Source organism: Bradyrhizobium sp. P3_C3, from assembly GCF_056402655.1.
In genome coordinates this window covers 56,872-102,964 of record NZ_JBFUGY010000033.1, presented here as the reverse complement: position 1 = coordinate 102,964, position 46,093 = coordinate 56,872, and the positions used below count along the sequence as shown (strand labels likewise).

At 64.2% G+C, this 46,093-nt stretch carries 40 protein-coding genes (1 of these 40 cut by a window edge); 18 read left to right on the top strand and 22 right to left on the bottom strand.

Annotated elements, in window-relative coordinates; genetic code table 11:
- The coding region (locus AC1DW2_RS31180; RefSeq protein WP_477007870.1) for a transposase at window positions 1-142 on the top strand (142 nt) is incomplete at its 5' end.
- Window positions 143-274: 132 nt separating this feature from the next.
- On the opposite strand, the gene AC1DW2_RS31175 is transcribed toward AC1DW2_RS31180, so the two are convergent.
- Window positions 275-2,584: an NADP-dependent malic enzyme gene (locus AC1DW2_RS31175; protein ID WP_063983646.1), complete on the bottom strand. Its 2,310-nt coding sequence runs from the start codon at window positions 2,582-2,584 to the stop codon at window positions 275-277.
- Between the two features lie 246 nt (window positions 2,585-2,830).
- Here AC1DW2_RS31175 and AC1DW2_RS31170 point away from each other — a divergent pair, with 246 nt between their 5' ends.
- Entirely contained in the window at window positions 2,831-4,801 is a 1,971-nt protein-coding gene (locus AC1DW2_RS31170) for a hypothetical protein (RefSeq protein WP_477007868.1), read from the top strand.
- Between the two features lie 171 nt (window positions 4,802-4,972).
- Here AC1DW2_RS31170 and aspS read toward each other — a convergent pair whose 3' ends face one another.
- Window positions 4,973-6,745 carry an aspartate--tRNA ligase gene (gene aspS, locus AC1DW2_RS31165; protein WP_439036376.1) on the bottom strand — a complete coding sequence of 591 codons (1,773 nt, stop codon included), beginning with the start codon at window positions 6,743-6,745 and terminating at the stop codon, window positions 4,973-4,975.
- Between the two features lie 197 nt (window positions 6,746-6,942).
- Between aspS and AC1DW2_RS31160 the strand changes: the two genes are divergently transcribed.
- Window positions 6,943-8,421 carry a protein adenylyltransferase SelO gene (locus AC1DW2_RS31160; protein ID WP_477007867.1) on the top strand — a complete coding sequence of 493 codons (1,479 nt, stop codon included), beginning with the start codon at window positions 6,943-6,945 and terminating at the stop codon, window positions 8,419-8,421.
- Window positions 8,422-8,745: 324 nt separating this feature from the next.
- On the opposite strand, the gene AC1DW2_RS31155 is transcribed toward AC1DW2_RS31160, so the two are convergent.
- Both AC1DW2_RS31155 and AC1DW2_RS31150 read right to left on the bottom strand, forming a co-directional pair.
- Window positions 8,746-9,513: a class I SAM-dependent methyltransferase gene (locus tag AC1DW2_RS31155; RefSeq protein ID WP_063983649.1), complete on the bottom strand. Its 768-nt coding sequence runs from the start codon at window positions 9,511-9,513 to the stop codon at window positions 8,746-8,748.
- Window positions 9,514-9,729: 216 nt separating this feature from the next.
- Window positions 9,730-10,740 carry a M23 family metallopeptidase gene (locus AC1DW2_RS31150; protein WP_477007866.1) on the bottom strand — a complete coding sequence of 337 codons (1,011 nt, stop codon included), beginning with the start codon at window positions 10,738-10,740 and terminating at the stop codon, window positions 9,730-9,732.
- Between the two features lie 260 nt (window positions 10,741-11,000).
- Between AC1DW2_RS31150 and AC1DW2_RS31145 the strand changes: the two genes are divergently transcribed.
- The 4 genes from AC1DW2_RS31145 to AC1DW2_RS31130 are packed head-to-tail and all read left to right on the top strand — an operon-like array spanning window position 11,001 to window position 15,013.
- Window positions 11,001-11,852, top strand: a complete 852-nt coding sequence (locus AC1DW2_RS31145; RefSeq protein WP_063983652.1) for a phosphodiesterase — start codon at window positions 11,001-11,003, stop codon at window positions 11,850-11,852.
- 1 nt (window position 11,853) lies between these two features.
- Entirely contained in the window at window positions 11,854-12,804 is a 951-nt protein-coding gene (locus AC1DW2_RS31140; protein ID WP_063983653.1) for a carbohydrate ABC transporter permease, read from the top strand.
- A complete protein-coding gene (locus AC1DW2_RS31135; RefSeq protein WP_063983654.1) occupies window positions 12,801-13,670 on the top strand; it encodes a carbohydrate ABC transporter permease in 870 nt (289 codons plus the stop codon). Before AC1DW2_RS31140 ends, AC1DW2_RS31135 begins: the two co-directional genes overlap by 4 nt.
- A gap of 11 nt (window positions 13,671-13,681) precedes the next feature.
- The gene (locus AC1DW2_RS31130; protein WP_231144906.1) at window positions 13,682-15,013 is read left to right on the top strand and encodes an ABC transporter substrate-binding protein; all 1,332 of its coding nucleotides are present in this window, start codon (window positions 13,682-13,684) and stop codon (window positions 15,011-15,013) included.
- A gap of 75 nt (window positions 15,014-15,088) precedes the next feature.
- Here the strand turns inward: AC1DW2_RS31130 and AC1DW2_RS31125 are convergent, their stop codons facing one another.
- The 4 genes from AC1DW2_RS31125 to AC1DW2_RS31110 all read right to left on the bottom strand — a co-directional run bounded on the left by AC1DW2_RS31125 (window position 15,089) and on the right by AC1DW2_RS31110 (window position 19,087).
- Window positions 15,089-15,910, bottom strand: coding sequence for an ABC transporter permease (locus tag AC1DW2_RS31125; protein ID WP_014495741.1), 822 nt, complete (start codon window positions 15,908-15,910; stop codon window positions 15,089-15,091).
- A 10-nt stretch (window positions 15,911-15,920) separates the two neighbouring features.
- A complete protein-coding gene (locus AC1DW2_RS31120; protein WP_063983656.1) occupies window positions 15,921-16,805 on the bottom strand; it encodes an ABC transporter permease in 885 nt (294 codons plus the stop codon).
- 11 nt (window positions 16,806-16,816) lie between these two features.
- Window positions 16,817-17,881: an ABC transporter ATP-binding protein gene (locus AC1DW2_RS31115; RefSeq protein WP_063983657.1), complete on the bottom strand. Its 1,065-nt coding sequence runs from the start codon at window positions 17,879-17,881 to the stop codon at window positions 16,817-16,819.
- Window positions 17,882-17,947: 66 nt separating this feature from the next.
- Window positions 17,948-19,087, bottom strand: coding sequence for an ABC transporter substrate-binding protein (locus AC1DW2_RS31110; RefSeq protein WP_231144904.1), 1,140 nt, complete (start codon window positions 19,085-19,087; stop codon window positions 17,948-17,950).
- A 193-nt stretch (window positions 19,088-19,280) separates the two neighbouring features.
- On the opposite strand from AC1DW2_RS31110, the gene AC1DW2_RS31105 reads away from it, so the two are divergent.
- The gene (locus AC1DW2_RS31105; protein WP_199877100.1) at window positions 19,281-20,015 is read left to right on the top strand and encodes a FadR/GntR family transcriptional regulator; all 735 of its coding nucleotides are present in this window, start codon (window positions 19,281-19,283) and stop codon (window positions 20,013-20,015) included.
- Window positions 20,016-20,047: 32 nt separating this feature from the next.
- Here the strand turns inward: AC1DW2_RS31105 and AC1DW2_RS31100 are convergent, their stop codons facing one another.
- Entirely contained in the window at window positions 20,048-21,037 is a 990-nt protein-coding gene (locus tag AC1DW2_RS31100; protein WP_063983658.1) for a zinc-dependent alcohol dehydrogenase family protein, read from the bottom strand.
- A 103-nt stretch (window positions 21,038-21,140) separates the two neighbouring features.
- Between AC1DW2_RS31100 and AC1DW2_RS31095 the strand changes: the two genes are divergently transcribed.
- Window positions 21,141-22,037, top strand: a complete 897-nt coding sequence (locus AC1DW2_RS31095) for a LysR family transcriptional regulator (protein ID WP_063983659.1) — start codon at window positions 21,141-21,143, stop codon at window positions 22,035-22,037.
- A 353-nt stretch (window positions 22,038-22,390) separates the two neighbouring features.
- Window positions 22,391-23,560: a ribonuclease D gene (gene rnd / locus AC1DW2_RS31090; protein ID WP_063983660.1), complete on the top strand. Its 1,170-nt coding sequence runs from the start codon at window positions 22,391-22,393 to the stop codon at window positions 23,558-23,560.
- Window positions 23,561-23,815: 255 nt separating this feature from the next.
- Here rnd and AC1DW2_RS31085 read toward each other — a convergent pair whose 3' ends face one another.
- The 3 genes from AC1DW2_RS31085 to AC1DW2_RS31075 all read right to left on the bottom strand — a co-directional run bounded on the left by AC1DW2_RS31085 (window position 23,816) and on the right by AC1DW2_RS31075 (window position 26,724).
- A complete protein-coding gene (locus AC1DW2_RS31085) occupies window positions 23,816-25,198 on the bottom strand; it encodes an aspartate aminotransferase family protein (protein WP_477007865.1) in 1,383 nt (460 codons plus the stop codon).
- A 195-nt stretch (window positions 25,199-25,393) separates the two neighbouring features.
- On the bottom strand, window positions 25,394-26,254 hold the full coding sequence (locus AC1DW2_RS31080; protein WP_477007864.1) for an MFS transporter: 861 nt from the start codon (window positions 26,252-26,254) through the stop codon (window positions 25,394-25,396).
- The gene (locus AC1DW2_RS31075; protein WP_477007863.1) at window positions 26,251-26,724 is read right to left on the bottom strand and encodes an MFS transporter; all 474 of its coding nucleotides are present in this window, start codon (window positions 26,722-26,724) and stop codon (window positions 26,251-26,253) included. Before AC1DW2_RS31075 ends, AC1DW2_RS31080 begins: the two co-directional genes overlap by 4 nt.
- Window positions 26,725-26,879: 155 nt before the next feature.
- Here AC1DW2_RS31075 and AC1DW2_RS31070 point away from each other — a divergent pair, with 155 nt between their 5' ends.
- Together AC1DW2_RS31070 and AC1DW2_RS31065 are read left to right on the top strand one after the other, a co-directional pair.
- Window positions 26,880-27,626 (top strand): IclR family transcriptional regulator, encoded by a 747-nt coding sequence (locus AC1DW2_RS31070; RefSeq protein ID WP_477007862.1) that lies wholly within the window; start codon window positions 26,880-26,882, stop codon window positions 27,624-27,626.
- Window positions 27,627-27,721: 95 nt separating this feature from the next.
- On the top strand, window positions 27,722-29,314 hold the full coding sequence (locus tag AC1DW2_RS31065; RefSeq protein ID WP_477007861.1) for an FAD-dependent monooxygenase: 1,593 nt from the start codon (window positions 27,722-27,724) through the stop codon (window positions 29,312-29,314).
- A 30-nt stretch (window positions 29,315-29,344) separates the two neighbouring features.
- Here the strand turns inward: AC1DW2_RS31065 and AC1DW2_RS31060 are convergent, their stop codons facing one another.
- The 4 genes from AC1DW2_RS31060 to AC1DW2_RS31045 are packed head-to-tail and all read right to left on the bottom strand — an operon-like array spanning window position 29,345 to window position 31,363.
- Entirely contained in the window at window positions 29,345-29,515 is a 171-nt protein-coding gene (locus AC1DW2_RS31060; RefSeq protein ID WP_354179772.1) for a hypothetical protein, read from the bottom strand.
- A gap of 34 nt (window positions 29,516-29,549) precedes the next feature.
- A complete protein-coding gene (locus AC1DW2_RS31055) occupies window positions 29,550-30,113 on the bottom strand; it encodes an isochorismatase family protein (protein WP_354122129.1) in 564 nt (187 codons plus the stop codon).
- Between the two features lie 25 nt (window positions 30,114-30,138).
- On the bottom strand, window positions 30,139-30,759 hold the full coding sequence (locus tag AC1DW2_RS31050; RefSeq protein ID WP_063983664.1) for a GNAT family N-acetyltransferase: 621 nt from the start codon (window positions 30,757-30,759) through the stop codon (window positions 30,139-30,141).
- Window positions 30,746-31,363: a hypothetical protein gene (locus AC1DW2_RS31045; RefSeq protein WP_208086453.1), complete on the bottom strand. Its 618-nt coding sequence runs from the start codon at window positions 31,361-31,363 to the stop codon at window positions 30,746-30,748. Before AC1DW2_RS31045 ends, AC1DW2_RS31050 begins: the two co-directional genes overlap by 14 nt.
- 71 nt (window positions 31,364-31,434) lie before the next feature.
- On the opposite strand from AC1DW2_RS31045, the gene AC1DW2_RS31040 reads away from it, so the two are divergent.
- The gene (locus AC1DW2_RS31040) at window positions 31,435-32,475 is read left to right on the top strand and encodes a LysR family transcriptional regulator (protein ID WP_208086452.1); all 1,041 of its coding nucleotides are present in this window, start codon (window positions 31,435-31,437) and stop codon (window positions 32,473-32,475) included.
- A 20-nt stretch (window positions 32,476-32,495) separates the two neighbouring features.
- Here AC1DW2_RS31040 and AC1DW2_RS31035 read toward each other — a convergent pair whose 3' ends face one another.
- Window positions 32,496-33,650 (bottom strand): autotransporter outer membrane beta-barrel domain-containing protein, encoded by a 1,155-nt coding sequence (locus AC1DW2_RS31035; RefSeq protein WP_439034790.1) that lies wholly within the window; start codon window positions 33,648-33,650, stop codon window positions 32,496-32,498.
- A 373-nt stretch (window positions 33,651-34,023) separates the two neighbouring features.
- Between AC1DW2_RS31035 and AC1DW2_RS31030 the strand changes: the two genes are divergently transcribed.
- The gene (locus tag AC1DW2_RS31030; RefSeq protein WP_007591938.1) at window positions 34,024-34,230 is read left to right on the top strand and encodes a cold-shock protein; all 207 of its coding nucleotides are present in this window, start codon (window positions 34,024-34,026) and stop codon (window positions 34,228-34,230) included.
- A gap of 95 nt (window positions 34,231-34,325) precedes the next feature.
- Here the strand turns inward: AC1DW2_RS31030 and purN are convergent, their stop codons facing one another.
- Entirely contained in the window at window positions 34,326-34,979 is a 654-nt protein-coding gene (gene purN / locus AC1DW2_RS31025; protein ID WP_477007869.1) for a phosphoribosylglycinamide formyltransferase, read from the bottom strand.
- A gap of 14 nt (window positions 34,980-34,993) precedes the next feature.
- The gene (gene purM, locus AC1DW2_RS31020; RefSeq protein WP_477007860.1) at window positions 34,994-36,067 is read right to left on the bottom strand and encodes a phosphoribosylformylglycinamidine cyclo-ligase; all 1,074 of its coding nucleotides are present in this window, start codon (window positions 36,065-36,067) and stop codon (window positions 34,994-34,996) included.
- 154 nt (window positions 36,068-36,221) lie between these two features.
- Between purM and AC1DW2_RS31015 the strand changes: the two genes are divergently transcribed.
- The 4 genes from AC1DW2_RS31015 (at window position 36,222) to ppx (ending at window position 41,409) form a co-directional block, all read left to right on the top strand.
- Window positions 36,222-36,764 carry a CDP-alcohol phosphatidyltransferase family protein gene (locus AC1DW2_RS31015; RefSeq protein ID WP_208086450.1) on the top strand — a complete coding sequence of 181 codons (543 nt, stop codon included), beginning with the start codon at window positions 36,222-36,224 and terminating at the stop codon, window positions 36,762-36,764.
- A gap of 112 nt (window positions 36,765-36,876) precedes the next feature.
- Window positions 36,877-37,554: a P-loop NTPase family protein gene (locus AC1DW2_RS31010; protein WP_439034789.1), complete on the top strand. Its 678-nt coding sequence runs from the start codon at window positions 36,877-36,879 to the stop codon at window positions 37,552-37,554.
- 144 nt (window positions 37,555-37,698) lie between these two features.
- A complete protein-coding gene (locus AC1DW2_RS31005; RefSeq protein ID WP_063983670.1) occupies window positions 37,699-39,891 on the top strand; it encodes an RNA degradosome polyphosphate kinase in 2,193 nt (730 codons plus the stop codon).
- A 15-nt stretch (window positions 39,892-39,906) separates the two neighbouring features.
- Window positions 39,907-41,409, top strand: a complete 1,503-nt coding sequence (ppx, locus tag AC1DW2_RS31000) for an exopolyphosphatase (protein ID WP_041957841.1) — start codon at window positions 39,907-39,909, stop codon at window positions 41,407-41,409.
- Window positions 41,410-41,506: 97 nt separating this feature from the next.
- On the opposite strand, the gene AC1DW2_RS30995 is transcribed toward ppx, so the two are convergent.
- The 3 genes from AC1DW2_RS30995 to AC1DW2_RS30985 all read right to left on the bottom strand — a co-directional run.
- Window positions 41,507-42,673, bottom strand: coding sequence for a PepSY-associated TM helix domain-containing protein (locus AC1DW2_RS30995; RefSeq protein WP_477007859.1), 1,167 nt, complete (start codon window positions 42,671-42,673; stop codon window positions 41,507-41,509).
- Between the two features lie 12 nt (window positions 42,674-42,685).
- Window positions 42,686-44,731 (bottom strand): TonB-dependent receptor, encoded by a 2,046-nt coding sequence (locus AC1DW2_RS30990; RefSeq protein ID WP_477007858.1) that lies wholly within the window; start codon window positions 44,729-44,731, stop codon window positions 42,686-42,688.
- Window positions 44,732-45,354: 623 nt separating this feature from the next.
- A protein-coding gene (locus AC1DW2_RS30985; protein WP_477007857.1) for a TerC family protein crosses the window boundary here: on the bottom strand, window positions 45,355-46,093 show its 3' portion. It continues 122 nt past the right edge of the window; 739 of the gene's 861 nt are visible here — the last part of the coding sequence; its start codon lies beyond the right edge, outside the window; the stop codon is at window positions 45,355-45,357.

The window sequence follows — 46,093 nt, the reverse complement described above, 5'->3', positions numbered from 1 at the left end:
GGTCGAGACCACCTTCGCTACTCTCAAACGCCGCATGCGGCTGACCTGCATTCGCTACGTCGGTCTGATCAAGGCGACCGGGCAAGTCGTGCTCGCCTCGATCGCCTTCAACATGAGGCGGTGGGCCACGATCGCCGCGTGAGTCGCCCTCCGAGGGCGACAACTACAGATCTTGGCAGGCAATTGCCGGGACCAGGGCATTCGCTCCTGACGTCTTCAGCCTCAAGAGCCCATAACGCAACAGGCCCACAGGGGGAGAGGGCAAGACGGCATCTTACGTAAACAACGTCGGCTGCTGCCGTGCAGCGCGCTCCTGCGCTTCCACGACCGCAACGGCCGTCATGTTGAGGATGCCTCGCGCCGTCACCGACGGCGTGAGGATATGGGCGGGGCGTGCCGGGCCGATCAGGATCGGGCCGACGGGGAGCGCATCCGCCAACGACTTGATCATCTGATAGGCGACGTTGGCGGTGTCGAGGCTCGGCATGATCATGATGTTGGCCTCGCCCTCCAGCTTCGAGTGCGGCAGCACCATTTTCCGCGCAGCAGCTGAAAGTGCCGTGTCGCCCTGCATCTCGCCGTCGGCCTCGATCTCCGGATGCTTCTCCTTCAACAGCTGGGTCGCCCGGCGCATCTTGCGCGAGGACTCGGTGTCGTAGCTGCCGAAATCCGAGTGCGAGACGAAGGCGATCTTAGGCTTGATGTTGAAGCGCTGGACGTGGACCGCCGCCAGCGAGGCGATCTCGGCGAGCTCCTCGGCGCTCGGATTGGGCCGAACTTGGGTGTCGGCGATGAAGAAGGCGCCCTTGCTGGTGATCAGCAGCGCCAGCGCCGCATAGTCGATGATCCCCGCGGAGAAGCCGATGATCTCGCGGACATGGCGGAGGTGGTGCATGTAGCGGCCTTCGACGCCGCAGAGCATGGCATCCGCCTCCCCGCGCATGACCGCGAGCGCGGCGATCACCGTGTTGTTGGTGCGCACCACCGTACGCGCCGCATCCGGCGTCACGCCGCGGCGGCCGGCAACCTCGACATAGGACTGCACATAGGAGCGATAGCGCGGATCGTCCTCGGGATTGACGAGGTCGAAATCCTTGCCTGCCTTGATCGACAGGCCGAAGCGCTTGATGCGCGCCTCGACGACCGACGGACGCCCGACCAGGATCGGCGTCGCCAGCTTCTCCTCCAGCACCACTTGCGTGGCACGCAGCACGCGCTCGTCCTCGCCTTCGGCGTAGATCACGCGCACCGGCTGGGTCTTGGCCTTGGCGAACATCGGCTTCATGACGAGGCCGGAGCGGAAGGCGAAGCGCTCGAGCAGCGCGGTGTATTCGTCAAAGTTGGTGATGGGGCGCGTCGCGACGCCCGACTCCATCGCCGCCTTGGCGACGGCGGGCGCGATGCGCAGAATCAACCTGGGATCAAAGGGGCTCGGGATCAGCGAGCCCGGGCCGAAGCCCTGCGTTTCGCCGGTGTCAAAGCCTTGCGCGACCGCATCCGACGGCGCCTCGCGCGCGAGCTGCGCGATGGCCTCGACGGCAGCGTGCTTCATCTCCTCGTTGATGGCGCTGGCGCCAACGTCGAGCGCGCCGCGGAAGATGAACGGAAAGCACAGGACGTTGTTGACCTGGTTCGGATAGTCGGAGCGGCCGGTGCAGATCATGGCGTCGGGGCGCACCTTCCGCGCCTCCTCCGGCATGATCTCCGGGGTCGGGTTGGCGAGCGCCATGATCAGGGGCTTGTCGCCCATCGCCTTGGCCATCTCCGGCTTGAGCACCCCTGGTGCCGACAGCCCGATGAAGATGTCGGCGCCGCCGATGACGTCGCCCAGCGTGCGCTTGTCGGTCTTCTGCGCGTAGACCGCCTTCCAGCGATCCATCGTGGTGTTGCGGCCTTCATGCACGAGACCGTCGATGTCGCAGACCCAGATGTTCTTGCGCTGCGCGCCCATCGACACCAGAAGGTTGAGCGTCGCGATCGCGGCGGCGCCTGCCCCCGACGCGACGATCTTGACGTCGGACAGCTTCTTGCCGTTCAGCCTGAGACCATTGGTGATGGCGGCGGCGACGATGATGGCGGTGCCGTGCTGGTCGTCATGAAAGACCGGGATCTTCATGCGCTCCTTCAGCTGCGCCTCGATCTCAAAACATTCCGGTCCGCGGATGTCCTCGAGATTGATGCCGCCGAAGGTCGGCTCGAGGGCCGCCACGGTCTCGACCACGCGCTCGATGGTGTCGGCGGCGATCTCGATGTCGAACACGTCGATGCCGGCGAATTTCTTGAACAGGACGGCCTTGCCCTCCATCACCGGCTTGGAGGCCAGCGGGCCGATATTGCCGAGGCCGAGCACCGCGGTGCCGTTGGAGACCACCGCGACCAGATTGGCGCGGGTGGTAAGCGTGGCGGCCTCCGCCGGGTTCTTGGCGATCTCGGTACAGGCGGCGGCAACGCCCGGAGAATAGGCAAGCGCGAGGTCGCGCTGGTTGGCGAGCGGCTTGCTCGCCTGGATCTCGAGCTTTCCGGGGCGCGGCAGACGGTGATAGGCCAGCGCCGCCTGGTGGAGATCATCAGAATAAGACGACATGCGGTGTCTCGCCTCGCGTTACCGGCTTCAAAATGCCTCATCCGGAGCCGCCGCCCTAGCGGACGGTATTTCCGGGTCATGGAAACGGGATGAAGCACGGCGGGCGCCCCGGTGGCAACATCCGATTACGGCCCCATCAACAGGGCGCATGGTCAAATACCTGATAGCGCTAGCTTTCCCTAGACCGCGCGGCATTTCCCGAATATGGCAGGTTGCGCAGTGCAAAACGGGCAACTGGAGCTGGGAATGAAGCGGATCCTGATCGGCCTGATCGTGGCAGCCGTGCTTGCCGCGGGCGGATGGTTCGGCTTCAACCTCTACGTCCAGCATCGGGCCACCGCCGAGGTCGAGGCGGCGTTCGAGCAGATGCGCCAACAGGGCGGCAAGGCGAGCCACGGCAAGATCACGTTCGAGCTCGCGACCCGGACGCTGACGATCGAGGATATCGCGGTCACTCCCGGCACCCTGCCGCAGGCGCAGATCAAGATCGCCGGCATCAAAGGGACGGGTGTTCGCCTGGTCGACGATATCAGGTTTTCGGCCGACAGCATCGACATCACCGGTGTTGAGGTCGCACTGGACCAGGCTCCCCCTGCAAAACTGAAAGTCTCCTACAAGATCCCGCAATTGACGATGCGCGACTACGCCGGTCCCGTTCACGCCGCAGCTGCGCCAGCGGACAACTCCCTGATCGAGATGTACCGCTATGCGCTCAGCCTGTACACGGGCGTCACGGCCTCGTCGCTTACGGCCCCGACACTGACGATGAGCTTCGATTCCGGCAACGCTGCCGCCGGCAGCGGCGAGTTCACCTATACCGGGCTGGCGATCCAGAACCTCAAGCACGGCAAGATCGATGCGATGAAGGCCGACCGCGCCGTCATCTCGGTCGAGGTGAAGCAGCCAGGCAAGCCGGACAAGCTGACAGGCGAGCTGTCGAACATCATCGTCAACGATTTCGATGCCACCGCGATCCTCGCGGCGCTCGATCCGCAGACGAGCGGCGACGACAACTATCGCCGGGTCTACCGGCAAGTCTCGGCAGGCCCGTACACGCTCAAATCGGCACAGGCGATGCGCGTCGATATCGACGGCTTCGCCATCGAGGACATCGCCGTGCAGCCGTCGAAATTCCGGCTGGCCGACGTGCTCGCCGCGCTGCCGCAGGATCAATCGGCGCCCCAGACGCCGGCGCAGGCGCGCGACCTGCTGGAGAAGCTCGCCGGGGTCTACGAGGGTGTTCGCATCGGCAAGGCCGAGATGGGCAAGATTTCGATCGGGACGCCGCAGGGAACAGCCAAGATCAATGCGGTCAGGTACCGCGAGGGCGAGTTCGCCGTCGAGGGCGTCGATACGCCGTCGCCGCAAGGGCAGTTCAAGATGGAGCGCTTCGCGCTCAACTCGTTCAGCATTACGAACCTGATGCGTTGGGCCGCTGGCCTTAGCAATCCCGGGCAGGCGCCCTCGCCCGACCAGATGCTGGGCCTGTTCCGGGTGCTCGAAGGTGCCGAGATCAAGGGCGTGGTCTCGCCCTACAAGAACACGCGGCAGCTCGTCACCATCGACACGATCAGCCTCAACTGGGGCCAGCTGGTCGGATCGATCCCGAGCAAGGCCAATCTGGTCGTGAAGATGGTCACGCCGACTGATCCCTCCAATCCGGCGCAGCGGCCGCTGATCATGGCGGGCGTGGACAAGCTGGCGATCGACCTCGATCTCGGCGCCGCCTGGACGGAGTCCTCGGGCGCGTTTGCGCTTGCGCCCGCCACCATTGATCTCGGCAACCTCGCCAAGGCGCAGGCCCGCTTCGCGCTCACCAACGTGCCGCGCGGTCTGTTCACGACCGACCCGGCGCAGGCCATGGGCCAGGCCGCGCAGGTCGAGACCGGTACGATCGAGCTCTCCTTGCGCGACAGCGGCGTCGTCGATCTTGTCGTGGCGCAGTTCTCGCGCATGCAGAATGTCAGCCGCGACGCCGCCCGCAGTACCATCGCCGAGATGATCCGCGCGCAGGGCGAGAAGGTCACGGCCGCCAATCTCGATGCCAAAGCGGCAGTCGATGCACTCGCCGGCTTCGTCGAGACCTCAGGTCAGACGCTCACCATCAAGCTCACGCCGCTCGGCAAGGTGCCGGTGCTTCAGCTCGTGGACGCGCTGAACAGCGAGCCGATCGTCGCGCTGGCACAGTTCAGGATCGAGGCGTCGACGGGGCTGTAGGGGCGAGCGGTGGTGCGCTCCCTCGCCCCGTTCTTACGGGGAGAGGGTTGGGGTAAGGGGCTGCTTCCGCGAAGAAGGTAACAAAGTGACTCGTGGAGAGTCCCCCTCACCCGCCTCGCATCTTCGATGCGATGCGGCCTCTCCCCGCACGCGGGGAGAGGCGAAGAGGGATCACTTCTGCGGCAGGTTCACCCGCACATGCAGCTCGCGGAGCTGCTTGGTGCTGGGTTCGGACGGTGCACCCATCAGCAGATCCATGGCCTGCTGGTTCATCGGGAACAGCGAGATCTCGCGCAGATTGTTGGTGCCGCACAGAAGCATCACGATGCGGTCGACGCCCGCGGCCATGCCGCCATGCGGCGGCGCGCCGTATTGGAAGGCGCGGTACATGCCGCCGAAGCGGTCGACCACTTCCTGCTCGCCGTAACCCGCGATCTCGAACGCCTTCACCATCGCTTCCGGCACGTGGTTGCGGATGCCGCCCGAAGCGATCTCGTAGCCGTTGCAGGTGATGTCGTACTGGAACGCCTTGATGGTCAGCGGGTCCTGGCCCTTCAACGCGTCGAGACCGCCCTGCGGCATCGAGAACGGGTTGTGCGAGAAGTCGACCTTCTTGTCGTCCTCGTTGTACTCGTACATCGGGAAATCGACGATCCAGGCGAGCTCGAACCGCTCCTTGTCGGTGAGGTTCAATTCCTCGCCGACCTTGTTGCGGGCAAGGCCGGAGAATTTCCAGAACTTGTCGGGGTCGCCGGCGACGAAGAAGGCGGCATCGCCTTCCTTGACGCCGATCTGCGCGCGGATCGCAGCCGTACGCTCTGGCCCGATGTTGTTCGCGAGCGGACCGGCACCCTCGCCGCCCTCGCGCCACATGATGTAGCCGAGACCGGGCTGGCCTTCGCCCTGCGCCCACGAGTTCATGCGGTCGCAGAAGGCGCGGCTGCCGCCGCCCGGTGCCGGGATCGCCCAGACCTGGTTCTTGGGGTCTTCGAGCATGCGCGCGAACACCTTGAAACCGGAGCCGCGGAAATGCTCGGAGACGTCCTGCATCTCGATCGGGTTGCGCAGGTCCGGCTTGTCGCTGCCGTATTTGCGCAGCGCTTCGGCGAACGGGATGCGGCGCCAGTTCTTGCTCACCGGCTTGCCCTTGGCGAACTCCTCGAACACGCCGGTGATGACCGGCTCCATCGCCGCGAAGACGTCTTCCTGCGTGACGAAGCTCATCTCGACGTCGAGCTGGTAGAACTCGCCCGGCAGACGGTCGGCGCGCGGATCCTCGTCGCGGAAGCAGGGCGCGATCTGGAAATAGCGGTCGAAGCCCGACATCATCAACAGCTGCTTGTACTGCTGCGGTGCCTGCGGCAGCGCATAGAACTTGCCGGGGTGGATGCGCGACGGCACCAGGAAGTCACGCGCGCCTTCCGGCGAGGACGCGGTCAGAATCGGGGTGTTGAACTCGAAGAAGCCCTGCCCCTCCATCCGCCGACGCATCGACTTGATGATGTCGACGCGCGTCATGATGTTCTGGTGCAGCTTCTCGCGACGCAAATCGAGGAAGCGATACTTCAGGCGGATGTCTTCGGGATATTCCTGATCGCCGAACACCGGCAGCGGCAGGTCGCCGGACGGACCGAGCACCTCGATCTCGCTGACATAGATCTCGATCTTGCCGGTCGGCAGATCGTCATTGTCGGTCCCCTCGGGGCGGCGGCGGACCTTGCCGTCCATCTTGACCACGAATTCCGAGCGCAGCTTTTCGGCCAGCGCGAACGCCGGCGAGTCCGGATCAACCACGCACTGGGTCAGGCCGTAATGGTCGCGCAGGTCGATGAACAGCACGCCGCCATGGTCGCGAACGCGATGGACCCAGCCCGAGAGGCGAACTGTTTCGCCGATGTTGCTCTCGCGGAGCGCGCCGCATGTATGTGACCGGTAGCGATGCATGGTCGTCCCAAAATCAATGTCGGAGGGGTCGAATCGGACGGCCTGAAACGACCGGTCCGAAGTTGCGGCAGGGTTTACCCGACGAGGCCGGAGGCGGCAACCAAGGGAACGGGCTGTTTTGGGGCCGAAGCGCCCATTTTTGGCCGATTGGGCCTCAAGCCTTTGCCATCAGGCGTTCCCCGCCTATCTTTACCTCCATGACCGTCCATTTCCCCTTCCAGAACTCGTATTCGGCACTGCCGGACAGCTTCTTTGCCCGGGTCGCGCCGACTCCTGTGGCCGCCCCCCGGCTGATCAAGCTGAACCGCCCGCTGGCGGTCCAGCTCGGGCTCGACCCGGACCTGCTGGAGACCCCTGAGGGTGCCGAAATCCTGGCCGGCAAGACGGTTCCCGTCGGCGCCGATCCCATCGCCATGGCCTATGCCGGCCACCAGTTCGGGCAATTCGTGCCCCAGCTCGGCGACGGCCGGGCGATCCTGCTCGGCGAGGTCATCGACAGAGACGGCACCCGCCGCGACATCCAGCTCAAGGGCTCGGGCCCCACCCCGTTCTCCCGCCGCGGCGACGGCCGCGCCGCGCTCGGGCCGGTGCTGCGCGAATACATCGTCAGCGAAGCCATGTTCGCGCTGGGCATCCCGACCACGCGCTCGCTCGCCGCGGTCGTCACCGGCGAGCACGTCATCCGCGAGACCGCGCTGCCCGGCGCCGTGCTGACGCGCGTCGCCGCGAGCCACATCCGCGTCGGCACCTTCCAGTTCTTCGCCGTCCGCCGCGACACCGGCGCGATCCGCCGGCTCGCCGATCACGTCATCGCCCGCCACTATCCGGATCTGCTCCAGGCAGAGCGCCCCTATCACGCCCTGCTCGCCGGCGTCGTCGCGCGTCAGGCCGATCTCATCGCGCGCTGGCTGCTGGTCGGCTTCATCCACGGCGTGATGAACACCGACAACAGCTCCATCTCCGGCGAGACCATCGATTACGGCCCCTGCGCCTTCATGGACGCCTACAACCCCGCGCAGGTGTTTTCGTCGATCGACGAGATGGGCCGCTACGCCTATGCCAACCAGCCACGCATCGCGCTGTGGAATCTGACCCGGCTCGCCGAATGCCTTTTGCCGCTGTTCTCCGACGACCAGGAAAAGGCAGTCGCCGAAGCCCAGGACATTCTTGGCGCCTTCGCCGAGACGTTCAGCAACGCCTATCAAGCAGGCCTGCGCAAGAAGGTCGGCCTGTTCACGGAACGCGACGGCGACGAGGCGCTGATCCAGGACCTGCTGGACGCCATGGCCAAGAACCAGGCCGACTTCACCCTCACCTTCCGCAAGCTCGGTGACGCCGCAGGCAACGAGGCGGGAATCGCCGACGTCCGCGCGCAGTTCATGGGCCCCTCAACCTTCGACGACTGGGCCAAACGCTGGCGCGAGCGCACCGCGCTGGAGCCGCAGGCCGCAGCCGAGCGGCAAGCCGCCATGCACGCCGCCAATCCGATCTTCATCCCCCGCAACCACCGCGTCGAGGCAGTGATCCAGGCCGCGGTAAACAACGACGACTACGCGCCGTTCGAGGAGCTGGTGAAGGTGCTGGCGAAGCCGTTCGAGGAGCAGCCGGACTATGCCGCCTACGCCGATCCGCCGCTGCCGGACCAGCGGGTGCTGCAGACGTTCTGCGGGACGTGAACCTGATCTGGAGTGCAAAATTACCCAGCTCCCTACTCTGACCGAAGAAGGGATGGAAGCGATCAAGTCGCGGTACGACCAACAACGGCGTCCCTCTGACCGGCGGTTCGGGGCAGAGCAGCTCAGGTAAGGCGAGGGTTTCTGACGGCGCCGTGACGCAAGCCAGCATAGCGATGCCGTGTCCTGGCTATGCTGTTGATGACGTCCTCACCACCCCCAACACCAACATTGGAAACACCAGCTCCGGATTTCACGTGGACCGTTGCAACGATCAATCCTCGGGCGGATCGAACGTCAGCAGCAACATTTTTCTTCAAAGGAACTTCAATCCCTGATCGCAAACACGTTGTGACCGAAGATCGATAGGCCAAGCGTTTCGGAAAATGCGCGCGGGAAGAAGCGATAATCCTTTAGGCTGAGTGGGAAGAACCGGAAGCGTTGCGGCCGCGGCAGGTTGGCTGCTGTGAAAATGAAATCGATATCCCGCGCCGAGAAGTAATTGATGTGATCTGGCGGGATCCACAGATGCCGTTTTCGAAACTGCGGGAAAATCGCCCGCACGTCATGCACATTTGGGGTGATGACGATCACGAGGCCGCCGGGCCGCAATGACCTCGCCGCCACTTCAACCATCTGTCGCGGCTCGGCGACGTGCTCGATGACGTTGTCAATCACGATCGCATCGGCCGTATCGCCGCCGCGGTAAATTTCTTGAATTATCGGTACGCCCGCACGGATACCAAAGTCGGAAAGCCCGCGTGCCGGCTCGTAGCCCTGATAGACTACGGGATCGTCGCGCAACAGGTAACCGACCTCGCCACGCCCGCAGCCGATCTCGAGTACCCGTTGACCGGACTTGAGGTGCGCGAGGATTAGCCGCCTGATCTGGTGATGTCGCGGCCGGAATGCCCAGTCGATCTTCTCGATCTCGACGTGGTTGGCTGTGTCCGCCGGCGGATCAGCAACGAAGACATGCTCGCAGCCGCCGCACTGTACGATAGAGAAGTCATCACCCCTGCGGCTGATCGTAAGTTTTGGATGAAATTCAGTGTTGCCGCAAAGGGCACAGCAATCTCTAGGCGAGCGTTCCATTTTCCTGGCTCCAACGGCAGCTCTATACCTCCTGCAACCCATCGGTGTAAAGACATGGCGGCGCACTGTTAGCGAGCCACCCTGACAGCCAGGATGGCCCCATGGCCGATCTTCTCGTCTCATTCCCGTGGGTTGTCGTTCTGCTGGTGCTCTGTTCGTGCTCGGCGCTGCGCCGATCGTCGCCATGGTGCAGCCGGAAGGGCTCTGCCACACGTCCTACTTCGCCACCTTCCTGCCCCCACCGAACGACGCCGCGTCGAACTTCTGCGGATCGACGGGATCGTAGCGGGACCACTCCATGTCGGGCACATTGGCGTACCGCTCGGCCCAGGCATTGTTCGTCGTCGTCGTTCCGGGCGCGACGGGGCGGATCTCAAAATGCAGCACCTTGTTCGGGCCGATCTCGCCGATCGTGTCCTTCGCCTTGACGTTCGCGCCCACCGCAAGCGCCTCTCCCTTCGGCCCGACGATGCGGCCAAGCTGGACGTAGCGCGTGTAGACGACGCCGCCATTGGGATAGGTGTGCTTGAGCACGACATAGCGGCCGCAACCGCCGATCACGGGCAGGTCGGCCGGCGCCTGCTCGCTGGTCTCGATCTTGACGACGACGCCGTCCGCCATCGCCGCCACCGGGCCGACTGCCTTGTCGGAGGTGAAATCGACACCGGGATGCTCGTCCTGGGTCCAGCATCCACAGGAGGTCATCGTCTTGTCTGCAGGCTTGTCGGCGCGCGGAAAGCTGCGCGGGGTGAGGAATTCATTGACCAGCAGTCCCGGCCCTTCGGGGGACGTGAAGGCATGGATCGCATAGAGCGAGAGCTTGTCCCCAACCGGCACCTCCGCCGGCAAGAAGCCGTAGACCACATCCTGGATGAAGACCTTCAGCTCGCGCCCCTTGGCGGAGCGGACCGTGATGCAGTTGGTCGCCTGCAAGGCGTCGGCGTCGGTCTTGGGCATGCCGCTCATGATCAGCGATCGCTTGAGCGCGCCACTTGCGCACGGCTCCCCGTGGGAGGCCAGCGTGACGTCGAGCTTCAGCGGCGACATCGGGTAGACGTCGAGGCCGGTGGCCGGTCGCCGCCGTGCCAGGAACTCGTCGAGATCGGTCTCCTTGTAACGGGCGAAATTGAATTCGGCGCGCGCCGCATCGGGGACGGCGGAGAGGACGACAAGCAGCAGGGAGACGGCAAGCAAACCCAGCTTGGGGAGGCCACGCGGCGGCAACATTTGGAGGTCTCGTGATGCAAATTCGGTGAGCAGTATGAGCAAACCACGACCGCATCTTCGCGGCAAGGTAGACCGCATCTTGCGCCTCAATCGTGAGAGGTCATTCGACCCCAGAGTACGCTCGCCCGGTCGTCCCAAGCATGTCCACATCTTCCACGCGCCGCAGGAACCGCTGTCATCAAACTGAAACACTGGCGCTCTAACGGCCTGTCAGGGACGTCCTGCCGGAGGCGCCCATCCTCCAACAGTCCTGACGCGCCATGCCCTTCAAATTCATCCACATCACCGACACGCATCTCGCGAACCCCGGACTGAAGCTCTATGGCCTCGATCCGCGCGCCCGGCTGGACGCGGCGGTTGCCGACATCAACAAGCACCAGTCCGATGCTGCCTTCGCGGTCGTGACCGGCGACCTCACCCATTGGGGCGAGCCTGAATCCTACGCCAATTTCGCCGAGGCGATGGCCGCGCTGAAAATCCCTTATATCGCCATGGTCGGCAATCACGATAAGCGCGTGGCCTGCCTCGACGGCCTGAAGGCCGCGCCGCGCGACCCGAACGGCTTCGTCCAGGGCACCCGCACCACCGAGCACGGCCTGTTCGTCTTCCTCGACACGCTGGACGAGACCAGCCACGCCGGCGAGATGTGCGCCAAGCGCCTCGGCTGGCTCGCAAGCACGCTGGCGGCCGCGCCCGCCGACATGCCGTTCGTCGTCTTCATGCATCATCCGCCCTTCCCGGTCGGCGTCCACGCGATGGACGAGATCGCACTGGCGCAGAGCGCCGAATTCGCCGAGGTGATCGCGCCCTATCGCGCACGCATCCGCCATCTCTTCTTCGGCCACGTGCACCGGCCGATCTTCGGCAGCTACGGCAAGATCCCGTTCTCGACGCTCCGCGGCACCAACCACCAGGTCTGGTTCGAGCTTGACGCTGCCGCGACCGACCATCTCGCCAGCCATGAGCCGCCGGCCTATGGCGTGGTGCTGATCGACGGCGAGAACCTGGTCGTGCACAGCCACGACTTCCTCGACACCAGTCTGCGCTTCCCCTTCGAGCCACCGGCGGGAATGGACGGCCGCGACTATGCGCTCAAGTTCGCGGCGCGGTGAAATGAGCCTCGCTGAACCCGCGGCTCTTCCGGTCGCGGCATCGGCGGCACCGCGTCTGCGCGTCCTGAAGCGGTTTCTTGGCCGATTCAAAGCCTCGCTGCCCGCCTACCTTTTGCTTCTGCCATCGCTGGTCTTCCTCGCACTGTTCACCTATGGCGCGATGGGCCGCGTGCTGATCGACGCGCTCTACCAGCGCGCCACGCCGAAGGCACCGGTCCGCTTCGTCGGCCTCGACAATATAGCCGCGGTGCTAGCCGACCCCGCCTTCACCGGTGCGGTCGTCAACAATCTCGTCTACGCCATCGGCACGGCGATCCCGAGCATCGGACTTGCACTGCTGTTCGCGCTGGCGCTGTCGCGCACCAATGCGGTGAGCAGCGCGCTGCGCGCCGCGCTGTTCCTGCCGGTGCTGATCCCGATGGTCGCGGCCTCCGCGCTGTTCCTGTTTATCTTCCTGCCCAATGTCGGCCTGCTCGACTATTACATCGGCCGCCTGCTTCCGGTGGTGCCGAACTGGCTCGGCGACCCCGACATCGCACTTTATGCGATCATGGTGATCACCATCTGGAAGAACGCCGGCTACTACATGCTGTTCTTCCTCGCCGGCCTCCAGGCCGTGCCCGAGGATGTCATGGAAGCCGCGCATCTCGACGGTGCCGGCCCGTTCATGCGGCTGCGCTACATCATCCTGCCGGAGCTCAAGCCCACCTTCCTGTTCGTCATCGTCATCGCCACGCTCAACGCGGTCACGCAGGTCGACCACGTCTTCGTCATGACCAAGGGCGGACCGTCGAACTCGACCAATCTCGTGTTGTTCTACATCTACCAGCAGGCGGTCGAGCATTACGACATCGGCAAGGCCTCGGCGGCAACGCTGCTGACGCTTGCGGCGCTGATGGGCCTCACCGCGCTCTCCTTCCGGACGATGGCCAATCGTGAGGGCGGAGCATGACGCTGATCGACTGGCTGCTTAGGGACGCCCCGCTCGCCACGCGCCGCGAGATCACGCCAAAGCTCGGCTTTCTGCTGACCGTGCTGCTCGCGATCGTTTGGCTGATCCCGTTCCTGTGGATGGGCGTGGCGACGCTCCGCCCGGCGTCCGACGGCATCAACGTGATGGCCGAGCTGATCCCGAGCCTCAAGCCCACGCTCGACAATGTCAGGGATGCCTGGGAGATCGGCGATTTCCCGCGCTACACCCTCAACACCACGATCATCTGCACCGGCATCCTGCTGGTGCAGTTCGTCACGATCACGCTGGCCGGCTTTGCCTTTGCGCGGCTCGAATTCGCCGGCAAGACGCTGATCTTCTATTTGTTCCTGATGCAGCTGATGCTGGTGCCGGTGCTGCTGATCGTGCCGAATTTGAGCCTGGTGGCGCAGTTCGGGCTCTACGACACGCTCGCCGGCGTGATGATGCCGTTCTTCGCCTCGGCCTTTGGCACCTTCCTGATGCGACAGGCTTTTGAAGCCATTCCGACCGAGCTGGAAGACGCCGCCCTGATCGACGGCGCCAGCCTTCTCCAGCGCATCCGCCACATCTACGTGCCGCTGTCGATGCCGAGCTTCTCCGCCTTCGCCATCATCTCCGTCACCAGCCATTGGAACGACTTCCTGTGGCCGCTGATGGTGATCAATTCGCCGGACAAGCGGCCGCTCACGGTCGGTCTGTCCGTCTTCACCGCGACCGCCGAAGGGACGCAGGCCTGGGGCACGATTGCCGCCGGCACGCTGATGGTGATCGCACCGCTGCTCATCACCTTCCTGATCTTCCAGAAGCGCTTTATCAGTTCTTTCGTCACCTCAGGCATCAAATAGGAGAGTTTTCGATGCTGTTTACCCGCAGGCTCATGCTTGGCCTTGCCATGGCAGGCTCTATGGCCGGCGCCCTCGCCGTCCCGGCGATGGCCGAAGGTCCGACCGAGATCGACCTGTTCTTCCCCGTTCCCGTCGACGGCAAGCTCGCCCGCGACATGGGCACGTTGATCAAGGAGTTCAACGAGACCCATCCCGCCATCAAGGCGACCGCGGTCTACACCGGCTCCTATGACGACACGCTGATCAAGACACGTGCGTCGATCAAGGCCGGCAAGCCGCCGGCTGCCGTGATCATGTCGGCGAACTTCCTGCTCGACATGCAGATCGAGAACGAGCTCACCAATCTCGACGGCCTGATCACCGCCGACGGCACCACCAAGGACCAGTTCCTCGGTCAGTTCTTCCCGGCGCTGCAGGGCAACGCAGTGATCAACCGCTCAGTCTACGGCGTGCCCTTCCACAATTCGACACCGCTGCTCTACATTAACGCCGACAAGGCCAAGGAAGCGGGCCTTGATCCCAGCAAGCCGCCGCAGACCTGGGCCGAGCTCACCGACTGGGCCAAGAAGCTCACCAAGCGCGAAGGCGACAAGGTGACCCAATGGGGCATCGCGATCCCCTGCGCCTATGACTATTGCGGCTGGATGATGGAAACGCTCACCATGACCAATGGCGGGCGCTACTACAACGAGGAGTTCGGCGGCGAGGTCTATTACGACACGCCCTCGATGCTCGGCGCGCTGACCTGGTGGAACGACCTTGTCTACAAGCACAAGGTTCACGCCCCCGGCGCCACGCCCGGTCCGGCCGTCAGCACCTCCTTCATCTCCGGCAACGCCGCGATGATGATGCTCTCGACGGGCTCGCTGACCTATGTGCGCGACAACGCCAAGTTCAACTACAAGGTCGCCTTTATCCCGCGCAACGTCCGCAACGCCGTGCCGATCGGCGGCGCCTCGCTGATCGTTCCGGCCGGTCTCGAAGCCGACAAGCAGAAGGCCGCCTGGACGTTGATCAAGTGGATGACCTCGCCTGAGAAGAGCGCCTGGTGGAGCCGCGCCACCGGCTATTTCGCGCCCAACATGGCCGCCTACAAGACGCCTGACATGGTCGACTTCCTCAACAAGAACCCGGACGCCAAGACCGCCGTCGAGCAGCTCGACGTCGCAAAACCCTGGTTCGCGACCTACAAGACCGTGCCGGTCCGCAAGACGCTGGAGGACGAGGTCATGCTGGTCCTCAACGGCAAGAAGCAGCCGAAGGAAGCACTGGTCGCCGCCCAGAAGGCCGCCGACGAGACGCTGAAGCCTTACAACGCGGAGACCTCGCTGAAGCTGCCGTAAGGCCAACGATCAGCCAAACAACCTCGGCGCTCCACGGTGTGGGGCGCCGAAATCATTTCAGGGGCCGTGATTGCGTCAGTTGCGCCTGCCATCGAGCCTGAACACCATCTGCGTCGGACGCACGAACCGCAATGCGACCAGCAGCACCGCCATGACGGTGCACATGTAGATCACAGCCATCGCATCGATCGAATAGACCGGCCGCACACCGCCAGCAAAGACGTTGTAATAGAGCGCCACGACCAGGGTCTGCGATCCCCCGCCCGCAAGCAGAAACGCCAGCTCGAAGTTCGAGATCGTATTTACGAGAACCAGCAGGCCCGCTGTCAAAATGCCGGGCAGCATCAGCGGCAACAGGATGCGGCGGAATATCTGCAGCCGGCTCGCGCCGAGCATCTGCGCCGACCATTCAAGGTTCAAGCTGATCTGCTCGAAGAACGGCAACAGGATGAAGACGGCAAGAGGAACCATCGGGACGAGCACGGCGAGAATGACGCCAATGACCGTCCCGCCAACACCAAACCCATAAAGCGTCGTGGCAAGCGGAATGCCGTAGGTCATCTGCGGGATCAGCAGCGGCAGGAAGTAGAGCAGCAGCAGGACCGGCTTGGCGTTGAAATTCCGCCGCGCCAGCACGTAGGCGGCCGGAAATCCGATCGCGAGCGCGATGAACACCACGGCCAGCGCGATGAACAGCGTGATGAAGAGCACATGGGAGAGCTCGAACTCCCGCCAGGCGTAGGTAAACCAATCCGTCGTGAACGCCGGCGGCAACGGCTTGCCGAACCAGCGTTTTGCGAACGAGCTGACCACGACATGCGTCACGATGCCGAGCAGGTTCAGGATGAACCCCAGCAGGAACAGGTAGATCGCCAATTTCCACATCCGTCCGCGCATCTGCTTCCCCTCAGCGTTTGCCGACGCCCATGGTTGTTGCAATCGTCATGCGGCGGCGCACCAGCACGATGACCACCAGCGCCGCGAGCTGGCAGAGCCCCATGATGACCGCGATCGCGGATGCGTAGGACATGTCATATTGCTCGAAGGCCTGCTGGTAGGCCGCGATCGAGATCGTCCGCGTCGAACCGGCCGGCTGGCCAACCATCACCGCGGATGGAAACACGGCAAAGCTCATCACGAAGACGAGGGCAAACGCGATGATCAGGCCCGGTGCGATCAACGGGAACATGACGCGCCGGAAGATGGTCCAGGGACCGGCGCCCAGCATGCGTGCGGAGCTTTCCAGGCTCGGGTCGATGCCGGAGATGTAACCGAGCAACATCAGGAAGCAGAACGGAAAGTTCTGCATGAACAGCGAGAAGGTGACGCCGATCGAATTATGCGTCAGCTCGAGCGGATTCTGGATCAATCCGACCGCAAGCAGCAACTGGTTGAGCCAGCCATTGTGGCCGTAGAAGCCGAGGATCCCTTCCGACAGGAAGACGACACCGAGCGAGATCGGAAGCACGAGAATGGTCGTGATGGTGCGCTCGAACCAGATGCCGCGCCGCATGCCGTATGCGAGGAACAGCGCAACCAACACGACCGCGACCGTCGTCGGCAACGCCAACATGAAGGTCGTCTTGATCGTATTGTACTGGTAGGCGTCGTTGAAGAACGCGACATAGTTCGAGAATATCCCGGCGTCGCGCTTCTTCGGCTGCAAGCTGATGTAGATCCCGTAGAGGAACGGGTAGACGAACATCGCGAGCACGTAGAGCAGCGACGGCGCAAGACAGAGGATCGCGACGAGGTCCAGTTCGCTGCGAGAATCAGAGCGGATGCGAGCCACGATCTGTCCCCTCACTCGCGACGCAGCAGGACGAATTTGTCCGCCGGCAAGGTCAGATCCAGCATCTCGCCCAATACGAGCTTCTCGTGCGAGCGGACCCAGAGCCTTGCGTCGCCATTGAGCGCGATCTCGGCCTCCTGCTCGCGTCCGAGATACTCGACCAGCTCGACCTTGCCGCGCAGCACATTGACGCCATCACCAGACTTGCCGAGACGCACATCTTCCGGCCGGATGGCCAGAACGGCGTGCTCGCCCGGGCGGAAGCTATCCCTGGCCCTGGCCTGCAGGATTTGCCCCTTGAAACCGGCTTCGATCATACCGCCCGCTTCCTTGCCGAGCGTCACATCGAGGAAATTTCGGAAGCCCATGAAATCCGCCACGAAGACGTTCTTGGGACGGTCGTGGATTTCCTGCGGCGTCCCGACCTGCATGAGCACACCTTCGCGCAGCACGACGATGCGGTCGGAGAGCGAGAGAGCTTCGGCCTGGTCGTGGGTGACGTAGATGGAGGTCAGGCCGAGCTGTGCGTGCAGCTGCTTGATCTCGGCGCGCATCTCGACGCGGAGCTTTGCGTCAAGGTTGGACAACGGCTCGTCGAACAGCATCAACCGAGGGTGCAGCACAAGCGCGCGCGCGATGGCGACACGCTGCTGCTGTCCGCCCGAGAGCTGACCGGGATAGCGGTCTTCATAACCGGCAAGACGTACCAGACCGAGCATGCCCCGCACGCGCTGCTCGATTTCCGCAGACGGCCGCTTCTGGAGAGAGAGGCCGAAGGCGACGTTGCCGAACACAGTCAGATGCGGAAACAGCGCGTAGTTCTGGAACACCATGCCGAACCCGCGCTTTTCGGGCGAGACATCGTCAATCCGTCGTCCATTGAGATGGATCTCGCCGTCGCTCGGCGGCACGAGGCCCGCGATGATGCCGAGCGCCGTAGACTTTCCGCAGCCGCTCGGCCCCAGGAAGGTGACGAACTCGCGGCCGCCGACCTCCAGCGGAAAGTGGTCGAGCACCACCTTGCCGCCATAACGCTTGGTGATCGACATCTGCAGCTTATCGATAGAGTCGGCCATTCCCCGCCCCGCATACGCGCGCGAGGGCCGCACCTGCGCGCCCTCGCATCTTGGTCCCGGTTCTTGTTATTTCTTGACCTGATCGGCGCCGACCTCACGGTCCCACCGTTCCATCGCGTAGCTCAGCTCGGTCACGCCCAGCGGAGGCGATACTTTCCATTTGGTCCCGATCTGATCATATTCAGGACGCCAGAATTCCTTCACCTCGTCCTGGATTTCCTTGGGCGCCGATGCGAGGGCTGCGGCCTTCACGACCGGCCCGATGAAGGCTTTCCAGGTGAGCGCCTGCTGCTCCGGCTTCCACATGAACTTCATGAGGTCGACGATGACATCGACCTGTTCCTGCGGCACGCCCTTCGGGATGCACCAATAGTGACCGTCCACCACGAACGTGGTGTTCTCCAAGATTGCGATCTTCGAGTCCGGCGGGATTACGCTCTGCGCGCGCGGCTTCATGTCCCATTCCATGATCCCGGCGATCATCCAGCGCTGCCCCTGGGCGAATTCCTTCAACGTGATCGCGGTACCGGTCGGATAATATTCGACGGACTTGCCGAGCTCTTTCAGGAAATCCCAGCTCTTGTCCCAGCCCTTTTCGGGGTCGAGCGGCTTGGAGTCCCCGAGAATGAAGGCAAAGCCCTGGAGGATCGCGCGGCCCGGCCCGCTGTTCGCCGGACGCGCATACATGAATTTGCCCGGGTTCGCCTTCACCCAAGTCAGCAATTCCTGCGCGGTCTTCGGCGGGCTCGGCACCTTCGCCGGATTGTAGATCAGCACCGGTCCACCGGCATTGCCGACTGACGGAATGAGGACGCCCTTGCCCTCGTCGTAAAGCGCCTTGCCCGCATCGGTGAGGCCGTCGCGCGGAAAGCTCTTCTGATAATCGGGGATGGCGATGAGCTGGCCGTTCTGGGCCAGCAGTGCGCCGCCATCCTGCCCGGTCAGCACCAGATTGATATCGAGGCGTCCGGCGTCCTGCTGCGCCTTGATCTTGGCCGGAAGCTCCGGCGCGGGCGCGCGTTGGATTCTGATCTCGCTGACCTTGTCCGGATTCGCCTTCTTGTAGTTCTCGATGATGGTCTGCACCGAGGCCAGGTCACCGCCGGTATCGATGATCGAAAGACTGATCGGAGCGGCAAGGGCTCCGCTGCATAGACACGCCCCCAGCAGGACGGCGACCATTGGGGTTGCTGACCTCGGTTTCATTCTCGCCTCCCACGCGCTTTATTTTTTGCGCAACTTGTTATTTATTTGTAAGGCAAGCATCGACGAAATCTTCGCTGGTTGTCAAGCGGTCTGTTCTGTAGCTGTTTTGAGCTGGCGGCCGAGCGCCTTGTGCACGGACTGAAATGTCAAAAACTTGTTTGGAAGCCGAACGCAAAACCGGACGGAGCCGGACTTGAAAAAGCCTGCGATGAAATCCGCGGAGTTGCCGCTGTCGTCCTCGACGGGACGATTGAGCGACCGGATCTACGACCATGTGCTGGGTCAGATCGCGATCGGCATCCTTCCCGTGAACTGCCGGTTACCGCCCGAGAATGGCCTTGCCGAACTCCTGGGCGTTTCGCGGCCCGTCGTTCGCGAGGCGCTGACGCGATTGCGCGACGACGGGCTGATTGCATCACGCCAGGGCGCGGGCTGGTTCGTGACCCGGCGTCCGGCCGCCAATGCCTTCGACTTCGCGCCTGTCAGTAGCATCCCCGACATCCAGCGCTGCTTCGTGTTCCGGATGGCCGTCGAGGGCGATGCCGCGGCCCTCGCCGCCCGCAACCGGGACAGGCAAAGCCTGCGCCGCATTCAGCAGGTGCTGACCAGGCTGGATACGATGGTCGCCCAAGGGCGCGAGGGCGGCCTTGGTGTCGAGGAAGATCTCCTCTTCCACCGCACGATTGCGGAGGCGAGCGGCAACCGGTTCTTTGTCGAGACGCTGACCTCGTTGAGGGAGCAGATCGCCATTGGCGTCAATCTCAACCGCAACCTGTCGCTCATTCAGCCGCGCGGCCGCATTCTCAGGGGACAGCAGGAGCATCGCCGCGTGTTCGAGGCCATCGAGGCACAAGACGAGGACGGCGCCCGCCGCGCCATGCGCACGCATGTCGAAAATGCCCGCAAGAGAATATTCGAGGGGGGCTGATCGCCGCGACGTGAGCCACGCGCCGCGCGCGGTTAGATCGTCACAACGATCTTGCCGAACTGATTGTTCGACTCCAGGAAGCGATGCGCCTCGACGATCTCCTCGAACGGGAACGTTCTGGCGATCACCGGCTTCAAGCTGCCGTCTGACAACCCGTCGAGGATGAACGCCTTTGCTTTCGCAAGGCGCACGGGATCGCGGATGATCTCGTGCACGAGGTAGCCGCGCAGGACCAGGCTCTTGGTCAACACGTTGAAGAGCGGGAACGGCGTCGGCGCGGGGCTCAGCCCACCATACTCGATCAGGATTCCGCCCCGTGACATCGCCGCGGTCAGCGGCTCGAATGCGGGACCGCCGACGGCGTCAAACACCACGCGGACGCCGCTCGCACCGGCGATCACTGCCAGCCGCGCTTCGATGTCCTCCTCGTCCAAGGCGATCACGTGGGCGGCGCCGGCCTCGCGCAAGGCGCGCTGCTTGGCCGAGGTCCGCGTCAGGGCGACCGGGAAAGCGCCGATCCGGTTCGCGATCTGGATGGCCGCAAGCCCGACACTGCTCGATGCCGCCGTGATGGCGACGACGTCCCCTCGCCCAAGTCCGGCGATGTCGACCAGCGCGCCGTAGGCCGTCAGATACTGCATCCACACCGCGGCCGCCGCCTCGAAGCCAAGCTCGGGCGGATGCTTCACGACGAGCTCGGCCGGAAACGTCGCGAGCTCGGCATAGGCCGGCCATCGCACCATCGACAGCGGCGGCACGATGCTGACCGCCTCTCCCGGTGCAAAGCCGGCCACGCCTTCGCCGATGGCCTCGACGATACCTCCCGCCTCCAGACCAAGGCCGGACGGAAATGTCGCGGTCTCGATATAGGTGCCCGTCCGCAACAGCGCCTCCGCACGGTTGAGACCGAGCGCCCTGACCCGGATCTGCACCTCGCCCTTTGCCGGCGGTGGAACGTCGACGGTCTCGATGCACAGCACTTCGGGACCGCCATGCCGGTGAAAGCGAACGACGCGGGTCATGGATACACTCCAAAACAATTGAACTGAATGGAGCTATGCCGATCCCACCGAAGTGGATAAATGGCCCGAATACGCGAACAGTCGAAACCAGGAGTTTTCAATCATGGACCGCCTGACCAGCATGGCCGTATTCGTCCGGGCCGTCGATCTCGGTTCGTTCGCGGCCGCGGCCGACGCCCTGGAGATGTCGGGGCCGATGGTCGGCAAGCATGTGCGCTTCCTCGAAGAACGTCTCGGCGTCCGCCTCCTCAACCGCACCACGCGGCGCCAGAGCCTGACCGAGGCTGGCCAGGCCTACTACGAGCGCTGCCGCGCGGTACTCAGCGAGGCCGAAGCCGCCGACGCCGTCGTGGCCGATGAACTCTCCGCGCCGCGCGGCAGGCTGCGCGTGACCATGCCTGCCCTGCTCGGACGGCACTGCATCGCCCCTCTGTTGATGAAGCTCGCGCGAAAATATCCGCATCTCGAGCTCGACCTCTCCTTCGGCGATCCCATCGCTGACATCATCGAGGCCGGCTACGATCTTGCGATCCGGACCGGCGATCTCGACGACCAGTCCGGTCTGATCACGCGGCGCATCGCAAGCCAGCGCATGGTGGTGTGCGGCGCGCGGTCCTATTTACGCGCCAACGGCAAACCAAAATCGCTCGACGATCTCGCCGCGCATCAGGCGATCATCTATCGCCGCTCTGGACGCGTCCGGCCATGGCTGTTTCCACAAGCCGACCAGCCGGCACGCGAGATCATGCCGTCAGGCAGGCTGAGGCTCGACGATATGGAGGCGATCGCGGACGCCGCCGCACAGGGCATGGGGCTCGCCTGGCTGCCTTATTGGCTGGTCCGCGAGCGTCTCAACAGCGGCGCGCTGGTCGGCCTCCTCGAAGGCCAGCCCGAATTCCTCTACGACTGCCACGCGCTGTGGCCCCGTTCGCCCCGGATTCCGCCAAAAGTGCGTGCCGCCGTGGACGCGCTCGCCGCCTTGCCGAAGCTCATGGGGTGATGGTCGAGCCCGCCCCCGTTAACTCCCCGTCCACCATCCGGCTTGCCGGGCGGCCGGTAACCACGAGCATTAACAGACCCTCAACGTACCCCCGACAAATCTATCAATGTTTCTGGAGATTTCGCCGTGGATCTGTTGGTTTTCGAGTTCCTGGGGCTGGCGCTGGTCGCCATGTGCGTGGTCGTGGTGGCGCTGCCCTGCGCGCGCAAATCCTCGCACCGGATCCGTTACGAATAGGAATTTCGTCGGAAAGAGACGATTCCGGCCCGATGCAATGCTCGAATTCGCTTAGAGCCCCTTGACATCACAGCGCTTTCGGCAGAACGGCTGATACCAAGTGTCATGGGCCGTTCATGGATTTGATTACCACCACCGCTGACCTCGCGGCTGCCTGCAGCCGGCTGGCCAAGCACCCCGTTATTACAGTCGATACCGAGTTCCTGCGCGAAACCACCTACTACCCGCTGCTGTGCGTGGTGCAGATGGCCAGCCCCGAGGAAGCGATCGTCATCGACACCCTGGCCGAGGGGATCGACCTCAAGCCGTTCTTCGACCTGATGGGCAACGAGGGCGTGCTGAAGGTATTCCATGCCGCCCGCCAGGACATCGAGATCATCTGGCACCAGGCCAACATCATCCCGCACCCGGTGTTCGACACCCAGGTCGCGGCCATGGTGCTCGGCTACGGCGACAGCATCGCCTATGACGCGCTGGTCGAGAAGGTCACGGGCCACCGGCCCGACAAGACCCACCGCTTCACCGACTGGTCGCGCCGGCCGCTGACGAAAGAGCAGATGCACTACGCGGTGTCCGACGTCACGCACCTGCGCGACGTGTTCGCCGCGCTCGATGCCGATCTCAAGAAGCGGCGCCGCAGCGAATGGGTCTCCATCGAGATGGAGGTCCTGACCTCGCCCAGGACCTACGACTTCCATCCCGAGCGCGCCTGGGAACGGCTGAAGACGCGGGTCCGCAAGCCCAAGGATCTCGCGGTCCTGATGGAGGTCGCGGCCTGGCGCGAGCAGGAAGCGCAGAGCCGCGACGTGCCGCGCGGCCGCGTGCTGCGCGATGAAGCCATCAGCGACATCGCGACCCACGCGCCGAACACGCTGGAGAAGCTCGCCCATCTGCGCTCGGTGCCGAAGGGGTTCGAGAAATCCAAATGGGGCGCGGACATCGTCGCCGCGGTCGAGCGCGGGCTGGCGCGGGATTTTGCGACGCTGCCGAAGCTGGAGAAGCCGCGCAACAACAACAATGGCGCCGCCATCGTCGAGCTGTTGAAGGTCCTGCTGCGCATGACCGCGGAGCGCCACGCGGTCGCCAGCAAGGTGATCGCCACCGTCGACGATCTCGAAGAGATCGCAGCCGACGACGAGGCCGACGTCCCGGCCTTGCGCGGCTGGCGCCGCGAGTTGTTCGGCGACGCCGCCTTGAAGCTCAAGCGCGGCGAGCTGGCGCTCGCGATCGAGAAAGGCCGCGTGATCGGGGTCCAACGGGTGGAGCCGGTTAAACCGTCATCCTGAGGCGCGAGGCGTGAGCCTCGAAGGATGAGCGGCCCCCGCTGCGGCCAGTCGGCCGTCGCCCTTCGAGGCTCGCCGAAGAGGCGAGCACCTCAGGGTGACGGTGATAAATCGAGGCTCACTGCATCAACGCCGTCATTGCGAGCGAAGCGAAGCAATCCAGAATCTTTCCGCGGAGACGGTCTGGATTGCTTCGTCGCCAGCGCAAAATTGCTTCGCAATTTTGTTGCGGGCTCCTCGCAATGACGAGGAGAGAGCCTACGCCGGCGTCAGCTTCGCCACTTCCGGCTTCATGTCGTTCAGCACGCCCGTGATCGCCGCGACCAGCTCGTCGATCTGGGCCTTGGTGACGATCAGCGGCGGGCAGATGGCGATGGCATCCAGCATGTTGCGCGAGATCACGCCGCGCTCCTGGAGCATGCGGCTGGCGATGCCGCCGACGGCGCCGGGCGTGCTGGCGGCCGTCTTGCGTCCCTTGTCGAGCACGAGCTCGATCGCCGCGATCATGCCGACGCCGCGGACCTCGCCGACCAGCGGATCGCTGGTGAGCTCGCGCAGCTTGCCCTGCATGTAGCCGCCGAGCTCGGCGGCGTGCGCGACCAGGCCGCGCTCCTCGATGATCTTGAGGTTCTCCAGCGCAATGGCCGAGCCGACGGGATGGCCGCCCGCGGTGAAACCGTGGCCGAGCACGCCGATCTTGTTGCTCTCGTCCGCGATCGGCTCGAACATGCGATCGTTCAGGATGATCGCCGACAGCGGGAAATAGCTCGAGGTGATCTGCTTGGAGACCACCATCACGTCCGGCTTGATGCCGTAGGTCTCGCAGCCGAACATCTTGCCGGTGCGGCCGAAGCCGCAGATGACCTCATCTGCGACCAGCAGGATGTCGTACTTCTTCAGGACGGCCTGGATCTTCTCCCAATAAGTCGCCGGCGGCACGACGACGCCGCCCGCGCCCATCACCGGCTCGCCGAAGAAGGCCGCGATCGTATCCGGGCCTTCCTTCTGGATCAGCGTGTCGAGCTCCTCGGCCCGGCGCGTTGCGAACGCCTCCTCGCTCTCACCGGGCGCGCCGTCCTTGTAGAAATGCGGCGAGCCCGTGTGCAGGATGTTGGGCAGCGGCAGGTCGAACGAGCGGTGGTTGTTCGGCAGGCCGGTGAGGCTTGCCGAGGCAATGGTGACGCCGTGATAGGCGCGCATCCGGCTGATGATCTTCTTGCGCTGCGGCTGGCCGAGCGCGTTGGAGCGATAGGCGATCAGCTTGAGGACAGTGTCGTTGGCCTCCGAGCCGGAATTGGTGAAGAACACCTTGCTCATCGGCACCGGCGCGAGCGCCACCAGCTTCTCGGCAAGGTCGATCGAGGGCCCGTGCGATTTGGCGGAGAACGTATGGTAGAACGGCAGCGCCAGCATCTGCTTGTGCGCCGCCTCGACCAGCCGCTTCTCGTTGAAGCCGAGCCCGACGCTCCACAGGCCGGCCATGGCCTCGAAATAGCGCTTGCCCGACGCGTCGAACACGTAAGGACCCTCGCCGCGCTCGATCACCAGCGGACCGGTCTGCTGATGCGCGCGCGCATTGGTATAGGAATGGAGCTGGTAGGCCACATCCCGGGCCTCTTGCGAATTGGGCAGCATGGACATTGCGGGATTCCTCAACGGTGCGTCATTGCAGGTCATGACGCAGACCTGTCCAAACGACGAGCTTGTCCAAAGAAAACGTCGACATCTTGGCTATTGCGGCAGGCCGCAACTTGCAACGTCATTTCGTTGGCAACAAGCGCACACGAGCGTTGCAGGAAAGCAGCGCTGGCACTTCGGCAGGATATATCGCCTCGGCTAGCCTCGCCGTGCCAGCACGAAGGCCGCCGCCGCGGCGATCAATGCCGGGACGGCCGCAGCGCCAAACAGCGGCTGCGGTCCCATGTCGCGGGCCAGCATCACGCCGCCGATCAGAGGCCCCACGATCGAGCCGATGCGGCCGATGCCCAGCGCCCAGCCCACGCCGGTCGATCTGATCGCCGTCGGATAGAAGGTCGCCGTCAGCGCGTTCGAGGCGATCTGTCCCCCGACGATGCAAAATCCCGACGCGAAGATCGCGATCGTGACCAGCACGATCGAATGGCTGGCCATGCCGACGGCCGCAACCGCGACCGCCGCCCCGAGATAGGTCAGCGACAACGCGCGAAACGAGAAGCGGTCGATGAACTGGCCGAGCGTGAACGTGCCGACCACGCCGCCGACCTGGAGCATCGCACCAATCGCGGCCGCCCCCGAAACCGACACGCCGAGATCGTTCAGCACGGTGGGCAGCCAGTTCGACAGCAAATACAGGTCGAGCAGGCTCATGAAGAACACGACCCAGAGCAGGACCGTCACCGGTGCGCGGCCCTCCGCAAACAAATGCGCGACGGGCAATCCCGACAATTTGGGCTCCTGGACTACGAATTTGGCGTTGCCGGCGATGGATACCCCCGGGGCTAGCTTTTGCAGGAGGTTCGCCACCTCGCGGTCGCGGCCGCCCATCATCGCCAGGAACCGGATCGACTCCGGCAACGCCTTGAAGAGCAAAGGCAGAAGCAGCAGCGGCACGAGGCCGCCGACGAGGAACACCGAGCGCCAGCCGAAAGCCGGGATCATGGCGGCCGCCAGCAACCCGCCCAGGGCCGCACCGATCGAAAAGCCTGCGAACATGATCATGACATGGTGGCGCGGCGGCGATGCGGGCTGAACTCGGAGGTCAGCGCAATCGCATTGGGCATTGCACCGCCGAGACCAAGGCCGGTCAGAACGCGCAACGCGATCAGCCAGGTCGTGTCCACCGCGAACACGGTGAGCAGCGTCCCGATGCCGAACACCAGCGTGCTTGCGAGGATGATACGGCGGCGACCGATCCTGTCGGCCATCGGACCGAAGATCAGGGCGCCGATCATGAGGCCCAGAAGCCCCGCGCTGAACACCGGACCGAGGCTGCCACGCGCCAGCTTCCATTCCTGCGCGACTGCAGGCGCGACATAACCGATGGCCTGGGTGTCGAAGCCGTCGATGAACAGCACCGCGGCGCAGACGAGCAGGACCCGGATCTGAAAGGCGCCGACCGGCTGACGATCGACATAGGCGGGAACATCGACCGTGCCCGACACGATCTCATCCGTAGCTGTGACGGCCATGCCCAACCCCTCCCCGGCAGCTCATGCACTATTATTCTTCTTAAAATCTCTTATAGTGAGATTATAACGAAGGCAAGCCACTGCCGTGCCGCCGTTTTGCGGCCGCCGCGAATGCGGGTATCACGGCCAATACGCGAAGCTGGATCGAATCTCACTTGGTCAAAGCAAACAGTCAGGATCGAGTCCTTGCCGTGCTCGATCTCTTCACCGAGGCACGGCCGCAATGGTCGCCCGAAGAGCTCATGAAGGAGCTCGGCTACACGAGGCCGACGCTGTATCGCTATCTGAAGAGCTTGAAGGACAGCGGCTTCGTGATGCCGACGCGCGGCGGCCGGTTCGCGCTTGGCCCGCGCGTGGTGGAGATGGACTATCTCAGCCGCCGTTCCGATCCGCTGATCGCAGCAGCCACCCCGCATCTGGAGCGGCTGTCGGCCGCGCACCCCTGTACGGCCCTGGTCGTGCGCTGGTACGGCGAAAAGATGCTGTGCGTGGCTTCAATCGCCTCCGTCGTGAATCCCGTAAGCAGCTATCCGCGCGGCCGACCGATGGCGATGGGACGCGGCGCAATCGCGCGCTCGATCATGGCCTTTCTGCCCAAGCAGCGCGTGATGCCACTGGTGACGCGCTATGCCGCCGATCTGCGCAGCGTCGGCGTCGGCGACACCTCCGACGAAATCCTGGCAGCGCTGAAACGCGTGCGGCGCGCCGGCGTCGCCGTTGCCTTTGGCGAAGTGACACCGGGCGCGGTCGGGATCGCCGCACCGATCCTCGATGCGGGCTACCCGATCGCAAGCCTCTGCATCACGATCGCCGGACCACATGCCAAGGGCGAGTTGATCGATCGCATCAGCGCGGAGGTCCGCGAAGCGGCCCGGCAGATCTCCGAGGCCGCGACAGAATAATCTCATTATTTGAGATTTTACTTGACGAGATCTGTGCGACATCTCATGAGGACGAGCGATCGCGCCTCGCGCGATGACAATCGTGGGGAAGCGATGTGAGGCAGGCTTCAGCGGATAGCGACGCGCCCGTCGTGATCGTCGGCGGCGGACCGGTCGGGATGGGTCTGGCGATCGGCCTTGGCCAGCGTGGCATCAAGACCATCGTCGTGGAACGCCACGAACAGCCGCAGCCGATCCCCAAGGGACAGAACCTCACGCAGCGGACGATGGAGCATTTCCATTTCTGGGGCGCGGAGGCAGCGCTGCGCGCGGCCCGCACCATTCCTCCCGACTACGGCATCGGCGGAATGACCAGCTACGGGACGCTGCTCAGCGGCTACAATTACAACTGGCTGCAGCGCGAGCTCGTCCGCCCCTTCTATTTCACCGACAACGAACGCCTGCCGCAATACGCGACCGAAGCCGTGTTGCGGCAACGGGCGGCACAGCTTCCCTCCATTGACCTGCAATACGGCTGGACCTGCCGGGATGTCCGGCCTGACGCCGAGGGCGTGGGCCTCGACATCGAAAATCGCGACGGGATGATACAGAGCCTTCGCGCCGACTACGTGATCGGCTGCGATGGCAGCCGATCGATCGTGCGCGAACGCGCCGGCATCACCCAGACCCGCTCCGACCACGACCGGCTGATGGTGCTGCTGGTGTTTCGCTCCGTCGAATTGCATCGACTGCTCGAGGCCTTTCCAGGCAAGTCGTTCTACAGCGTGTTGCATCCGGACCTCGAGGGCTATTGGAAGTTCTTCGGCCGGGTCGATCTCGGCAGCACCTGGTTCTTCCATGCTCCCGTTCCCGCGGACACCACCGCCGACAATTTCGATTTCCGACGCTTGCTCCACGATGCCGCCGGCGCACAATTCGACATCGAATTCGAGCACATCGGATTCTGGGATCTTCGCTTCACGGTCGCGGACAGCTACCGCGCAGGCCGCGTCTTCGTCGCCGGAGACGCCGCGCACAGCCATCCGCCCTATGGCGGCTATGGCATCAACACCGGCTTCGAGGACGCCGCAAATCTGGCGTGGAAGCTCGCCGCGACGCTGCAAGGCTGGGCGCCAGCCGGTCTGCTCGACAGCTACGATGCCGAGCGGCGTCCGGTGTTTGCGTCCACCGCGCGCGATTTCATCGAGACGCCGATCTTCCGCGACCGCGATTTTCTTCGCCGGCACGATCCGGCGCGCGATCGGGCGGATTTCGAGGCCGCCTGGCGCGAGCGGCACTCCGGCGCGCGCGCCGAGGTCAACGCCTTCGAGCCGAATTACGAGGGGTCACCAATCGTCTTTGGTCCGGCCGGCGCTGTCTGCAGCGCGATCGGCTCGCACGCCTATCCGGCGCGCGCAGGTCATCATCTCACGCCGCAACCTTTGTCGTCAGGCAAAAACGTGTTCGAGGAATTGGGTGACGGCTTCACCTTGATCGATCTGACGGACGGCACCGCGGCTACAGCTCTTGAGCAAGCCGCCGCGCGGCTTGGCATCCCGCTGAGGGTGATCAGGGACACCGCATCAGGCGGCCGCGAGAAATACGAGGCGCGGCTGATCCTGGTGAGGCCCGATCAATTCGTCGCCTACGCGGGCGACAACGCTGATGACGCATCCGATATCCTGATGCGCGCCGTCGGCCGATCCTGAGAGAAACGCCTTCGCCGCAGGCCCACAACCCTACGCCGCGCCGTCGTCATCCTCTTCGTCGGCAGCGCGAGCGGCTTCCCTCACCTCCACCAGCGCCATCGAGAGCAGATAGACGGTCGTGGGCAAGCCGACGCGGCGCGCCGTCTCCACGGCACGCGACAAATCGCTCGCCAGCTCCTTGAGCTCGTCCCCCCGTGACAATGTCCCACCCCATCCATCCGCCGACCACGGCCGCCTAGACCGCGATGGCGCCGCTGGTTCTGATCAGTTCGGCGCTGGCATGGACTGTAGCAAAATTCCCGATCACATTCACCACCGACTGTTTGTAGACGGCGGCATCGCCCGTGCCCGGCTGCCGGCAGGCGACGGCGTCAGTGACGATCTGGTAGCGATGGCTGCGGTGAAACCCGTCGACGGCGGTAGCCAGGATGGTTTCGTCCAGGGAAAAGCCGACCAGAATGCAGCGTACATTGCGGATATTGGACATGTAGTCCACGAACCGCGCGGAGCTGTAGGCCGACGGCAGCGGGTGCTCGAACGTCATTTCGCCGGGTCGCGGCTTCGCCTCCGCGATCCAATCGGTCAGCCTGGATGCCGGATTGAACCACGCCGCCTGGGCGATGCGCTTCAGATGCATCACCGGCCAGAGATTGGTGCGCCACAGTGTCAGGAGCTCCAGGCAGCGCACGGTGGCGGCTTCGCCGTCGAGGATGACATGGCGACGCCCGGGGGTCAGATATTCGACCTGGAGATCCGCACAGACCAGGATCGGCGGATCATCGGTAATGGAAGCCAGCATTGTCTTGCGCAGAGCTGCACCAATTTCAGTGATCGGCGAGTGCGAGGTCCCGTAGCGGCGAGGTCACCGCCCGCCCCGCGGATGCGTCGAGCACGCCGGGCCGGTCCCAATCGCCCTCGGGACGGATGATCACATAGGGATCGCTGTCCAGCGTGATGGCGTCCGGCCCCGGCTCGATCTCCAGCAGCATCTCCGTGTAGGAGAAATCCGAGAAGGTGATCTTGCGGTTGTGACCGAGCGGCTTGGCGCCGAAATGAGCCCAGAAATCGACCAGCCGGTCCTGCGCCTGGCCGTAGATCTTGCGAAAGCCCTTGCGCTTCACATAGTCGACGCTCGCCTGAACCAGCTTGAACGAGACGCGCGAGCGCCGATATTGATGACGCACCGCGAGCCGCTCCACCTTGGCGAAATCCCCGAAGAAGCGTACCCGCAGGCAACCCGCAGGCTCGTTGCCGACGTAGCCGATGAAGTGCGCTGCGACCATGTCGTTGCCGTCGAACTCCTCGTCGAACGGACAATCCTGCTCGGCGAGATAGACCGCCGCGCGAATGGCGGTGACCAGCATGAGGTCGTTGGGATCGCGCGCGAGGCGAATGGTGATGGCGCGGGAGTCGGGCTTGGCGAGGGGAATCCTAGTGCCGTGCATCTGCAAAACTCCTTGTTTGGATGATCGCGCCCGGCATCCGCATCGGCTGCCGATGCCAGGGCCGCTCGTAACACCAGAGATCGGGCTGGAAGCTCGGGACGGGGTCGAATCCCGTCGCCTTCATGATGTCGCGTCCGGCCACGGTTGACGGCTGCGCATAGCAATCCGCGCCGCGAAACCTTACCTGACGTAGATGAGCCGCGGCCTTGCCGAGACCGGCGATACCCCGGCCTGTCGCCGCGATCGCCCAGATGTAGATCGCTGCAACGTCTTCCTTCGCGGAAGCGAGATAGCGCGTTTCGGGTGCGGTCAGGCAGATCTCGTCGAGCAGCAGCGCATCGTGTCCGCGGTCGTTGAGGAACAAGAAGGCCATGCCGCCGACCAGATTGCCCTTGCGACTGAATGTCAGGATGCTCTGAGGATCGAACGTGAAATATCGCGCAAGCTCTGCCGTTCCGATCTGCACACCCGGCACCAGCCGGTGCGCCATTTCAGAAAGCGCAGCAATTTCGGAAGATTGCGCACATCGGACATCGACGTCCGGACTGAGCGGCAATGCATCGAAATCATGCCTTGCGGCAAAGGAGCCCCTTTCCATACTCATGTCACCCCTCTATCGTCCGAGGATTTAGTGCCCCGCTATGACGATGACCTTAGCGGTTGGGGATCTGGCGTATGCAGCAGTTATTGCACCGGGGTGCTGCTTTGATGCAGCACCGTGAAGAAGCCCTGGACGCGTCCTGGGACGATTTGAAACTCTTTTTAGCGTGCGCAAAATATAAAAGTTTCCGCAACGCGGCCGAAGAACTCGGCCTCACCTCCACCACGCTGATGCGCAGGATCGACCGGCTCGAAGAGAGCATCGACTGCAAGCTGTTCCTGCGCGACCAGAGCGGACTGACGCTCAGCGATGAAGGCGCTGCGATGATCGCCGACGTCGCGCATATGGAGCGTCATGCCTTCAACGTCTTCCGGCGTGCTTCGCGATCGTCGAGCGACACGTCAGGCACCGTGCGCGTCGCGGTGACGGAAGGCCCCGGCAATTTCTGGATCCTGCCGCGGCTGATCGATTTCCAGAAGACCTATCGCAAGATCACCGTCGATCTGCGCTGCGCGATGGAGCAGGCCGACGTCGCCCGGCTTGAATCCGACATCGCGATCCAGCTCGAGCCGCCGACCAATCCCGACCTGATCGTCGCCAAGCTCGGCCGCCTGCACATCTATCCCTTCGTCTCCAGGGAATACGAGAGCCTCTACGGCGTGCCGGCGTCCCTCGCCGAGCTGAAGAACCACCGCATCATCAAGCAGAGCGCGCCGCAGGTCGACGACGGCGCCTACGCCCGCGTGCTTGGACTGAAGTCGCTCGAGGGCATCGTCGGGATCAAGACCAACTCCTCGGTCGGCGTGCTCTATGCCGTGGAGCGCGGCGCCGGCATCGGCTTCCTGCCGACCGTGTCGATCGCGCTCGGCGCACCGCTCGTCGCCGTCGATCTGGGCGTCAGCCACCACGCCGATCTCTGGCTCACCTATCACAAGGAATTCCGCAACTCCGAGCGCCACAAGATCGTGGTCGACTGGCTGAAGAAGATCTTCGATGCCAAGACCTATCCCTGCTTCCGCGACGAGTTCATCCATCCGAATGCGCTGGTGCCAATGATGACGGCCGCGCGCGAGGGCTTTGGGCTAACGGGTTATGTCGCGGCAACGCCGACGTAGACGCAGGGCGCGCTTCGCCCTCACCATCTGTACTCGAAGCCGACCGTCCCCTGATGCGACGTCAATTCGTTGCGGAACTTGCCGTCATAGTTGATGTAGAGCCGCGCGACGCTGGTGAGGCTGAGCGAGGCCGAGGCGCCGGCATCCATGCCGTAACGGCTCTCCCCGATGCCGGGAACGACGATGCTCTGGGTTCCCAGGCTGACCTGCACCGCTCCCAGGTTCTGGTAGAAATTGTCGACGAACTTGCCGTAGGCCGACAGGTCCAGGATTTTCTGGTCGTAGATGAAGTACCGCCCGATCTCCGCGCCGATCATCACGCGTGCGCGTGAGAGTGCCGTGGAGCCGACGTTCAATGGATCGAGTCCTCCGGCCTCCTGGAACGCGGCGCTGGTGGCGCGCACATATTCGAGCGCGCCCTTGGGCACGATGCGCATCTGGTCCTTGGTCCAGTAGTAGCTGATCTCGGTCAGACCACCGTCGATCGCGGCACGATAACCCGCGGTCGCAAGACCAAAGCCGGTGTCCCTGCTGGAACGGACCTTGCCGAAACCGTGCACCACCGCGAACGCCCAGGTCCACGGTCCCTTGTCGACCGAGCCGTTGAAACCGATCTGCGTCAGGTCGAGCGTCGCCGACTGCAGCGCCAGCGGCACGTCGATGTCGGTATGGCTCTGGTCAACGGAGAAGCCGAGATTGACGCCCGGCGCGACCCGCGCACCGAAGCCGGCGACGCCGCCAAAGGTCTTGCGCTTGTCGCCGAGGAAGTCGCCTTGCGCGTCGGTCCGGACCGAGATGCCATAGCCTTCGAACCAGGTGCGGTAGAGCGGATCCTCCGTGCTCGCCGAGGCGCCGCCCCCACCGGGATTGTTGCGCGATGCACGGTTGACGCCGCCAGAGGCCTGGTTGCCGAGCCGCTCCAGGAAATTGGAGCCAAGATAGAGCGCACTGTTGCCGGCCGACTGGTCGTAATTGGTCGCGGTCGGCGTGGGGGTCGGTGACGCCGTGGGTGTCGGGGTCGGGGTCGGCGTGGGCGTCGGACTCTGCGCGAAGGCTGATGTCCCCGACATCATCACGACGAGTCCAAGCGCCATGACGAGCGCAGCCGCGATCCGGCGGACACGGCCCAGCCCGACCGTCTGCCGTGTCCCGGAGAGCTGCAAGGCGCAGCGCATGACGACTAATCCCAAAGCAAAGTGGCGGAGCGCAAAAATGCAACACGAACGGCGCGCGCTTGCGGCGATTTGTGCCGAACTGCCACGCAGGGTCAACCGGTTGGGCGCGCTGGAGCGGGGCTATTGCCTCGATTGTGGTTCCCTTGCCACAGGTCGCAAATAGCAGACAGCGACACCCGCCGCGATCTTGAAAGCCGTGCACCGCTTGCTAACGCGCGAATTTCATGTTGCAATATTGGACACAATCGGAATTGGCCGCTCGGCTGTGCGTTTCGCGACATTGAGACTCGAACAGACTACCGGAAGCCCGTTTGTGGCGTGGCACGCGAAACTGCGGCCGCGTCTTTTTTGTATCTAGTGGAGGAGATGAGCGATGCCGCAAAAGGGCACCGTCAAATGGTTCAACCCGACCAAGGGCTATGGGTTCATCAAGCCGAACGGCAGCGATAAGGACGTGTTCGTCCATATCTCGGCCGTCGAGCGTGCCGGACTCTCGACCCTTAATGAGAACCAGGTGGTTGAATACGACCTCGTGGAGAACCGCGGCAAAGCATCCGCGGAGAACCTCAAGGTCTCCTGATTTCTCTCAAAGCTCTCGCGCGAGAGATCATGACGATGCCCCCGGCTCTGCCGGGGGATTTTGTTTGCGAAGACGAAACACGGTGCGACGGCGCTTCAGCGCACCACCGGCGATACCAGGAAATTCTCCGAGGGCCCGCTTCCGTCCGTCCTGCACACATCGCCCTCGATCCGGACCTTGCCGGTCGCTAGCAACCGCAGCGCTTCGGGATAGATGCGATGCTCCACCTCGAGAATGCGCTCCGACAGCGTAGCGCCCGTGTCGTGGTCGCTAACAGGGACTGCACCCTGCATCACGATCGGGCCAGCATCGGTCTCGGGGATCACGAAGTGCACTGTCGCGCCAGACAGTTTGACGCCGGCGCGCAAAGCCTGACCGTGCGGGTCCAAACCAGTGAATGACGGCAGCAGCGACGGATGGATGTTGAGCATCCGCCCATACCAGGCCTTGGTGAACTCGGCCGTGAACAGGCGCATGAAGCCGCCGAGACAGATCAGCTCGATGCCGTGCTGGTCGAGCGCGGCCTGCAGCAGCTTTTCGAAGCCGGCGCGGTCCTTGCCGAACGGCTTGCTTTCGATCACCAGCGTGTTGACGCCGCTCGCCTTTGCGCGTTCGAGCCCGAGAGCGTCGGCCTTGTTGGAGATGACGAGCGAGATTTCCGCTGGAAACTCCGCCGCAGCAGCGGCCCTGATCAGCGCGGACATGTTGGAGCCGCGGCCGGAGATCAGGATGGCGACGCGGCGCTTCATCACAGCGCCAGTCATCACAGCGCCAGGTCGAGGTGGCCGTTGTAGACGACGCGGTGCTCGCCCTCGGCCGGAATCACGGTACCGAGCTGCGCCACCGTTTCACCGGCATCGCTGAAGACCTGCACGACCTGATCGACCTTGTCGGGCTCGACGATTGCGATCATGCCGATGCCGCAGTTGAAGGTGCGCAGCATCTCGAGCTCGGCGATGCCGGCTTGAGCAGCCAGCCATTTGAACACCGGCAGCACCGGCAGGCGCGCCAAATCGATGCCGACGCCAAGATGGCTCGGCAGCACGCGTGGAATGTTGTCGGTGAAACCGCCGCCGGTGATGTGGGCAAGCCCCTTCACCGCGCCGGTCTCGCGGATCGCACGCAGGCAGGATTTGACGTAGAGCCGCGTCGGCGTCAGAAGCGCGCCGCCGAGCGTCATGACCGGCGCGAACGGGGCCGGCGCCTCGAAGCTGAGGCCGGACTGCTCGACGATCTTGCGCACCAGCGAGAAGCCGTTGGAGTGCACGCCAGAAGAGGCAAGGCCGATCACGGCATCGCCCGCGGCGATGTCCTTGCGCGGCAATAAGGTACCGCGCTCGGCGGCGCCGACGGCAAAGCCGCCGAGGTCGTAGTCGCCGTCCTTGTAGAGGCCGGGCATCTCGGCGGTCTCGCCCCCGATCAGGGCGCAGCCGGATTCGCGGCAGCCTTCGGCAACACCGGCGACGATCGAGGCGGTCGTCTCCGGGTCGAGCTTGCCGCAGGCGAAATAGTCGAGGAAGAACAACGGCTCGGCGCCCTGCACCACGAGGTCGTTGACGCTCATGGCGACGAGGTCGATGCCGATCCCGCCATGCAGGCCGGTCTCGATCGCGATCTTGACCTTGGTGCCGACGCCGTCGGTCGCGGCGACCAGGACGGGGTCCTTGAAACCGGCCGCCTTGAGGTCGAACAGGCCGCCGAATCCGCCGATCTCGGCGTCGGCGCCGGGCCGCGCGGTGGCGCGCACCATCGGCTTGATCAGATCGACCAGGCGGTTGCCCGCGTCGATATCGACGCCTGAATCGGCGTAAGTGAGGCCGTTTTTGCGGTCGGTCATGCCCGATTTCCAGTGGGTTTGCGGCTGGTTACGTCGAATTCCGGGGACGCGCAATGGCAAGCGTGGCGCCCCGCCCTATACTATGTAGATATCAACCGGTTCAGCCTTCAATCGGGCCGGATTCGAGGTCAGGCCGGGTGCCAGGAAGCGCCGCGTGAGTATTCCGAATATCATTACCCTGGGCCGCATCATGCTGGTCCCAATCATCGTCTGGGCCATCGTGTCGAGCCAAATGGAGGTTGCGTTCGCCGTCTTCCTCATTGCCGGCGTCAGCGACGCGGTCGACGGCTTCCTCGCCAAGCGCTTCAACATGACGAGCGAGCTCGGCGCCCTGCTCGATCCGCTCGCGGACAAGGCGCTGCTGGTCTCGATCTATCTGGCGCTGGGGATCTGGGGCGACATCCCGCGCTGGATCGTGATCCTGGTGGTGTCGCGCGACATCATGATCGTCGCCGCCGTGATCGTGTCCTGGCTGTTCGACAAGCCGGTCGAGATGAAGCCGTCGAAGGTGTCGAAGCTCAACACCGCCGCCCAGGTGGCCTACGCGGCGCTGGTGCTGGCCTCCCTCGCTTTCGGCTTCAAGCCGGCGCCCTATGATATGATCCTGATGGGCCTCGTCACGATCTTCACGCTCTCGTCCGTGTCGCTCTATCTCGTCGAGTGGCTGCGGCACATGAGTACGATCGAAGCCAAGTAGCACGATCGAGGCCAAATGAACCGGGATGCGGCCCCGCAAAAGGCCAACTCCCGCTCGATGACGTCGAATCTCTTCAAACGAAGCCGGCGCGCCGGCACGGAGCACAGCAAGCGTGGCAGGCCGCGTTCATCCCCGACAATTGGCATTCTCGCTTCCGCACGCGGAGAGCCTCAGCCGGGACAATTTTCTCGAAGGCCCCGCCAACGAAGCCGGTCTTGCCCTCATCGATGCCTGGCCTGAATGGCCGAACCGGATCATGTGGCTGGCCGGCCCGGAAGGAAGCGGCAAGAGCCATCTCGCCGCGATCTGGGCCGAGGCTTCCGGCGCCCGCTCGACCACAGCCAATGGGCTGACCGCCGAAAACGTCCCGGGCGCGCTCGCCACCGGCGCGCTGGTGGTCGAGGATCTCAAGGCAAAAGAGTTCGACGAGCGGGCCCTGTTTCATCTGATGAACCTCGCCCGCGAGGATGGGGCCTACCTGCTCTTCACCGGCCGCGAGGTACCGGCGTCGATCGAGATCGAGCTGCGCGACCTGCGCTCGCGGCTGCGCGCGGTGCCTGTCATCTCGCTGCTGCCGCCCGACGACCAGCTTTTCCGCGGCCTGATCGTCAAGTTCTGCGCCGACCGCCAGCTCACCGTGGATGAGAGCGTGGTCAGCTACCTCGCCACCCGCCTGGAGCGGTCCTCGGCGGCCGCACGGGAGGCCGTTGAGCTGCTCGACAGCGAGGCCCTGCGCCTCGGTCGCCCCGTCACGCGGGCCCTGGCGGCCGAGCTGCTTCGGGACGCCTGACCCCTCCACCCTGGCTCCAAGGCCGCTTGACGCGGCGCAGCGGCGGAACATCAATGTCATCGAAACGTCATCGGACTAACACATGCTCCCGCCGGTTTTGCGCATAAGTCGCAAATTGAGGCGAACTGGATGGATCGACTTCTGATGGACTCTGCGCAAGCTGTTGAAATTAAAGAAAAAGCCCCGGAGACCGAGGGCCTGCCGGCGATTGCCTCAAGTCCCGAGCGCTTCATCAATCGCGAGCTCTCCTGGCTGCATTTCAACCGCCGCGTCCTCGAGGAAGCGGTCAATCCCAGCCACCCCATGCTGGAGCGGGTGCGATTCCTGTCGATTTCAGCGAATAACCTCGACGAATTCTTCATGGTCCGCGTCGCTGGCATCAAGGCCCAGATCCGCGAGGGCATCGCCGAGCGCAGCCCCGACGGCCTGACGCCGTCCGAGCAGCTCGCGCTGATCAACCGCACCGTCTCGCAGCTTGCCTCCGACCAGCAGGCGATCTGGCGCGACCTGCGCGGCACGCTGGCCGACGTAGGCATCGTGCTGGTCGACGGCAAGGACGTCACCAAGGCGGAACGGACCTGGATCGAGGACTACTTCCTCAACAACGTGTTTCCGCTGTTGACCCCGCTCGCGATCGACCCGGCTCACCCCTTCCCGTTCATTCCGAGCCTCGGCTTCACCATCGCGCTCCAGCTGACGCGCGCCGCCGACGGCAAGCAGATGAACGCGCTAATTCGTATGCCCGGCAAGATCGACCGCTTCATCCGGCTGCCGGCCGAGGGCAAGGTCGTGCGGCTGATCTCGCTCGAGCAGGCGACCGGGCTGTTCATCAACCGCCTGTTCCCCGGCTACAATCTCCACGGCCAGGGCGCCTTCCGCATCATCCGCGACTCCGAGCTCGAAATCGAGGAAGAGGCCGAAGACCTCGTTCGCCTGTTCGAGACCGCTCTGAAGCGCCGCCGCCGCGGGTCGGTGATCCGGCTCGAGATCGACGGCAAGATGCCGGAGGAGCTGCGCAGCTTCGTGCAGCATGCGCTGTCGGCCGCCGACGACGAGGTCTTCCTGGTCGACGGCGTGCTCGCCATGAACGAGCTCTCGCAGCTCACCCGCCTCGACCGGCCCGATCTCGAATTCACCCCTTACGTACCGCGCCATCCCGAGCGCGTGCGCGAGCATGGCGGCGACATCTTTGCCGCGATCCGGCAGAAGGACCTCGTCGTCCATCATCCCTACGAATCCTTCGACGTGGTCGTGCAGTTCCTGCAGCAGGCCGCCCGCGATCCCGATGTCGTCGCGATCAAGCAGACGCTGTACCGCACCTCCAACAACTCGCCGATCGTGCGCACGCTGGCGGAAGCCGCCGAAGCCGGCAAGTCCGTCACCGCGCTGATCGAATTGAAGGCGCGCTTCGACGAGGAGGCCAACATCCGCTGGGCGCGCGACCTCGAACGCGCCGGCGTGCAGGTCGTCTACGGCTTCCTCGAACTGAAGACGCACGCGAAGCTCTCGATGGTGGTGCGCCGCGAGGGCGGCGGCCTCACCACTTACGTCCACACCGGCACCGGCAATTATCACCCCGTCACCGCACGTATCTACACCGACCTCTCCTACTTCACCTCGGATCCGACCATCGGCCGCGACGCGGCGCGCGTGTTCAACTTCATCACCGGTTATGCCGCGCCGAGCGATCTGGAAAAGATGGCGGTGTCGCCGCTGACGTTGCGCAAGCGCATCATCGAGCACATCCAGGGCGAGACCGCGCATGCGCGGCATGGCCGACCCGGCGCGGTCTGGATGAAGATGAATGCGCTGGTCGACCCCGACATCATCGACGCGCTCTACGAGGCCTCGCAAGCCGGCGTCCAGGTCGAGCTCGTCGTGCGCGGAATCTGCTGCCTCAGGCCCGGCATTCCAGGCCTGTCGGAGAACATCCGCGTCAAGTCGATCATCGGGCGCTTCCTGGAACACGGCCGAATCTACTGTTTCGGCATGGGCCAGGGCCTGCCGAGCGCGAAAGCGGCTGTGTATATCTCCTCGGCCGACATGATGCCGCGCAACCTCGACCGCCGCGTCGAGGTGCTGTGTCCGCTGCAAAATCCCACGGTGCATCAGCAGGTTCTCGAACAGATCATGGTCGCGAATCTGAAGGACAATGAGCAGAGCTGGCAATTGTTGCCGGACGGGTCCTCGACGCGTATGAAGACCGCGAAGGGCGAGGAGCCTTTCAACGTCCACAACTACTTCATGACAAATCCGAGTCTATCTGGCCGTGGAAAGTCGCTCAAGGAATCCTCGCCGCGCCGTCTCACGCGCCGTAATGAACGTCATCAATCTTGATCCGGGATCGAGGACGTGAAGCGGCCGCGTAAGCGCGGCTCGAGCGTCGCGGTCATCGATATCGGTTCCAACTCGGTCCGTCTCGTCGTCTACGAGGGACTGACGCGGAGCCTCATTCCGATCTTCAACGAGAAGACGCTGTGCGGCCTCGGGCGCGAGGTGCAGAGCACGGGCCTGCTTGCGCCCGATGCCGTCGACAAGGCGCTGACCTCGCTGAAGCGGTTCCGGGCCCTGTGCCGCGTCATGCAGGTCGGTCGCGTGTTTGCGATTGCGACCGCAGCCTGCCGCGATGCCTCCAACGGCCCCGACTTCATCGCGAAAGCCGAGCGCATCTGCGCCGTGAAGATCGAAATCCTGTCGGGCCCGCGCGAGGCACGGCTGTCGGCGCTCGGCGTGATCTCCGGCATCCACCATCCCGACGGCATTGTCGGCGATCTCGGCGGCGGCTCGCTCGAGCTGATCGACGTGCGCAAGAACAGCGTGCGCAGCGGCGTGACGCTGCCGCTCGGCGGCCTCGCGCTCCAGGACCTCGCGCACAAATCGCTCAAGCGCGCCGACCGCATCGTGCGCGAGGAGCTCGACGAGGTGCCGCAGCTCACCGCCGGCCGCGGCCGTACCTTCTATGCCGTCGGCGGCACCTGGCGCGCGCTCGCGCGCATCCACATCATCCAGAGCGGCTATCCGCTCCAGGTGATGCACGGCTACTCCATTTCCGCAGCTGAAGCGCTCGACTTTTCGCGTCGGCTCCGCCGGCTTGCGGCCGCCGACATGCTGGCCGACATCGAGATCGTCGCGGATGCCAGGCGCCCGCTCCTCACCTATGCGGCGCTGGTGCTCGAGCACATCATCCGCGTGGCGAAACCCAAATCCATCGTGTTCTCGACCTTCGGCGTGCGCGAGGGCCTCTTGCACGAGAAGCTGTCGGAATCCGAGCGCAACAAGGACGGGCTGATCTGCGCCGCGGAAGAGCTCAATCAGCTGCTGTCGCGTTCGGCAAAGCACGCCCGCGAGCTGATCGCCTGGACCGACCGCCTCGCGCGCGTGGTGAAGCTGCGCGAGACCGAGGAGGACCGCCGCTTGCGCCACACCGCGTGCCTGCTCTCCGACATCGGCTGGCGCGTGCACCCTGACCATCGCGGCGAGCAGACGCTGAGCCTGGTCGTCAACGGCAATTTCGGCGCAATCACCCACACCGAGCGCGCCTTCGTCGGCCTGTCCGTGTTCTACCGCTATGCGGGCCTGAGCGAGGAGAACCAGCCGCCGGTGACCATGCAGGAACTGCTGACACCGGCCCAGCTCGAACGCGCCCGTCTGCTGGGTGCCGCGTTCCGCGTCGCCCATCTGATCTCGGCGGCACGCCCGGGTGTGCTGCCGGCCACGCATTTCCGCAGCCAGGGCCGCAATCTGATGCTGGTGTTCGAGCACCGGCTCGTCGACCTCGTCGCCGACCGCGTCGGCAGCCGCTTCCGCGCCCTCGCCCGCCTGATCGGCCGCTCCGGCTCGATCGTGCGGCGCTAGAGCATGATCCGGAAAAGTGCGCAGCGGTTTTCCGAAAAGATCATGCTCAAACAACAACCTAAAGCGCGATAACGATTGATTCCAATCTCGTCGCGCTTTAGACCAGCTGGCCGGTCCTGATCCTTCCCGGACGCTTCTTGAGCCACATGATCGCGCCGCTGATGAACAGGGCGAGAGGTGCGAAGCCGGCTGCGAACACCAACAGGCGCCCGATCAGCCCGAACGTCGCGCCGTTATGGATCCAGAGCTGTTCGGCCAGATAGCGATCCCCCATCGACATCGCGGCCGAAGTGCGATCGTGCACCACTGCGCCACTCCATGGATCGAGCCAGATCGCCCCCCGGGCACGTACCGCGGGATCAGCACCCGCGGCCCGGAACTGCACCCGCCACGTGTTGCGCGTTTCGGTGGGCGGGCTCAGCATGGCAACCGCCATGCCCGGCTTGGCCGCTTGCGCGCTCCGCATGATCGCATCGGGTGATAGCGGCGGTGTCCCCGTGGGGGGCGGCGCTTCGATCCGCGGCGAGGGATCGGCCGTCGGTTGCGACACAAGGCCGACGATGGGACGCACCACGTCGGGAAAAATGATCCCGACGCCGGTCATCGAGATCACCGTGAGCGCGAGCAGCGCCCAAAAGCCGGCCGTGCCGTGGACGTCGAAAACAAATCGAAGCAGCGAAACGTCCTTCCGGACCGACACCGATCGCCAGAATCGACCCGGCCTCGGCCACCACAAGATGACGCCTGACATGGCCAGGCCGAGCAGCATGAACCCGACAACGCCGACCAGCTCTTTGCCCCACCACTCGTAGAGCAGCAGCGTGTAGTGCAGACGATAAACCTTAAGGGAGAACGCGTTGATGTAGTCACGCCGCCCGAGCACCTTCCCGTTCGAAGGATCGACCATGGTCGTCCAGCGATTCGGGTAGCGGCCTTTCGCAGTTTCATGCGCATGTATCACGACCCAGACCGGCCAGGTCCGATCCGGCGCGAGGATCGTGGCTATCGGCGCGGGATCCGCTGCCGCGGCCGCGCGCATCACCTCGCTCAACGTCGCCTCTCGTTCCCGACCGGCGGGAGTGTAAAGCGCCGGGTTCAGGGCGGCGTCGATTTCCCGATAGAAGACGATGAAGCTACCCGTGAGGCCGATCAGCACCACGACGATGCCGCCGAGTAATCCGAGCCATCGATGAGCCCACAGCAGCCCACGCCGTGCGCGTCCGGTGAGGTTCGGGGCCGGCAACATCGCCGTTGCACGCGTCAAAGCCGACCCGCCTCAGAAATCCGTCGACATCGACAATAGCAGGGTTCGCGGTACACCTTGCGACAATGCGGAGAAGCTCGCCACGCCAGCCCAGTAATTGGTATCGAACACGTTCTGAACCAGGGCCCGCAGCGTCACCGGCCGGTTGTTGATCCGCGTGTTGTAGCGGGCACCCAGGTCGAGCCTCGTCCAGGCCGGAACGACCTGCATGTTCGCCGCATCCAGATATTGGTGTCCCGTATAGATGGTGTTTGCGACCAGCGTCAGTCCGGGCGCGAACGGGGTGTCCCATTCAGCGGACAGGTTTGCCTGCACCTGAGGCACACCGATCGGCGTCTTGCCGAGATTGGTTGGCGTGCTTGTCTTTGTCAGCTCCGCATCGATCAACGTCACGCCGCCAAGGACCCGTATGCCCGGCTGCACCTCTCCGAATACGGTGAACTCCAGGCCGCGATTGCGCTGTTCGGCGTCCGCCCGGAAGATCTTGTCGACACCCAATTGTCCCGACGGCTTGGTGATCTGGAACACGCTGATCGTGGTGGCCAGCATTCCGAAGTCGACCTTGACGCCTGCCTCATGCTGCTTGCTGAAGTAAGGCGCAAGAACTTCCCCCTGATTGCTCGCGGTCGTCGGTGCGATGTCGCCCTTGCTGAGCCCCTCGATGTAGTTGGTGTAGAGCGAAACGTTGCTCCAGGGCTTGACGACGAGGCCGACCATCGGCGTGAGCGCCGTCTGGTCATAGGAGGACGTGACCGCTCCCGTGGTGGTATTGAAGTTGTTGGACTTCACCCCCTGCTGGCGCACGCCGACGGTCAGCTGAAGGCGCTCCTGAAAAACCGACAAAGTGTCAGCCAGCGCAAGGCCGGTCAATTCGGTATCCGAAAGCTTCGGAACAGTCGCGGGAGCAGCAACGAGCTGCTCAGGACGGGCGATCGGCGCATAGATGTTGGACAGAACCGGCGTCCCGGACACAGAGCCCCGTGAGATCTGATCCGTGTAGTAGCTGCCCTGGAAACTCACGGCGTGACTGATCGCGCCGGTTTCAAACCGGGCGCGCACACCGGCGTCGGCGACATTCCTGTCAATATCGAATTTGAAGCGTCCCGGTGTCGACGTGGTGTTGCCGGCCGCGTTCAGGATCGTCGGCGTGCCGAACAAGCGATCGACCTGGGTCCTGCCGCCACCGCCGTCGGCGAACACCGTCACGGAATCCGTCACATCGTATTCGGCGCGCGCCTGCAGCGAGTTGTCATGAACCTTGGCCCATTCCCAGGCCTGCGTGACATTGCGCCTCCCGACCGGCGCGGTCGGGACAGCTACGCCTGTTGCGACCAGAAACGGTCTCGTGGGCGCGTCGAACTTTTCTTCCTGATCGATGAAGTCGAGCGATGCTCTGAATTTCTCACCGCGATAATCGAACGCGGCGGCGCCGACATGCGCCTCCCGGTTCTGGTTGTCCAGCGGCGTATCACCATTGTGATAGCTGCCATTGACGCGAATTCCGAATTCGCGGTTCTCGCCGAACCGTCGGCTGACGTCGAGATGCGTGCCGAACTGGCTGTTCGTCGCGTAGTCGGTCGTAACCCGTGTGAGATCGACATCAGAGGCACGCTTCGGGACGATATTGATGGTGCCCCCGACGCTGCTGTTCGGGGCCATCCCGTAAAGCAGCGCGGTCGGGCCCTTGATGATCTCGATCCGTTCGACGTAGTCGGTGAAGACACGGTAGTTCGGCGCAACACCGTAGACACCGTTGAAGGCAATTTCTCCGACATTCCCCTCGCCGATCGGAAAGCCGCGGATGAAGAAGGAGTCGAGAATGCCGCCGGTCTGACCGGTGAAACGGACCGAAGGGTCGTTGCTGACGACGTCGGCTATCGTGCTGGCCTGCTGATCTTCGATCTTCTTCGCCGTGTAACTGGTGATGTTGAACGGCGTGTCCATGAAATCCCTGTTGCCCAGCAAGCCGATCTGGCCTCCGCGGGCGACCTGCCCACCTGGGTAGGAGGGCGGGAGTGCGCCGGGCCTTGCGGCAGCGGGCTTCGCTTCCGCCTGCATCCTGGCCCGCTCATTCGCGGGCGCGCTTTGACGGCCCGCCCTTCGACTTGGGTTCAAACGCGGGCGTGCACGCTGCTTCGGCACGTCGGCAGTGACGGTCACCGCCGGCAAGGCTGTCGCCGTCTCCGGCGCAGCGCTTTGCGCGCTGGTGCGGTGAAGGAAGCCGTCGCCGAACAAGGCGATGGAGACCAGAGAGGCCGCGAAGGCCGTCGGTCTGGAGAACTTCGAATGGGATTTGACGGTAGCGGCAAGAATAGCAGCAGGGCGGCAGGTGGCTCTCGAAGGCATCTCTCAACAGCTTCCGGTTTGACAGGAATAAATACCGGAGCGACGTGCCGCGGCATGAGCCGCCAAGTCAATAAAAACGCCTTTATTTTCAGTAGTTTATAATAAGTCAAAGTCTAAATCGCGCAGAGGTTGAGAGCGCTGTGGGTCACCCACGAAGTGCCGGACCGCACTGTGCGTGACCGCCTGACGCGCGAGTTCGCCATAAGGCGGCAATGCTCGCCGGCGTGCGGAGCTATGATGACCGGTTCAGTGGGGACGGCGGCTGTCAGAATGATCGCGCGCAACACCTCTCCCCGCCGGGAAGAGGCAAGCAAAACCAGATCATGCCGTGGAGATTACTCCGCCGAGGCCTTGGCGTGGCGCTCGGAGGACTCCAGCGCGGCCGCGCTCAGGCTGCGCCGGCGCCAGATGCTGCCGACGACCAGCACGACGACGACGCCGAGAGCGGCGCAGAGATATTCGCCGCCTCCGCCGCCATGGGCGAATTGGGGCGGGATGCGAAGCGCGCCGAGCATGCTGTCCAGCGAGGCACCGAGCGGGCCGTCGAACAGCGTGTGCAGCTTCGGCGCGATGCCGGGATCGGTCGCGATCACCTCGCCCGAGATCCAGCCGAGCAGTGCTGCACCCGCCCAGACCAGGACCGGCAGCTTTGCGAGCAGCGCCATGATCAGGGCCGCACCGGCGACGATCAGCGGCACGCTGATGGCAAGGCCGAGGATCAGCAGCGGCACGCTGCCATTGGCGGCGGCGGCCACCGCAATGACGTTGTCGAGACTCATGACGATGTCGGCGACGACGACGATCTGCACCGCCTGCCACAGATGCGAGGCGGACTCGACGCCCTCCTCGTCCTCGTTCTCCGGCACCAGGAGCTTCGCCGCGATCACGATCAGCGCGAGACCGCCGACGAGCTTGAGATACGGCAGCTCCATCAAGCTCGCGACGATGCCGGTGAAGATGATCCGTAGCAGCACGGCTGCGCCGGCGCCGAAGATCATGCCCCACAGCCGGTGCCGCGGCTTGAGTCCGCGGCAGGCGAGCGCAATCACCAGCGCGTTGTCGCCGGAGAGCAGG

Excerpts from the sequence above, each read along its gene's own strand:
- AC1DW2_RS31175 (WP_063983646.1), bottom strand. The coding sequence starts at position 2,584 with ATGTCGTCTTATTCTGATGATCTCCACCAGGCGGCGCTGGCCTATCAC.
- AC1DW2_RS31170 (WP_477007868.1), top strand. The coding sequence starts at position 2,831 with ATGAAGCGGATCCTGATCGGCCTGATCGTGGCAGCCGTGCTTGCCGCG.
- aspS (WP_439036376.1), bottom strand. The coding sequence starts at position 6,745 with ATGCATCGCTACCGGTCACATACATGCGGCGCGCTCCGCGAGAGCAAC.
- AC1DW2_RS31160 (WP_477007867.1), top strand. The coding sequence starts at position 6,943 with ATGACCGTCCATTTCCCCTTCCAGAACTCGTATTCGGCACTGCCGGAC.
- AC1DW2_RS31155 (WP_063983649.1), bottom strand. The coding sequence starts at position 9,513 with ATGGAACGCTCGCCTAGAGATTGCTGTGCCCTTTGCGGCAACACTGAA.
- AC1DW2_RS31150 (WP_477007866.1), bottom strand. The coding sequence starts at position 10,740 with ATGTTGCCGCCGCGTGGCCTCCCCAAGCTGGGTTTGCTTGCCGTCTCC.
- AC1DW2_RS31145 (WP_063983652.1), top strand. The coding sequence starts at position 11,001 with ATGCCCTTCAAATTCATCCACATCACCGACACGCATCTCGCGAACCCC.
- AC1DW2_RS31140 (WP_063983653.1), top strand. The coding sequence starts at position 11,854 with ATGAGCCTCGCTGAACCCGCGGCTCTTCCGGTCGCGGCATCGGCGGCA.
- AC1DW2_RS31135 (WP_063983654.1), top strand. The coding sequence starts at position 12,801 with ATGACGCTGATCGACTGGCTGCTTAGGGACGCCCCGCTCGCCACGCGC.
- AC1DW2_RS31130 (WP_231144906.1), top strand. The coding sequence starts at position 13,682 with ATGCTGTTTACCCGCAGGCTCATGCTTGGCCTTGCCATGGCAGGCTCT.
- AC1DW2_RS31125 (WP_014495741.1), bottom strand. The coding sequence starts at position 15,910 with ATGCGCGGACGGATGTGGAAATTGGCGATCTACCTGTTCCTGCTGGGG.
- AC1DW2_RS31115 (WP_063983657.1), bottom strand. The coding sequence starts at position 17,881 with ATGGCCGACTCTATCGATAAGCTGCAGATGTCGATCACCAAGCGTTAT.
- AC1DW2_RS31110 (WP_231144904.1), bottom strand. The coding sequence starts at position 19,087 with ATGAAACCGAGGTCAGCAACCCCAATGGTCGCCGTCCTGCTGGGGGCG.
- AC1DW2_RS31100 (WP_063983658.1), bottom strand. The coding sequence starts at position 21,037 with ATGACCCGCGTCGTTCGCTTTCACCGGCATGGCGGTCCCGAAGTGCTG.
- AC1DW2_RS31095 (WP_063983659.1), top strand. The coding sequence starts at position 21,141 with ATGGACCGCCTGACCAGCATGGCCGTATTCGTCCGGGCCGTCGATCTC.
- rnd (WP_063983660.1), top strand. The coding sequence starts at position 22,391 with ATGGATTTGATTACCACCACCGCTGACCTCGCGGCTGCCTGCAGCCGG.
- AC1DW2_RS31085 (WP_477007865.1), bottom strand. The coding sequence starts at position 25,198 with ATGTCCATGCTGCCCAATTCGCAAGAGGCCCGGGATGTGGCCTACCAG.
- AC1DW2_RS31080 (WP_477007864.1), bottom strand. The coding sequence starts at position 26,254 with ATGATCATGTTCGCAGGCTTTTCGATCGGTGCGGCCCTGGGCGGGTTG.
- AC1DW2_RS31075 (WP_477007863.1), bottom strand. The coding sequence starts at position 26,724 with ATGGCCGTCACAGCTACGGATGAGATCGTGTCGGGCACGGTCGATGTT.
- AC1DW2_RS31055 (WP_354122129.1), bottom strand. The coding sequence starts at position 30,113 with ATGCTGGCTTCCATTACCGATGATCCGCCGATCCTGGTCTGTGCGGAT.
- AC1DW2_RS31050 (WP_063983664.1), bottom strand. The coding sequence starts at position 30,759 with ATGCACGGCACTAGGATTCCCCTCGCCAAGCCCGACTCCCGCGCCATC.
- AC1DW2_RS31045 (WP_208086453.1), bottom strand. The coding sequence starts at position 31,363 with ATGAGTATGGAAAGGGGCTCCTTTGCCGCAAGGCATGATTTCGATGCA.
- AC1DW2_RS31040 (WP_208086452.1), top strand. The coding sequence starts at position 31,435 with ATGCAGCAGTTATTGCACCGGGGTGCTGCTTTGATGCAGCACCGTGAA.
- AC1DW2_RS31035 (WP_439034790.1), bottom strand. The coding sequence starts at position 33,650 with ATGCGCTGCGCCTTGCAGCTCTCCGGGACACGGCAGACGGTCGGGCTG.
- AC1DW2_RS31030 (WP_007591938.1), top strand. The coding sequence starts at position 34,024 with ATGCCGCAAAAGGGCACCGTCAAATGGTTCAACCCGACCAAGGGCTAT.
- purN (WP_477007869.1), bottom strand. The coding sequence starts at position 34,979 with ATGAAGCGCCGCGTCGCCATCCTGATCTCCGGCCGCGGCTCCAACATG.
- purM (WP_477007860.1), bottom strand. The coding sequence starts at position 36,067 with ATGACCGACCGCAAAAACGGCCTCACTTACGCCGATTCAGGCGTCGAT.
- AC1DW2_RS31005 (WP_063983670.1), top strand. The coding sequence starts at position 37,699 with ATGGACTCTGCGCAAGCTGTTGAAATTAAAGAAAAAGCCCCGGAGACC.
- AC1DW2_RS30990 (WP_477007858.1), bottom strand. The coding sequence starts at position 44,731 with ATGCAGGCGGAAGCGAAGCCCGCTGCCGCAAGGCCCGGCGCACTCCCG.